Raw genomic sequence first — 46,944 nt, 5'->3', positions numbered from 1 at the left:
GGCGGGTGTGATCAAGATGGTGATGGCGATGCGGCACGGCGTGCTGCCGAAGTCACTGCACGTGGACGCGCCGTCGCCGCACGTGGACTGGTCGGCGGGCGCGGTCGAGCTGCTGGCGGAGGCGGTGGAGTGGCCGGAGACGGACCGGCCGCGCCGGGCCGGGGTGTCCTCGTTCGGGATCAGCGGCACCAACGCGCACGTGATCCTCGAACAGGCCCCGCAACAGGGCGACCAGGACACCCTCCCGGAGCGGGACGCGCCCGCCGCGTGGGTGGTCTCCGCGCGCACCGCGACCGGACTGCGGGCCCAGGCGGCCCGGCTGCGCGACTGGGCCGGCGAGCACCCGGAGGCCCGGATCGCCGAGGTGGCGGCCGTGCTGGCCTCGGGGCGCACCCCCATGGCACACCGGGCGGTGGTCCTCGGCGGGGACACCGCGGAACTGGCGGTGGGTCTGGCCGCGTTGGCGGCCGGCGAGGCCGAGCCCGCCGGCGTGGTGACCGGCACCGTGGCGCGCGGCGCGGCACGGACCGCGCTGGTCTTCACGGGTCAGGGTGTGCGGTGTGCGGGTGTGGGGCGGGTGTTGTACGACTCGTTCCCGGTGTTCGCTGCGGCGGTGGACGAGGTGTGTGGGGTGTTCGAGGGGGTGGTGCCGTTCTCGGTGCGGGGGGTGTTGCTGGGGGAGCCGGGGGAGGTGGTTGGGGATGGTACGGCTGTGGTGCAGCCGGTGCTGTTCGCGTTCGAGGTGGCGTTGTACCGGTTGTGGCGTTCGTGGGTTGCGGTGCCGGAGGTGGTGCTGGGGCATTCGCTGGGCGGGATCGTGGCGGCGTATGTGGCGGGGGTGTTCTCGTTGGAGGGTGCGGTTGCTCTGGTGGCGGCGCGGGCCCGGTTGATGGGTGAGCTGCCGTTGGGTGGGGCGATGTTGGCGGTGGGGGCGAGTGAGGCGCAGGTGGTGGCGTTGCTGGCCGAGGGTCGTGTGGGTGTGGTGGGGATCGCGGCGGTGAACGGTCCGGCGTCGGTGGTGGTCTCGGGTGAGGCCGGGGCGGTGGAGGCGGTTCGGGTGTTGTGCGGGGAGCGGGGGTGGCGCTCGTCGCGGCTGGCGGTGTCGCACGCGTTCCATTCGGTGCTGATGGAGCCGGTTCTGGGGCGGCTGCGGGAGGTGGTGGCGGGTATTGAGCTGAGGGAGCCGTTGATCCCGCTGGCGTCGGATGTGACGGGTCGTATCGCGACGGCGGCGGAGGTGTGTGACCCGGAGTACTGGGTGCGGCAGGTGTGTGAGCCGGTGCGTTTCGCGGACGCGGTGGCCTCGGCCCGGGGTGTGGGTGCCTCGGTGTTCGTCGAGCTGGGTCCGGAGGCGGCGCTGACGCCGATGGTGGCGGAGTGCACGGCCGGCACGGACACCGCCACCGTCCCCGCCCAGCACCGGGAGCGGGACCGGATCGAGACCCTGCGGACGGCGCTGGCCCGGCTGTTCGTCCGCGGCGGAGCGGTCGACTGGACGGCGGTGACGGGCGTCGACGCGGCCACCGCCCGCCGCCGCACCGGCGAGCTGCCGACGTACGCGTTCGAGCGGCAGCGCTTCTGGCTGGACGCCGGTACCGGCGCGGGCGATGCCGCGGGCCTGGGACAGGGCGCGGTGGACCACCCGCTGCTGGGCGCGGTGGTCGGCCTCGCGGACGGCGACGGCGTGCTGTTCACCGGGCGCCTCTCGCTCGACACCCACCCGTGGCTCGCCGACCACGCGGTGCTCGACACCGTGCTGGTGCCCGGGGCGGCCTTCCTCGAACTCGCGCTGCACGCCGGCACCCGGCTCGGCTGCGCACGCGTGGACGAACTGACGCTGGTGGCACCGCTGGCCGTGCCGAAGGCCGGGGGAGTGCAGGTGCAGGTCACCGTCGGCGCGCCCGACGCGTCCGGCCTGCGGCCGGTCACCGTGCACGCCCGCCCCGAGCGCGCCGAAGGACCCGCCGGGCCGGAGGACGCCTGGACGCTGCACGCCACCGGCGCTCTGACGCCCGGCCAGGACCCCGCGGACGCCGAGGGCACGCCGGAGCAGCGGGCGCTCGCCGTCTGGCCGCCGGCCGGCGCTGAGCCGGTCGAGGTGGACGAGCTGTACGCCGACGCGGCCGACGCCGGGGTGCGCTACGGCCCGGCCTTCCACGGGCTGCGGGCGGCCTGGCAGCGCGGCTCCGAGCTGTTCGCCGAGATCGTCCTCCCCGAGGAGGCGGCCGGCGGCCGGTTCGGACTGCACCCCGCCCTGATCGACGCCGCCCTGCATCCGCTCGGGCTGACCGCGACGGCGGCCGAGGCGGCGACCGGGGCGGCGGCCGAGGGGGCCGACGACCCAGGAGCCCGGGTGAGGCTGCCGTTCTCCTGGCGCGGCGTGCACCTGCACGCGGGCGGGGTCCGGGCGCTGCGGGTGCGCCTGCTGCCGCTGGACGCCGACACGATCGCCATCGCGGCGGTGGACCCGGACGGCCGGGCCGTCCTCTCCGTCGAGACCCTGACGGTGCGCGCGCTCTCCCGGGACCAGCTGCCGACGGCCGCGGCGCCCGCCACCGAGCACCTCTACGACCTGGAGTGGGTCCAGGCCCCGGCCGTCGAGCCGCCGACGGGCTGGGCGGTCCTGGGCGGCGGGAGCGACCCGGAGCCGGCCGCGTTCGCGGCACGCTTCGCCGCCCCCCGGTACCCGGACCTCGCCGCGCTGGCCGCGGCGGTCGACGCCGGCGCGCCGCTGCCCGCCGCGGTCCTGCTCGCCCCCCGGCCCGGCCCGGACCCGGCCGCGGGGCCGGAGGCCGTCGGGGCGGCCGTGCACGAGGCGCTCGCCGTCGCGCAGGCCTGGCTCGCGGACGAACGGTTCGCCGCCGCGCGCCTGGTGGTCACGACCCGCGGCGCGCTCGCCGCGGACGGCACCGAGGTACCGGACCCGGCCGCCGCCGCGGTGTGGGGCCTGATCCGGTCCGCGCGCTCGGAGCATCCCGACCGCTTCGCCCTGCTCGACCTGGAGACGGGTGCCGGGCGGCCGGACGGCACCGACCCCGCCGACGCCCGGCTCGACGCCCGACTCGCCGCGATCGCCGCGGCCGGCGCCCTGCCCGAGGCCGCGCTGCGCGGCACGGCCCTGCTGGTGCCCCGGCTGCGCCGGGCACCGGCCCTCCCGGTTGCCCCCACCCCGCCGGAGCTCGCCGACGGCGGCACCGTGCTGGTCACCGGCGGCACCGGAACCCTGGGCGCCCTGGTGGCCCGCCACCTCGTCGCGGCGCACGGCGTGCGGCACCTGCTGCTGGTGTCCCGGCGCGGCGCCGACGCCCCTGGGGCGCCGGAGCTGCGGGCCGAGCTCGCCGCAGCCGGTGCGCGGGCCACCTTCGCCGCCTGCGACGTCGCCGACCGCGCCGAGCTGGCGAGGGTCCTCGCGGCCGTCCCGGCCGAGCACCCGCTCACCGCGGTGGTCCACCTGGCGGCCGTGGTCGACGACGGCCTGCTCCCGGCACTGACCCCCGAGCGGGTGGCGCGCGTCCTGCGGCCCAAGGCCGAGGCGGCACTGCACCTGCACGAGCTGACGGCCGGTCCGGACCTGCGGGCGTTCGTGCTGTTCTCCTCGGCCGCCGGCCTCACCGGCAACCCGGGCCAGGCCGCCTACTCCGCCGCCAACCTGGTGCTCGACGCGCTCGCGCAGCGGCGCCGCTCCCTCGGCCTGCCCGCCGTCTCGCTGCAGTGGGGCCTGTGGGAGCAGGACAGCGCGCTCACCGCGGGCCTCGGCGCGACCGACCGGCAGCGGATGGCCCGCTCCGGGGTCGAGCCGCTGGACACCGGGCTCGGCCTCGCCCTGCTCGACGCGGCGCTGGCCCGCCCGGAGGCCGTCCTGGCCCCGGTCCGGCTCGACCCGGCCCGCCTCGACGGGGACGACCTGCCGCCCGTCCTGGCCGGCCTGGCCGCCCGCCGCTCCGGGACCGGGCACCCGGCCCCGGACACCGGCCGCGCGCTGGTCCGCCGGCTGGCCGCCGCCCCGGCGGCCGAGCAGGAACGGCAACTGGTCGACCTGGTGCGCGCCCACGCCGCCGCCGTCCTCGGCCACCCGGACGGCGGGGCGATCGACCCGGACCGCGCGTTCAGCGAACTGGGCCTCGACTCGCTCGCCGCGCTCGAACTGCGCAACCGGCTGAACGGCGCGGTCGGCCTGCGCCTGCCCGCCACCGTGCTCTTCGACCACCCGTCCGCGGGCGCCCTCGGCCGGCACCTGCGCGCCGAACTGCTCGACGCGCCGCGCCGCCCGCGCGCGGCCGCCGCGTCCCCGGTGAGTGAGGAGCCGATCGCGATCGTCGCCGCCGGCTGCCGCTACCCCGGCGGGGTGGCGAGCCCGGAGGACCTCTGGCGGCTGGTGCACGAGGGCACCGACGCCATCTCGGCCTTCCCCGACAACCGCGGCTGGGACGTCGAGAACCTGTTCCACCCCGACCCGGACCACCCCGGCACCTCGTACGTCCGCGAAGGCGGGTTCCTGTACGACGCCGACCGCTTCGACCCCGGGTTCTTCGGGATCAGCCCGCGCGAGGCGCTGGCCATGGACCCGCAGCAGCGCCTGCTGCTGGAGGCCTCCTGGGAGGCGATCGAGCGGGCGTCCATCGACCCGCGCTCGCTGCGCGGCAGCCGCACCGGCGTCTTCGCCGGCCTGATGTACGCCGACTACGCGTCCCGGCTGGCCGCCGTCCCCGAGGGCGTCGACGGCTACCTCGGCAACGGCAGCGCCGGCAGCATCGCCTCCGGCCGGGTGGCCTACGCCCTGGGCCTGGAGGGCCCGGCCGTGACGGTCGACACCGCCTGCTCCTCCTCGCTGGTCGCGCTGCACCTGGCCTGCCAGGCGCTGCGCCGGGGCGAGTGCGACCTCGCCCTGGCCGGCGGGGTGACGGTGATGTCGAGCCCGTCGACCTTCGTCGAGTTCTCCCGCCAGCGGGGCCTGGCCCCGGACGGGCGCTGCAAGTCCTTCGCGGCCGGCGCCGACGGCACGGCCTGGTCGGAGGGAGTGGGCCTGCTGCTGGTCGAACGGCTCTCCGACGCGCGGCGCAACGGCCACCCCGTCCTCGCGGTGGTCCGGGGCAGCGCGGTCAACCAGGACGGCGCGAGCAACGGCCTCTCCGCCCCCAACGGACTCGCCCAGGAACGGGTGATCCGCGACGCGCTCGCCCAGGCCGGGCTCACCCCGGCCGAGGTCGACGCGGTCGAGGCGCACGGCACCGGCACCGCCCTCGGCGACCCGATCGAGGCGCACGCGCTGCTCGCCACCTACGGTCAGGACCGGCCGGCCGAACGGCCACTGCGGCTCGGCTCGGTGAAGTCCAACCTCGGCCACACCCAGGCCGCCGCCGGCGTGGCCGGCGTGATCAAGATGATCATGGCGATGCGGCACGGCGAACTGCCCGCCACCGTGCACGTGGACGCGCCCACCCCGCACGTCGACTGGGCGTCCGGCGCCGTCTCGCTGCTCACCGAGCCGGCGCCCTGGCCGCGGGAGGGCCGGCCCCGCCGGGCCGGGGTGTCCTCCTTCGGCGTCAGCGGCACCAACGCGCACGTGATCCTGGAGCAGGGCGACCCGGCCGGGGAGGCCGCGGCGCCGCTGCCCGAGCCGGAGCCGGAGCCGTCCGCGCTGGTCTGGCCGCTGTCCGGCGCGACCCCGGCCGCCCTGCGCGACCAGGCCGCCCGGCTCCGCGCCCACCTGGCGGAGCATCCGGCCGTCCGGCCCGCCGACACCGCCCACGCGCTCGCCACCACCCGCGCCGCGCTCGACCACCGCGCCGCGCTCGTCGCCGAAGAACCGGCCGAACTCCTCGCCGCACTCGACGCGCTGAGCACCGGCGCGGCACACCCCGGGCTGGTCACCGGCGCCGCCGGGCAGCCCGGCCGGACGGTCTTCGTCTTCGGCGGGCAGGGCTCGCAGTGGGCCGGCATGGGCACCCGGCTGCTGGCCGAGTCCCCGGTGTTCGCCGAGCACATCCGCGCCTGCGACGCCGCCCTCGCCCCGCACACCGACTGGTCGCTGCTCGACGTGCTGCGCCGGCGCCCCGGCGCGGCCTCGCTGGAACGCGTGGACGTCGTCCAGCCCGCGCTGTTCGCCGTCATGGTGTCCGTCGCCGCGGTGTGGCGCTCGCTCGGCGTCGAACCGGCCGCCGTCGTCGGCCACTCGCAGGGCGAGATCGCCGCCGCCCAGGTGGCCGGCGCGCTCACCCTGGAGGAGGCCGCCCGGATCGTCGCGCTGCGCAGCCGGGCCCTGCGGGCCATCGCGGGCGGCGGCGGCATGATGTCGCTGGCCGCCGCGGCCGGACAGGCCGAGGAACTGCTCGCCGGCCTGCCCGGGCGGATCGGCATCGCGGCCGTCAACGGACCGGGCGCGGTGGTCGTCTCCGGCGACGCCGCCGCCCTGGACGAGCTGCACGAGCGGTGCGAGGCCCAGGGCCTGCGGACCCGCCGGCTGCCGGTCGACTACGCCGCGCACTCCGCCGCCGTCGAGCGCGTCCGCGACGAACTCCTCGCCGGCATCGGCGACATCGCACCACGGCCGACCCCGGCGGTGGCGTTCTACTCGACCGTCACCGGCGAGCCGCTCGACGGCGCCGCACTGGACGCCGGGTACTGGTACCGCAACCTGCGCGAGACCGTCGCCTTCGAGCGGGCCACCCGCGCGCTGCTGCGCGACGGCTGCACCACGCTGGTCGAGACCAGCCCGCACCCGGTGATGGCCCCGGCCGTCGAGCAGACCGCCCAGGAGGCCGGGACGGACGCCCTGGTCGTCGGCTCGCTCCAGCGCGACGCGGACACCCTGGCGCGCCTGCTGACCGCGGCGGCCGGCCTGTCCGTGCGCGGTGTGCCCGTCGACTGGGCGGCGCTGCACGCGCACCGCACGCCGCCGCGCACCGAACTGCCCACCTACGCCTTCCAGCGCGAGCGCTACTGGCTGGAGCCCGCCCCGGCCGCCGCCGACGCCGAGGGGCTCGGGCTGCGCTCCGCCGACCACCCGCTGCTCGGCGCCGCTCTCGCCCAGGCCGGGGACGACCGGCACCTGCTCACCGGCCGGATCTCGCTGCCCACCCATCCCTGGCTCGCCGACCACGCCGTGCTCGGCACGGTGCTGCTCCCCGGCACCGCGATCGTCGAACTCGCCCTCCAGGCCGGGCAGTCGGCCGACTGCACGGTGATCGAGGAGCTCACCCTGGAGGCGCCGCTGACCCTGCGCGAGCGCGCGGCCGTCCAGCTCCAGGTCCAGCTCGACACCCCGGACGAGGACGGGCGCCGCGCGCTCACCGTGCACGCGCGCCCCGACACCGCCGAGCCGGGCCCGTGGACCCGGCACGCCGCCGGCGTCCTCGCGCCCGCCCGGCCCGGTGAGGAGCCCGCCGCCGACGACGCGGCCTGGCCGCCGCCCGGCGCCGAACCGCTGGACACCGACGGCCTCTACGAGCGGCTGGCCGCCGCCGGCTACCAGTACGGCCCGCTGTTCCGCGCCGTGCGCGCCGCCTGGCGGCACGGCGGCGACCTGCTGGCCGAGGTCGCCCTGCCCGGGGACGACCACGACGCCGGACGGTTCGCGCTGCACCCCGCGCTGCTCGACGCCGCCCTGCACACCGCCGGGGCGCTCGACGGCGCGGACGGTGAGGGCCGGGGCATCGGCCTCCCGTTCGCCTGGACGGGCGTGCGCCTGTACGCGGTCGGTGCCCGCACCCTGCGCGTACGGCTCGGCCGCACCGGCCCGGACGCCGTCACCCTCGCCCTGACCGACCCGGCCGGCGCCCCCGTCGCCACCGTCGACACGCTGCTCTCCCGGCCGCTCGCCGCGGGCGGCCTCGCCCCCGTCCCGACCGGCGCCGAGCTGGACCTCCACCCCGTCGCCTGGCCGCCGCTGACGCTGCCGCAGCCCGCCCCGCTCGGCAACTGGGTGCTGGCCGGGCCCGACGAGCTCGGGGCCGAGGCGGCTTTGCGCGCGGCCGGCGCCACCGTCAGCGCCCTGGCCGACCCGGCCGCGCCCGACCCCGGAGCCCCGCTGCCCGACGCCGTCGCGCTCACCTGCGCCACCGACGGCGGCCCGCGCGCCGTCCACACCGCCACCCGGCGGGTGCTGGCGTTCCTGCAGTCCTGGCTCGCCGCCGAACGGTTCGCCGCCACCCCGCTGGTGGTGCTCACCCGCGGCGCCGTTCCCGGCCCGTACGGGGAGGCGGTCGACGACCTCGGCGCGGCCGCGGTCTGGGGCCTGGTGCGCTCCGCGCAGACCGAGCACCCCGGCCGGATCGTGCTGGTCGACCTCGACCGGCACCCCGACTCGCACGCCGCCCTCGGCGCGGCCCTGGCCTGCGGCGAGCCCCAGCTCGCCCTGCGCTCCGGCACCGCGGCCGCGCCCCGGCTCGCCCGGAGCCGCCCGGCGGAGCGCCTGGCGGTGCCCGCCGGCACCGACGCCTGGCGCCTCGACCTGACCGGCACCGGGACCATCGACGGCCTGGCCCTGCTGCCCCACGAGGACGGCGTCCGCCCGCTCGCCCCCGGCGAGGTCCGGGTCGCGCTGCGCGCCGCGGGCCTCAACTTCCGCGACGTCGTGGTCGCCCTCGGCATGGTGACCGACACCCGCCCGCCCGGCGGCGAGGGCGCCGGCGTGGTGGTCGAGGTCGGCGCCGAGGTCCACGACCTCGCTCCCGGCGACCGCGTCATGGGTCTGTTCTCCGGCGGCACCGGCCCGCTCGCGGTCACCGACCGCCGCCTGCTCGCCCCCGTCCCGGCCGGCTGGACGTACCCGCAGGCGGCGAGCGTGCCGGTGGTCTACCTCACGGCCTACTACGGCCTGGTCGACCTCGGCCGGGTCCGGCCGGGCGAGTCGCTGCTGCTGCACGCCGCGAGCGGCGGCGTCGGCATGGCGGCGCTGCAACTCGCCCGCCACTGGGGCCTGGAGGTCCACGGCACCGCCTCGCCCGCCAAGTGGCCGGTGCTGCGCGCCCTCGGGCTGGACGACGAGCACCTCGCCTCCTCCCGCGACCTCGGCTTCGAGGAGCGGTTCCGCACCGCCCGCGACGGGCGGGGCTTCGACCTCGTGCTCAACTCGCTCGCCCAGGACTACGTCGACGCCTCGCTGCGCCTGCTCGGCCCCGGCGGCCGGTTCCTGGAGATGGGCAAGACCGACATCCGCGACCGCGACGCGGTGACCGCCGCCCACCCCGGCACCGACTACCGGGCGTTCGACCTGATGGACGCGGGCGCCGACCGCATCCAGCAGATCCTGACCGAACTCGGCGCCCTGTTCGCCGACGGCACGCTCGCCCCGCTGCCCGTCACCACCTGGGACGTCCGCGACGCCGTCGCCGCCTTCCGCCACCTGAGCCAGGCCCGGCACACCGGCAAGATCGTGCTGACCCTGCCGCCCACCGTCACCGGCGCCGCCGCCGACCCCGACGGCACCGTCCTGATCACCGGCGGCACCGGCACCCTCGGCGCCCTGCTCGCCCGCCACCTCGTCACCGAACACGGCGCCCGGCACCTGCTGCTCACCAGCCGCCGGGGCCCGGAGGCCGAGGGCGCGGCCGAACTCGCCGCCGAGCTCACCGCCCTCGGCGCCGAGGTGCGGATCGAGGCCTGCGACGCCGCCGACCGGGAGGCGCTGGCCGCCCTGCTCGCCGGCGTCGACCCCGGGCACCCGCTCACCGCCGTGGTGCACGCGGCCGGCGCCATCGACGACGCCGCCGTGCACGCGCTCACCCCCGAGCAGCTCGACCGGGTGCTGCGCCCCAAGACCGACGCCGCCCGGAACCTGCACGAGCTGACGGTCGGCCGGGACCTCGCCGAGTTCGTGCTCTTCTCCTCGATGGCGGGCACCTTCGGCGGCGCCGGACAGGCCAACTACGCGGCCGCCAACGCCTACCTGGACGCGCTCGCCCAGCACCGGCGCTCCCGGGGCCTGGCCGCCACCTCGCTGGCCTGGGGGCTGTGGGCCCAGGCCAGCGGGATGACCGGCCACCTGGAGCGGGCCGACCTCGACCGCATCGCCCGCACCGGCGTCGCCGCCCTGGAGACCGGCCACGCGCTCGCGCTGTACGACGCCGCGCGCGCCGCCGACCACCCGGCCGCGGTGCTCGCCCACCTGGACCTCGCCGCGCTGCGCGGGGCCGACGGCGTCCCCGCCCTGCTGCGCGACCTGGTCCGGGCCCGGCCCCGGCGGGCCGCCGCCGGACCCGACCCGGACACGGCCGCGTTCGCGCAGCGCCTCGCCCGGCTGCCCGGGGACCGGCGCCGGCAGACCCTCACCACCCTGGTCCGCCAGGAGACCGCGGCCGTCCTCGGCCACGCCGGCGCCGAGACGATCGAGCGCGGACGCCCGTTCAAGGCGCTCGGCTTCGACTCCCTCACCGCCGTCGAACTGCGCAACCGGCTCTCCGCCGCGACCGGGCTGCGGCTGCCCGTCACCCTGGTCTTCGACCACCCGACCCCCGAGGCGCTCGCCGAGCACATCGGCGCCGAACTCCTCGGCGCCCCCGACCACTCCGCGCCCGCCCTGCCCGCGCCGCGCACCCCCGACACCGCCGACGACCCGGTGGTCATCGTCGGCCTGGGCTGCCGCTACCCGGGCGGCGTCTCCGACGAGCACGACCTGTGGCGGATGCTCGCCGAGGGCGCCGACGCCATCACGCCGTTCCCGCGCGACCGCGGCTGGAACCTCGACACCCTCTTCGACCCCGACCCCGACCGCCCCGGCAAGTCCTACGTGCACGAGGGCGGCTTCATCGACGACGCCGTCGCCTTCGACGCCGAGTTCTTCGGCATCTCGCCGCGCGAGGCCGCCGCGATGGACCCCCAGCAGCGCGTCCTGCTGGAGACCGCGTGGGAGACCTTCGAGCACGCCGGCATCGACCCCACCTCGCTGCGCGGCTCCGCCACCGGCGTGTTCGTCGGCGCGATGGCGCAGGACTACCACACCGCCTCGGGCGCCGTCGCCGAGGGCCAGGAGGGCTACCTGCTCACCGGCACCGCCACCAGCGTCATCAGCGGCCGGGTCTCCTACGTGCTCGGCCTCGAAGGCCCGGCCGTCACCGTCGACACCGCCTGCTCCTCCTCGCTGGTCGCCCTGCACCTCGCGGCCGCCGCGCTGCGCTCCGGCGAGTGCGACCTCGCCCTCGCCGGCGGCGTCGCGGTGCTCACCTCGCCGCACGCCTTCGTCGAGTTCAGCCGTCAGCGCGGACTGGCGCCGGACGGCCGCTGCAAGCCCTTCGCGGCGGCGGCCGACGGCACCGGCTGGGGCGAGGGCGCCGGCCTCGTGCTCGTCGAGCGGCTCTCCGACGCCCGGCGCTGCGGGCACCGCGTCCTCGCCGTCGTGCGCGGCTCCGCGACCAACCAGGACGGCGCCTCCAACGGGCTCACCGCGCCCAACGGGCCGTCCCAGCAGCGGGTCATCCGCCAGGCGCTCGGCAACGCCGGGCTCACCCCGGCCGACGTCGACGCGGTCGAGGCGCACGGCACCGGCACCCGGCTCGGCGACCCGATCGAGGCGCAGGCCCTGCTCGCCGTGTACGGCCGCGAGCACACCGCCGACCGGCCGCTGTGGCTCGGCTCGATCAAGTCCAACATCGGCCACACCCAGTCCGCCGCCGGCATCGCGGGCGTGCTCAAGATGGTGCTCGCCCTGCGCCACGGCGAACTGCCGCGCACCCTGCACGCCGACGAGCCGACCCCGCACGTCGACTGGGCCTCCGGCCACGTCGCGCTGGCCACCGAGCACCGGGCCTGGCCGCAGACCGGCCGCCCGCGCCGCGCCGCCGTCTCCTCCTTCGGCGTCAGCGGCACCAACGCGCACATCATCCTGGAACAGGCCCCCGCCGAGGAGCCGGAGCCCGACCGGGCCGCGCACCCCGCCCCGCAGGCGCCGGGCGTGGCCGGCGTGGTGCCGTGGCCGCTGTCCGCCCGCACCGGCGAGGCGCTGCGTGCCCAGGCCGCCCGGCTGCGGGACTGGTACCTGCGCCACCCGGAGGCCGAACCCGCCGACGTCGCCTGGTCGTTGGCCACCGGCCGGGCAGCCTTCGACCACCGGGCGGTGGCCCGCGGTCGCGACACCGCCGAACTTCTCGCCTCGCTGGGCGAGTTGGCCGACGGAGCGGTGGAGGCCCCGGGCGTCCTGGTCGCCGGTCCCGGACCGGTCTTCGTGTTCCCCGGCCAGGGCTCCCAGTGGCTCGGCATGGCGGCCGAACTCCTGGACGTCAGCCCGGTGTTCGCGCAGGCGGTGGCCGAGTGCGCGGAGGCCGTCGACCCGCTGGTCACCGGCTGGTCGCTGCTCGACGTGCTGCGCGGCACCGACGAGCACACCGAACGGACGCTCGCCCGGGTCGAGGTGCTGCACCCCGTCCTGTTCGCCGTGATGGTCGGCCTCGCCCGCTGGTGGGAATCCTGCGGGGTGCGCCCGGCCGCCGTGATCGGCCACTCCCAGGGCGAGGCCGCCGCCGCGTACGTGGCCGGCCGGCTCTCCCTGGCGGACGCCGCCCGGGTCGCGGTGATGCGGGTGCGGGCCGTGCAGACGGTCGACGCCTGCCGCGGCGGCCTGCTCGCGGTGGCCCTGACCCCGGCACTGGCCCGCGCCGAGATCGACGCGGCCGGCGCCGCCGGCCTGGTGTCGCTCGGCGCCGTGAACAGCCCGACGGGCGTGGTGCTCTCCGGCGACACGGACGCCCTGGCCGCGATCGCGGCCCGCTGCGAGGCGGCCGGCACCCGCGCCCGCTGGGTGCCCGCCGCCTACGCCTCGCACTCCGCGCAGATGGACCCCGCCCGCGAGGAGATCACCCGCCTGCTCGCGGACCTGCGCCCGCTGCCGGGCCGCGTCCCGATGTACTCCACCGTCACCGGCGCGCTGCTGGACGACACGACCCCGCTGGACGCCGCCTACTGGTTCGAGAACATGCGCCGCACCGTCCTGTTCGAGAGCGCGATCGGCGCCGCCGCCGCGGACGGCCACGACGCCTTCGTCGAATGCAGCCCGCACCCCGGCCTGCTGGTGCCGGTCGGGGACACCCTCGACGGGCTCGGCGTCCCCGCGGCGGTGCTCGGCACCCTGCGCCGGGGCGACGGCGGCGCCGACCGGCTGGTCACCGCGCTGTCCGACGCCCACGCCCGCGGTCTGGACGTCGACTGGCCGGGGCTGCTCGCCCATGACGGCGTGACGCGGGTCGACCTGCCCGGCTACCCCTTCCGGCGCCGCCGCCACTGGATCGAGCCCACCGCCGCCACCGGCTCCGCCGGAGCCGGCTGGGGGCAGTCCGCCGTCGAGCACCCCGTGCTCGGCGCCGGCGTCGACCTCGCCGACGGCTCCGGGACGGTCTTCACCGGGCGGCTCTCCACCGCCGCGCACCCCTGGCTGGCCGACCACCTCGCGCTCGGCTCCGCCGCCGTGCCCGGCAGCCTGCTCGTCGACCTCGCGCTGCGGGCCGGCAACGAGAGCGGCTGCCCGGTGCTGGAGGAGCTCACCGTCCACACCCCGCTGGTGCTGCCCGCGACGGCCGGGGTCCGGGTCCAGGTCGCCCTGGAGGTGCCGGACGGCACCGGCGTACGCGGCGTGAGCGTGCACTCGCGGCCCGAGGACGCGCCCGCCGACGCCCCCTGGACCCGGCACGCCACCGGCACGGTTGCCCCCGGCGGCCACCGCCCGCCCGCCCGCCCCGAGCCCTGGCCGCCGGTCGGCGCGACCCCGCTGCCCGTCGCGGACGCCTACGAGCGGCTCGCCCGCACCGGCCTGCGGCTCGGCCCGGCCTTCGCCGGGATGCGGGCCGCCTGGCGCCGCGGCGAGGACCTCTTCGCCGAGACCGCCCACACCGGCGGCGAGGCGCAGACCGCCCGCCACGACCTGCACCCGGCGCTGCTGGAGGCGGCCCTGCTCGGCCTCGCCCCCGGCGAGCCCGACGCCGACGGCGGGGTGCGCCTGCCGTCCGCCTGGCACGGCGTCACCGCCGTGCCCGGGACGCGGCCGGCCGTCCGGCTCACGCTGCGCGCCACCGGCCCGGACACCCTGGCCGTGCACCTCGCCGACGAGCAGGGGCGGTCCGTCGCGGCGATCGAGTCCGTCCGGCTGCGCTCCTGGTCGGCCGCCGACCTGCGCGCGGCCGGCCGGGAACGCCCCGCGCTCGCCCGGCTGGAGTGGGCGGCGCCGGAGCAGCCGCTCGCCGGGGCGCCCGGCGGCGCCTGGGCCCTGCTCGGCGCCGACGGCCCGCTCGCCCGCGAACTCGCGGCCGGCGCCCACCCCGACTGGGCGGCCCTGGGCGCCGCGGTGGCGGCCGGACTGCCGGTTCCGGCGCGGATCGCCCTGCTGCCGGACACCCCGGCGGACGGGCAGGCGCTGCCGCGGGCCGTCCGCGAGCGGATCCGCACCGTGCTCGCGGTACTGCGCGAGCACGAGACGGACCGGCGCTTCGAGGGCACCCGCCTGGTCCTGGTCACCCGGGGCGCGGTGCTCGCCGAACCCGGCGACCGGGTGGCCGACCCGGCCGCCGCCGCCCTGTGGGGGCTGCTGCGCTCGACCGGCCGGGAGCGGATCGTCCTCGCCGACCTGGACGGGCACGAGGCCTCCCCCCAGGCCCTGGCGGCAGCCGTGGACGCGGGCCTGACCGAGTTCGCCGTCCGGGCCGGGCAGGTCCTCGTGCCGGTGCTCGGCCGTGCGCCCGCCGTCGGCGAGCGGCAGCCGGCCCTCCCGGCGGACGGCACCGTCCTGGTGACCGGCGCCGCCGGCCGCCTCGGCGCCGCCACCGCCCGCCACCTGGTGGCCGTCCACGGCGTGCGCCGGCTGCTGCTCACCGGCCCCGGCGCCACGGCACCGCGGACGGCCGCGCTGGCCGAGGAGCTGACCGGGCTCGGCGCCGCCGTCGAACTCGCCGACTGCGACGCGGCGGACCGGGACGCCCTGGCCGCGCTGCTGGCCGCCGTGCCGGCCGAGCACCCGCTGCGCGCCGTGGTGCACGCGGCCGAAGCCCCGCGCACCGACGGCGGAGACGGCGACGACGGCTCGGACGTCGGGGCCGGACTGCGCCCGGTCGTCGACGGAGCCTGGCACCTGCACGAACTGACCCGGGGCCTGGATCTCGCCGCCTTCGTCCTGCACGGCTCCTGGGCCGGTCAGGCCGGCGATCCGGACCGGGCCGGTCAGGCCGCCGGAGCGGCCTTCCTCGACGCCCTGGCCCAGCACCGGCGCGCCCAGGGGCTGCCCGGCCTCGCGCTCGCCTGGGGGCCGTGGGCGGCCCCGGACGCCGAAGCCGACGCCGAGGGGGAGACCCGCCCGGACGGCCTGGTGGCCCTCGGCGAACGCGAGGCCCTGGCGCTGCTCGACGAGGCGCTCGGCCGCCCGGAGGCCGCGCTCACCCCGCTCGCCGTCGACACCGCCGCCGTGCGGCGCGGGGACCCGGGCGTGGCACCCCTGCTCACCGGGCTGGTGACGGACCGCCGGCGCGGCCCGTCGGCAGGACCGGCCGAGACCGGCCCCGCCGTCGCCGCCCGCCTGCTCGACCTGCCCGAGGACGAGCAGGAGCAGGCCTTCGTCGACCTGGTACGGACCGGCGCCGCCGCCGTGCTCGGCCACGCCGACCCCGAGGAGATCGACCCCGGGACGGCCTTCAAGGACCTCGGCTTCGACTCGCTCACCGCGCTCGCGGTGCGCAACCGGCTGCGCGCCGCGACCGGCCTGGCCCTGCCGGCCACGCTGGTCTTCAGCCACCCGAACCCGGCCGCCCTCGGCCGCCACCTGCGGACCCTGCTGCGCCGCGAGCACACCGTCTCCTGGGAGTCCGTGCTCGGCGAGATCGACCGGGTCGAGGCGATGCTCGCCCTGCTCGACGGACAGGACCGGGCGAAGGCGGCGCAGCGCCTGCGGGAGCTCGCCGGGGACGGGCCGCAGGACCCGGCGGAGCCGCAGGCCCCCGTCGTGCACGAGGCATTCGGTTCGGCCACCGACGAGGAGATGTTCGACTTCATCGACCGCGGTACCGATCGCTGACCACCCATCACGGGGCTGGGGCATCCCCGTCCCTCGCGGACACTCACGGAGCAGACCAACGATGGCGAACGAAGAGCAACTGCGCGACTACCTGCGGCGTGCGGCCAACGAGCTGCACGAGACCCGGACGCTGCTGCGCGACGCCGAGGACCGGTGGCACGAGCCCATCGCCATCGTCGGCATGCAGTGCCGCTACCCCGGCGGGGTCGGCTCGCCCGAGGAGCTGTGGGAGCTGGTGCGCACCGGCGGCGACGCCATCACCGGCATCCCCTCCGGGCGCGGCTGGGAGCACGCCGAGAGCGCGGCCGGCAGCGCCTACCGGGGAGGCTTCCTGGACGACGCGGCCGACTTCGACCCCGGCTTCTTCGGGATCTCGCCGCGCGAGGCGCTGGCGATGGACCCGCAGCAGCGGCTGCTGCTGGAGGCCTCCTGGGAGGCGGTCGAGCGGGCCGGGATCGATCCGACCTCGCTGCGCGGCAGCCGGACCGGCGTCTTCGTCGGGGTGATCGCGAGCGACTACCTGTCCCGGCTGCCCAGCGTCCCCAAGGAGGTCGAGGGCCACCTGCTGACCGGCAGCCTGACCAGCGTCGCCTCCGGCCGGATCGCCTACACCCTGGGCCTGGAGGGCGCGGCGGTCACCGTCGACACGGCCTGTTCCTCCTCGCTGGTCGCCCTGCACCTGGCCTGCCAGGCGCTGCGGGCCGGGGAGTGCGACCTCGCGCTGGCCGGCGGCGCCACCGTCCTGGCGACCCCGGGCGCCTTCGACGAGTTCGCCCGCCAGCGGGGCCTGGCGGCGGACGGGCGGTGCAAGTCCTTCTCGGCGGCGGCCGACGGCACCGGCTGGAGCGAGGGCGTCGGCATGCTGCTGGTCGAGCGGCTCTCCGACGCGCGGCGCCACGGGCACTCCGTGCTCGCCGTGGTGCGGGGGTCGGCGGTCAACCAGGACGGCGCCTCCAACGGCCTGACCGCGCCCAACGACCTGGCGCAGGAGCGGGTGATCCGCCAGGCCCTCGCCGGCGCCCGGCTGAGCCCGGCGGACGTGGACGCGGTCGAGGCGCACGGCACCGGCACGGTGCTCGGCGACCCGATCGAGGCCCAGGCCCTGCTCGCCACCTACGGTCAGGACCGGCCGGCCGGACGGCCGCTGCGTCTCGGCTCGGTGAAGTCCAACCTCGGCCACACCCAGGCCGCCGCCGGCGTGGCGGGCGTCATCAAGACGGTGCTGGCGCTGCGGCACGGCCTGCTGCCGCGCACCCTGCACGCCGAGGAGCCCACGCCCGTGGTCGACTGGGCGACCGGCTCGGTCGAGCTGCTGACCGAGCCGGTGGCCTGGCCGGCGGGGGAGCGGGTGCGCCGGGCCGGCGTCTCCTCCTTCGGGGTCAGCGGCACCAACGCGCACGTGATCATCGAGGAGGAGCCGGCCGAGGACCGGGCGCCCGCCGAGCAGGAGAGCGCCGCGCCGTCGCCGGCCCCCGTGCCGTGGGTGGTCAGCGCGCGCACCGGGGCCGGGCTGCGCGCCCAGGCCGCCCGGCTGCGCGACTGGGCGCTCGCGCACCCCGGGGCCCGGCCGGCCGACGTGGCCTGGTCGCTGGCCTCGGGGCGGGCCGTGCTGGAACACCGGGCGGTCCTGGTCGGGTCCGACCTCGCCGCGCGGGCCGCGGAGCTGGGCGCCGTCGCGGACGGCGCCGCGGACGCGCCGCGGGGCGCCGCGCCGCGCCGGACCGGCCGCACCGCCGTCCTGTTCACCGGCCAGGGCACCCGGACCAGGGGCGTCGCGCGCGAGGCGTACGAGGCCTTCCCGGTGTTCGCCGCCGCGCTGGACGAGGTCTGCGCCGCCTTCGAGGGCGTGACACCGTTCTCCGTCCGCGAGGTGCTGCTCGGCGAGCCCGACGGGCCGTCGGCGCCGGCCGAGGACACCGGCGTCGCCCAGCCGGCCCTGTTCGCCTACGAGGTGGCCCTCTACCGGCTGTGGACCGCGTGGGCGCCGGCGCCCGACCACGTGGCCGGCCACTCGCTGGGCGAGATCGTCGCCGCGCACGTGGCCGGGGCGCTCACCCTGGAGGACGCCGTCACCCTGGTCGCCGCCCGCGCCCGGCTGATGGCCGCGCTGCCGGCCGGCGGCGCGATGCTCGCGGTCGGGGCGGGCGAGGCCGAGACCGCCGCCGTCCTGGCCCCGCTGGCCGGGGTCGGCCTGGCCGCCGTCAACGGGCCCGCGAGCGTGGTGGTCTCCGGCACCGCGGAGGCCGTCGAGCGGGTCCGCGCCGTCTGCGCGGAACGCGGCTGGCGGCACACCCGGCTGCCGGTCTCGCACGCCTTCCACTCCGAACTGATGGACCCGGTGCTGGAGAAGTTCGCCACCGTCGTCGACGGTCTGCGCCCGCGCCGCGCGGGGATCCCGCTCGTCTCCACCGTCACCGGCGCGCTCACCGCCCCCGAACGCCTGCGCGATCCGGCCCACTGGGTCGCCAACCTGCGGGGCACCGTCCGCTTCGCCGACGCGGTCGGCGCGCTGCGGGCGGCCGGGGCGAGCGAGTTCGTCGAACTCGGCCCCGGGGCCGTGCTGACGCCGATGGTCACCGAGTGCCTCGCCGCCGAGGAGGCCGACGGCACGGTCGCCGTCATCCCCACCGCCGACCGCGAGGGCCCCACCGCCCGGGGCGTCCTGACGGCGCTGGGCCGGGCCTTCGTGCGCGGCACGGCGGTGGACTGGGCGGCGCTCACCGCGGGCACCGTCACCGATCCGGCCGTGCTCGGCCGGCGCCGGGTCGAGCTGCCCACCCAGGCCTTCGAGCGCCGCCGGTTCTGGCTGGACGCGGGTGTCGGGGTCACCGACGCGACCGGCCTCGGGCAGGGCCCGGCGGACCACCCGCTGCTCGGCGCCATGGTCGAACTCGCGGACGGACACGGCTCGCTGTTCACCGGCCTGCTCTCGCTCGACAGCCACCCCTGGCTCGGCGACCACGTGGTGCTCGGCACCGTGCTGCTGCCGGGGACCGCCTTCCTGGAGCTCGCCCTGCACGCCGGCCGGCGGGCCGGCTGCGAACTCGTCGAGGAACTCTCCCTGGAGGCCCCGCTGGTCCTGCCCGAGCGCGGCGCCCTCCAGCTTCAGCTGTGGCTGGAGGCCCCGGACGGCGGCGGCCGGCGGGCCGTCGCGATCCACTCGCGGCCCGACACGGGCGACGCCGGCGAGCCGTGGACCCGCCACGCGGTCGGCACCCTGGCCCGCGCCGACGGCACCGCCCCCGCCGAGCCGCCGGCCCGGCCGCCGGCCGAGGAGGGCGGCGTCCCGCTCGACGGCTTCTACGACTGGCTCGCCGACGCCGGCGTCGCCTACGGCCCGGCCTTCCTCGGTGTGCGCGCCGCCGCCCGGCACGGCGAGGACGTGTACGGGGAGATCGCGCTGCCCGAGGCCGTCGCCCACGACGCCGACCGCTTCGGCGTCCACCCGGCGCTGATGGACGCCACCCAGCACCTGCTCGGCCTCGCGGCCTTCGCCGACCGCGCCGACCCCGGCGCCGGACCGGTCTCGCTCCCGTTCTCCTGGCGCGACGTGCGCCTGTTCGCCCCCGGCGCCGCGGCGGTGCGGGCGCGGCTGCGGCGCACCGGCCCGGAGGCCGTCACCCTGACCCTCGCCGACGCCCACGGCCGGCCGGTCGCCGAGGTCGGCTCGCTGTCCGTGCGGCCGGTCTCGGCGGAGAAGCTGCGCGCCGCCGCCACCGCCCGTCAGGACCCGCTGTACGCCGTGCGCTGGACCGCGCTGCCCCACCCGGCGCGGCCCGCCGCCCCCGCCGCCGGCACCTGGGCGGTGGTCGGGGACGACGACCTGGCCCCCGCTCCGGACGCCTCCCGGCACACCGACCTCGCGGCCCTCGCCCGCGCCCTGGACGACGGCCTGCCCGCCCCGGCCGTGGCCGTGCTGCCCTGGCCCGCCGCCGGGGCCCCGGGCCTGCCTCCGGCGCAGGCCGTGCACACCGCCGTCACCCGCGCCCTGGACACCGTCCAGACCTGGCTCGCCGACCCCCGCCTCACCGGCACCCGCCTGGCCGTGGTGACCCGCGGGGCGGTCTCGGTGGGCGCCGGCGACCCGGTGCGCGACCTCGCCGCCGCCGCGGTCGGCGGCCTGGTGCGCTCCGCCATGTCGGAGAACCCGGACCGGATCGTCCTGGTCGACCTCGACGACGACCCGGCCTCGGTGTCCGCCCTGGCCGCCGCCACCGCGACCGCCGCCGAGACCGGCGAACCACAACTCGCCCTGCGCGCCGGCACCTTGTACGCCCCGCGGATCGCCCGCAGCGGCCCCGCCGAGACTGCCGAGACCGTCGGGCCCGCCCGGCCCGCCTTCGACCCGGACGGCACCGTCCTCGTCACCGGCGGCACCGGCGCGCTCGGCGCCCTCGTCGCCCGGCACCTGGCCGAAGTCCACGGCGTCCGCCGGCTGCTGCTGACCAGCCGGCGCGGCCCGAACGCCCCCGGTGCCGCGGACCTCGCCGCCGAGCTCGCCGCCCTGGGCGCCACCGTCGAGGTCGCCGCCTGCGACGCCGCGGACCGGGCGGCCCTGGAAGCCCTGCTCGCCACCGTCCCCGCCGAGCACCCGCTGCGCGCCGTGGTGCACACCGCCGGCGCCGTGGACGACGGCGTGATCGCCGCCCTGACGCCCGAGCGCGTCGCCCCCGTGCTGCGCCCCAAGGTGGATGCCGCCCTCCACCTGCACGAACTCACCCGCGACCTCGACCTCACCGCCTTCGTGCTCTACTCCTCCGTCGCCGGCGTCATCGGCAGCCGCGGCCAGGCCAACTACGCGGCCGGCAACGCCTTCCTGGACGCCCTCGCCCAGCACCGGCGGGCGGCCGGCCTGCCCGGCGTCTCGCTGGCCTGGGGCCTGTGGGAGGAGGAGAGCGGCCTGATGCGGGAGGACTTCAGCGCCACCGACCGCCACCGCATCGACCGCAGCGGCGTGCTCGCGCTCTCCGCCGAGCAGGGCCTCGCCCTGTTCGACGCCGCCCTCGCCCAGGACGAGGCGCTGCTCGCCCCCGTCCGGCTCGACCTGGCCGCGCTGCGCCGCTTCGACGAACTGCCGCTCATCCTCAGCGGACTCGTCCCGGCGCGGCGCCGGGCGGGCGGCGAGGAGGCCCGCCGGCTCGCCCAGCGCCTGGCCGGCCGCCCCGAGGCCGAGCAGGTCCAGCTGCTCACCGACCTGACCCGCCGGCAGGCCGCCGTCGTGCTCGGACACTCCGGTCCCGAGACGGTCGGCGCCGACCGGGCCTTCACCGAGCTGGGCTTCGACTCGCTGACCGCGCTGGAGATGCGCAACCGCCTCAACACCGCGACCGGCCTGCGGCTCCCGGCGACCGTCCTGTTCGACTACCCCAGCTCCACCGCGCTCGCCCGCTTCCTGCGCACCGAGCTGCTCAGCCTGCCCGAGTACGGCCGGGCCCCGGCCGCCGCCCCGGCCCGGACGGCGGTGGACGAGCCGATCGCCATCGTCGCCATGAGCTGCCGCTTCCCCGGCGGCATCGCGAGCCCCGAGGACCTCTGGCGCGTCGTCGCCGACGGCGTGGACACCGTCTCGCCGCTGCCCACCGACCGGGGCTGGGACCTCGCCGGGCTGTACGACCCGGACCCGGACCGCTCCGGGCGCTTCTACACCCGCGAGGGCGCGTTCATGCACGGCATCGACCGCTTCGACTCGGAGCTGTTCGGCATCTCGCCGCGTGAGGCGCTCGCGATGGACCCGCAGCAGCGCCTGCTGCTGGAGACCTCCTGGGAGGCCTTCGAACGGGCCGGCATCGACCCGCTCTCGCTGCGCGGCAGCAACACCTCCGTCTTCGCCGGACTGATGTACTCGGACTACGCCGCCGGCCGGGTCCAGGACGTCGACGACGAGCTGGAGGCGTACATCGGCAACGGCAACTCCTTCGGCGTCGCCTCCGGGCGCGTCGCCTACACCCTCGGACTGGAGGGCGCGGCCGTCACCGTCGACTCGGCCTGCTCCTCCTCACTGGTGTCGCTGCACTGGGCGAGCCACGCGCTGCGCACCGGGGAGTGCGACCTCGCGCTGGCCGGCGGGGTGACGATCATGTCGACCCCGAGCGTCTTCGTGGAGTTCGCCCGCCAGCGAGGGCTGGCCCCGAACGGCCGCTGCAAGTCCTTCGCGGCCGGCGCGGACGGCACCGCCTGGGGCGAGGGCATCGGCATGCTGCTGCTGGAGCGGCTCTCCGACGCCCGCCGCAACGGGCACCCCGTGCTGGCGGTCGTCCGCGGCTCGGCGATCAACCAGGACGGCGCCTCCAACGGCCTCACCGCCCCCAACGGGCCGTCCCAGCAGCGGGTGATCCGCCAGGCGCTGGCCAACGCGCGGCTGACCACGGCCGACGTCGACGCGGTGGAGGCGCACGGCACCGGCACGGTCCTCGGCGATCCGATCGAGGCCCAGGCCCTGCTCGCCACCTACGGCCAGGACCGCCCCGAGGAGCGGCCGCTCTGGCTCGGCTCGGTGAAGTCCAACTTCGGCCACACCCAGGCCGCGGCGGGCGTGGCCGGCGTGATCAAGATGGTGATGGCGATGCGCCACGGCACGCTGCCGAAGACCCTGCACGTCGACGCGCCGACCCCGCACGTCGACTGGACGGCCGGCCGGGTCGAACTGCTCGCCGAGGGCCGCCCCTGGCCCGAGCTGGACCGCCCGCGCCGCGCGGCGGTGTCCTCGTTCGGGATCAGCGGCACCAACGCGCACGTCATCCTGGAGCAGGCGCCCGCCGTCGAGGCCCCCGCCGGGCCGGGCGCCGGGGAGCCCGCGGGCCTGGCCGGGGTGGTGCCCTGGGTGCTCTCGGCCCGCACCGAGGGCGCGCTGCGCGCGCAGGCCGAGCGCCTCGGGCAGTGGCTCACCGCCCGCCCGGACGCCGAAATCGCCGACGCTGCCTGGTCGTTGGCTGCCGGGCGGGCCGCCCTGGAGCGCCGCGCGGTGGTCTGGGGCCGCGACGGCGCCGAGATCGCCGCCGGCCTGCGGGCGGTGGCGGACGGGACGGCCTCCACCGCTCCGAACGCCGTCCCGGGGGACGCGGGCGGCCCCGGCGCCGCCGTCACCGGCCCGGTGTTCGTGTTCCCGGGCCAGGGCTCGCAGTGGGCCGGGATGGCGGCCGAACTGCTGCTCTCCAGCGCGGTGTTCGCGGCCTCGGTGGAGGAGTGTGCGGGGGTGATGGATCCGCTGACGGACTGGTCGTTGCTGGAGGTGTTGCGGGACGGTTCGGGTGCGCTGCTGGAGCGGGTGGACGTGGTGCAGCCCGTGCTGTTCGCGGTGATGGTGGGTCTGGCGCGGTGGTGGGAGTCGTGCGGGGTGCGGCCGGCCGCGGTGATCGGGCACTCGCAGGGCGAGATCGCCGCCGCCCACGTGGCCGGGCTGCTGTCCCTGGAGGACGCCGTCCGGGTGGTGGTATTGCGCGCCCAGGCGCTGCGGCGGGTCTCCGGGACCGGCGGCGGGATGCTCTCGGTCGGCCTCCCGGCCGAGCGCGCCGCCGAACTCGTCGACGGCGACGGTCGGTTGTCGCTGGCCGCGGTCAACGGGCCGTCGAGCGTGGTGCTCTCCGGAGCCGTCGAGGCGCTGGCCGCCGTGGCCGAGCGGTGCGAGCGCGAGGACGTCCGGGCCCGCTGGATCCCGGTCGACTACGCCTCGCACTCCGGGCACATGGACGCGCTGCGCGACGACCTCCAGGCGCTGCTGGCGGACGTCGCCCCGCTGCCGGGCCGGGTGCCGATGTACTCGACGGTCACCGGCGAGGCGGTCGACTCGCCCGAGCAGCTGGCGGGTTCGTACTGGTACGACAACCTGCGCGGCACCGTCCGGCTGGACACGGCGGTGCGCGCGGCCCTCGCGGAGGGGCACGCCGTCTTCCTGGAGTGCAGCCCGCACCCCGGGCTCGTCGTGCCCCTGGAGGACCTCATCGCCGAAGCCGCCACCCCCGGCACCGTGCTGCACACCCTGCGGCGCGACGCGGGCGGTCCGCACCAGCTGGTCACCGCCCTGGCCACCGCCCACGCCCGCGGCGTGCCGGTGGACTGGGCCGGCCTGCTGCACCGGCCCGGCGTGCGCCGGGTCGACCTGCCCACCTACGCCTTCCAGGGCCGCCGCTACTGGCTCGACCCGGACGGCGGGACCGCGCTGCCCGGCCGCGCCAAGCGGTCCGCCGCCCCCGGCGGCGACCCGGTCGACGGCACCCTGTGGGACACCGTCACCTCCTCCGACGCACCGGGCCTCGCCGCGCTGCTCGACGTCCCCGAGGACGCGCCGCTGCACGAGGTCCTGCCGGCCCTCGCCGCCTGGCGCACCCGCCGGCGGGCCGACACCGTGGCCCGCTCCTGGCGCTACACCGAGCGGTGGGAGCCGTGGGCGGACGCCCCCGCCGTGGCCGGCCGGCGCACCGGGCGCTGGCTCGTCCTCGCCCCGGCGGACGCCGGGCTGCGCGCCGCCGTGGTCGGCGCGCTCACCGCGGCCGGCGCCGAGGCGCTCGCCCCCGAACCCGGCGCGGTGCCGGCCGGGCGCGCCGAACTCGCCGACTGGCTGCGGGAGACCGCGCCCGCCGGCGTCCTGCTGCTGCCCGATCCCGGGCCGGCCCAGGCCGACCCGACCGCTGCCCTGGACGGGCTGGCCACGCTCGTCCAGGCCCTCGGCGACGCCGGCCTCGACGCGCCGCTCTGGTGCGCCACCCGGGGCGCGGCGTCCCCCCTCGGGGAGCCCCCGCCCAGTACGACGGCCGCCGCCCTCTGGGGGCTCGGCCGCGTCGCCGGCCTCGAACACCCGGACCGCTGGGGCGGCCTGGTCGACCTGCCCGAGACCGCCGACGAGCGCTCCTGCGCGATCCTGGCGGCCGTGCTCGGCGCCGGCTCGGCGGAGGACGAGATCGCGATCCGCCCGCTCGGCACCTTCGTTCGGCGCCTCGCCCGGTTCCCGCACGCCGAGGGCGCCCCCCGCCGGGACACCCCCTGGCACCCCGGCCGCACCGCGCTGGTCACCGGCGGCACCGGGGCGCTCGGCGGGCACGTCGCCCGGTGGCTGGTCCGCGGCGGGGTGGAGCACCTCGTGCTGGCCGGCCGGCGCGGCGAGGCCGCACCGGGGGCCGCGGAGCTGCGCGAGGAGCTGTCGGCGGCCGGCGCCGAGGTGGAGATCGCCGCCTGCGACGTCAGTGACCGCGAGGCCCTCGCCGCCCTGCTGGCCGACCTGCGCGGCCGGGGACTGCGGGTGGACACCGTGGTCCACGCGGCGGGCGCCGAGGTCGGCGGGCCGCTCGACCGGATGACCCGCGCGTCCATCGCCGAGGCGGTCGCCGCCAAGGTCGGCGGCGCCCTCGCGCTGGACGAACTGCTGCGCGCCGACGAAGCCGGGACCTTCGTGCTCTTCACCTCGGGTGCCGGGGTGTGGGGCGGAGCCGGCCAGGGCGCCTACGCGGCGGCCAACGCCTGCCTCGACGCCCTCGCCGCCCGGCGCCGGGGCGAGGGCCGGGCCGCCACCGCCGTCGCCTGGGGCCGCTGGGCGGGCGGCGGGATGTCGGACGGCGAGGCCGTCTCGGCGGCGCTCGACCGGATCGGGGTGACGGCGATGGACCCGGAGCTCGCCCTCGAAGCGCTGCGCCAGGCCGTGGAGGAGGACCTGGAGCGGGTGACCGTCGCCGACCTCGACTGGCCGCGCTTCGCCGTCGGCTACACCGCCGCCCGCCCGCGCCCGCTGATCGCGGAGCTGGTCGCGGCCGAGGCCCCGGCGCCGGCCGAGCCGGAGCCGGGCGGCGGCGCCCGGGCGCCCGAGCTGCTGCGCGAGCGCCTCACCGGGCTGTCCGCCGACGACCGGCACGCCGAGTTCGTCACCCTGGTGTGCGCCGAGGTCGCCGCCCAGCTGGGCCACGCCGATCCGGCCGAGATCGAGCCCGAACGGCCGTTCCGCGACCTCGGGTTCGACTCGCTGGCCGCCGTCGGTCTGCGCAACCGGCTGGTCGCGGCCACCGGGCTTGAGCTGCCGACCACGCTGGTCTTCGACCACCCGACGGCGCAGGCGCTGGCCGCCCACCTCGGCGCCGAACTGTTCGACGACACCACCCGGAACGTCTCGGCGCTCGACGAGCTGGACCGGCTGGAGGCCGGCCTGGCGGCGCTGTCCGGCGCCGCGGACCGTGACCGCGTCGCCGACCGGCTGACCGAGCTGGCGGACCGGCTGCGCGGCGGGCCGCGCCCGTCGGCCGACGCCGGGCGCGATCTGCGCACCGCCACCGACGACGAGATGTTCGACATCCTCGGGGAGGAGTTCGGGATCTCCTGAGCAGCCGTTCACACCGGATTTCTCGAACCGAACAGGGGTGCACACATGTCGACCGAGGCCACCGCGCCCGGCGCGCCGAACCCGTACAACGGGTCCGGGTCGAACGAGGAGAAGCTCCGCCACTTCCTGCGGATGACCGCCACGGACCTGCGCGAGACCAAACAGCGGCTGCGGGAGGCCGAACAGGCCGGCCGGGAGCCGATCGCGATCGTCGCGACCGGCTGCCGGCTGCCCGGCGGGGTCCGCTCCGCCGAGGACCTGTGGCACCTGGTGACGGAGGGCACCGACGCGATCGGCGCCTTCCCGGCCGACCGGGGCTGGGCGACCGGGCCCGAGGGGGACGACGCCGCCGGCTCCGCCACCCGGCAGGGCGGATTCGTCTACGAGGCCGCCGAGTTCGACGCGGACTTCTTCGGCATCTCGCCCTTCGAGGCGCTGGCGATGGACCCGCAGCAGCGCCTGCTGCTGGAGACCGCCTGGGAGACCGTGGAGCGCGCCGGCATCGACCCGCTCTCGCTGCGGCGCAGCCGGACCGGCGTCTTCGTCGGCGCCTCCGCGCTCGGCTACGGCGGTGGCCGGCCGGACGCCGCCCCGGCGGTGGCGGGCCACCGGGTGACCGGCGGCTCGATGTCCGTGGTCTCCGGCCGGGTCTCCTACGTGCTCGGCCTGGAGGGCCCGGCGGTGACCCTGGACACCGCCTGCTCCTCGTCCCTGGTCGCCCTGCACACGGCGGCGCAGGCGCTGCGGGCGGGGGACTGCGACCTGGCGCTGGCCGGCGGCGTGACCGTGATGGCCCGGCCGACCGCCTTCGTGGAGTTCTCCCGGCAGAACGGTCTGGCGGCGGACGGGCGGTGCAAGCCGTTCGCGGCGGCGGCGGACGGGACCGGCTGGGGCGAGGGCGTGGGCCTGCTGCTGCTGGAACGGCTGTCGGACGCGGTGCGCAACGGGCATCCCGTGCTCGCGGTGGTGCGCGGCTCGGCGGTGAACCAGGACGGCGCGTCCAACGGCCTGTCCGCGCCGAACGGCCCGTCGCAGGAGCGGGTGATCCGCCAGGCCCTGGTGAACGCGGGGCTCTCCACGGACGAGGTGGACGTGGTGGAGGCGCACGGCACGGGGACGACGCTGGGTGACCCGATCGAGGCGCAGGCGCTGCTGGCGACGTACGGGCGTGAGCGGGCCGGTGAGCCGCTGCGGCTGGGCTCGGTGAAGTCGAACATCGGTCACACCCAGGCGGCGGCGGGTGTGGCGGGTGTGATCAAGATGGTGATGGCGATGCGGCACGGGGTGCTGCCGAAGTCGTTGCACGTGGACGCGCCGTCGCCGCACGTGGACTGGTCGGCGGGCGCGGTCGAGCTGCTGACCGAGGCGGTGGAGTGGCCGGAGACGGGCCGGCCGCGCCGCGTCGGCGTGTCCTCGTTCGGGATCAGCGGCACCAACGCGCACGTGATCCTCGAACAGGCCCCGGAACCGGCGGAGCCGTTGCCGGAGCCGCCCTCCGGGGCCGGGGTGGGCGGACTCGTTCCGTGGGTGCTGTCGGCCCGGACCCCCGAGGCGCTGCGGGCCCAGGCGGCCCGGCTGCGCGACTGGGTCGGCGAGCACCCGGAGGCCCGGCCCGCCGATGTCGCCTGGTCCGCCGTCACCGGCCGGGCCCTGCTGGAGCAGCGCGCCGTGCTGCTCGGCCGCGACCTCACCGAGTTGACGGCCGGACTGACGGCGCTCGCCGACGGCGTGCCCCGGCCGGCCGGGACCCCGGCCGTGGTGACCGGGGTGGTGCCGCGCGGTGCGGGGGCGGCCGGCAAGCATGCCGTGGTCTTCACGGGTCAGGGTGTGCGGTGTGCGGGTGTGGGGCGGGTGTTGTACGACTCGTTCCCGGTGTTCGCTGCGGCGGTGGATGAGGTGTGTGGGGTGTTCGAGGGGGTGGTGCCGTTCTCGGTGCGGGGGGTGTTGCTGGGGGAGCCGGGGGAGGTGGTTGGGGATGGTACGGCTGTGGTGCAGCCGGTGCTGTTCGCGTTCGAGGTGGCGTTGTACCGGTTGTGGCGTTCGTGGGTTGCGGTGCCGGAGGTGGTGCTGGGGCATTCGCTGGGCGGGATCGTGGCGGCGTATGTGGCCGGGGTGTTCTCGTTGGAGGGTGCGGTCGCTCTGGTGGCGGCGCGGGCCCGGTTGATGGGTGGACTTCCTTCGGGTGGGGCGATGTTGGCGGTGGGGGCGAGTGAGGCGCAGGTGGTGGCGCTGCTGGCCGAGGGTCGTGTGGGTGTGGTGGGGATCGCGGCGGTGAACGGTCCGGCGTCGGTGGTGGTCTCGGGTGAGGCCGAAGCGGTCGAGAAGGTCCGGGTGTTGTGCGGGGAGCGGGGGTGGCGGTCCTCGCGGTTGGCGGTGTCGCACGCGTTCCATTCGGTGCTGATGGAGCCGGTCCTGACACAGCTGCGGGAGGTGGTGGCGGGTGTCGAGCTGAGGGAGCCGTCGATCCCGCTGGCGTCGGATGTGACGGGTCGTATCGCGACGGCGGCGGAGGTGTGTGACCCGGAGTACTGGGTGCGGCAGGTGTGTGAGCCGGTGCGTTTCGCGGACGCGGTGGCCTCGGCCCGGGGTGTGGGCGCTTCGGTGTTCGTCGAACTGGGCCCGGAGGCGGCGCTGACGCCGATGGTCGCGGAGTGCACGGCCGGCACGGACACCGCCACCGTCCCCGCCCAGCGCCGGGGACGCGACCCGAGGGAGACCCTGGCGGCGGGACTCGCCACCGCCTTCGTCCGCGGCACCCCGGTCGACTGGGCCCCGGCCGTGACCGGCGCCCGCCGGGTGGACCTGCCGACCTACCCCTTCCAGGGCCGCCCCTACTGGCTCGCCCACGAGTCGCCCGCCGCGGAACCGGCCCCGCAGCCGGCCGCCGAACCCGCGGACGGCGGGTTCTGGGAGGCCGTCGAGCAGGCCGACCTCGACCGGATCACCGCACTGCTGGACGTCCCCGCGGACGCGCCGCTGGGCGACCTGCTGCCCGCGCTCTCCGCCTGGCGCACCGAGGACCGCGCCGCGCGGACCGCCCGGTCCTGGCGCCACGAGCTGCGCTGGGAGCCGTGGACGCCCGCCGCGCCCGACGCCGCGCCCACCGGGCGCTGGCTCCTCGTCCACTCCGCCGCCGCCGGCGACATCGCCGCCGCGGTGGGGGAGGCGCTCACCGCCGGGGGCGCCCGGGTCCTGCACCGCGAGCTCGACGCCAAGGCCGCCGACCGGGCCGAACTCGCCTCCTGGCTCCGCGAGTCGGCCGCGGAGACGGACCTCGCCGGGGTCGTCTCGCTGCTCGGGGCGGCGGCGGAGGACGAGGGTGACGGCGCAGCGCGCCTGGTCCGCGCCGTGACGGCCACCGTCACCCTGGTCCAGGCGCTGGCGGACGCGGACATCGCCGCCCCGCTCTGGTGCCTGACGGCCGGCGCCGTCTCGGTGCTGGGCGAGGACGTGGCCTCCGCCACGGGCGCCGGGATCTGGGGTCTGGGCGGCGTCGTCGCCCTCGAACACCCCCTCAGCTGGGGCGGGTTGGCCGACCTGCCGGCCACTCCCGACGAGCGCTCCCTGGCGACCCTGCTCGCCGTCCTGGCCGACGCCGGGGGAGAGGACCAGTTCGCGATCCGCCCGCTCGGCACCTTCGGCCGCCGGCTGTCCCGGCCCTCCGGCGCGGACGGCCCCGCCCGCCCCGCCCGCCGCTGGCGGACCGGCGGCACCGCGCTGATCACCGGCGGCACCGGCGCCCTGGGCGGGCACGCGGCCCGCTGGCTCGCCGCCCGCGGGGCCGAGCGGGTGCTGGTGCTGGGCCGCCGGGGCCCCGACACCCCCGGCCTCGACGAGCTGCGGGCCGACCTCAAGGCCGGCGGCGCCGACCTGGTGCCGATCGCCTGCGACCTCACCGCCCCGGACGCCGCCGACCGGCTCCGCGAGGCCCTGGGCGAGGAACTCCCGCGCATCCGCACGGTGGTGCACGCCGCCGGTGTCGCCGGCCCGGCCCGGCTGCTCGACACCGACCCGGCCGGGATCGCCGACACCGTCACCGGCAAGGCCGCCGGGGCGCTGGCGCTGGACGAGCTGTTCGCCACGGCCGAGCTGGACGCCTTCGTGCTCTTCTCCTCCGGCGCCGGGGTCTGGGGCGGCGCCGCGCAGGGCGCCTACGCGGCCGCCAACGCCCACCTGGACGCCCTCGCCCTGCGCCGCCGGCAGCGCGGGGTCACCGCCACCGCCGTCGCCTGGGGCCCCTGGGCCGCCGGCGGCATGGCCGACGGCGAGGCCGGACGTCACCTCGGCCGGCTCGGGGTGCGGCCGATGGACCCGGCCACCGCCCTGACGGCCCTCGGCCAGGCGCTGGACGAGGACCTGACCTGCGTGACGGTCGCCGACGTGGACTGGACCCGGCTCGCGCACAGCTACGCCGCCGCCCGCCCCCGGCCGCTGATCGCCGACCTCGTGGCGGCCGGCCCGGAACGCCCGGCGAGCCCGGCGCCCGAAACCGAGCCGCACGAAACCGAGCCGCACCCGCTCCGGGACCGCTCCGCCGAGCGTTCCCCGGCCCGGCTCGCCGCCGAACTGCTCGACCTGGTCCGCACCGAGACGGCCGCCCAGCTCGGCCACGCCGACGCCGGCGCCGTCGATCCGGACCAGCCCTTCCGCGGGATGGGCTTCGACTCGCTGGCCACCGTCGGGCTCGCCCGGCGGCTCGGCGAGGCCACCGGCCTCGACCTCCCCAGCACCCTGGTCTACGACCACACCAGCCCGGCGGCGCTCGCCGCGCACCTGGCCCGCGCCCTGGAGGACGGGAGCGCCGCGCGCCACGTGCCGCGGCCGGGCGCGGAGGAGTCCAACGAACTGCTCGGCTCCGTCTACCGTCAGCTGGCCCTGCGCGGGCAGATGGACGACGCGGAGGCGCTGCTGGTCGGCGCGTCCGGCCTGCGCGAGGTCAGCGCGGACCTCGCGCAGCTGGCCGGCCTGGCCGGCCACGTGCGGATGTCGCAGGGCGGCGAGCACCCGAGGCTGATCTGCTTCCCGCCGTTCGCCCCGGTCGACGGCACCATCCAGTTCGGCCGGCTGGCCACCGCCTTCGACGGCTTCTGCGGCACCGCCGTGCTGACCGTCCCCGGCTTCCGCCCCGGCGAGCCGCTCGCGGCCTCCCGCGACGTCCTGCTGGACCTGCTCACCGACGCGACCCTGCGCTGCGCCGAGGGCGAGCCGTTCGTGCTGCTCGGCTACTCCTCCAGCGGCTGGCTCGCCCACGGCGTCACCAGCCGGCTCCAGGCGGCCGGCACCGCGCCGGCCGGCCAGGTGCTGCTGGACACCTACCTGCCGGCCACCATGTCACGCCGCATGCGCAAGGCGATGAACTACGAGGTGATCGTGCGCCGGCAGGCGTTCACCGCGCTCGGCTACACCGGACTCACCGCGATCGGCAGCTACCGGCGGATGTTCCGCGGCTGGGAGCCCGAGCCGGCCACGGTGCCGACGCTGTTCGTCCGCCCGTCGCGCTGCGTCCCGGGCTCGCCCGAGGAGCCGATGACCGGTGAGGACTGGCGCTCCTCCTGGCCCCACGAGCACACCGCCGTGGAGGTCGAGGGCGACCACTGCACCATGATCGGCGAACACGCGGACCGGACCGGCGCCGCGGTGCGCACCTGGATCGAGGGGCTGGTCCGGCCCGCCCCGTGACCCCGCCCGGACCTCCGGCCCCGGGCCGGCCGACGACCGCACGACCGCACGACGACACGACCGACGAAGGGACCATCACCCATGCCCCCGACCACCCCCGCGACGCCCGCCCCGCTGCTTCCGGCCCCCGGCTCGACCGGCCACCTCGACGCGGCGTTCCTCGCCGACCGGGCCGCCATCCAGGACGTCATCGCCGCCTACAGCCTGTACTACGACTCCGGCGACTTCGACGCGCTCGGCGACCTCTTCACCGAGGACGCGAGCTTCACCTTCACCCCGGCTCCCGAGGGCTTCCCGCCCTCGGTGACCACCCGCGAGCGGATCGTCTTCGCGATGGCCGCGCTGTACCGCCACCACACCGAGACGCGCGGCGCCCACCAGCGCCACCTCACCGGCAACACGGTCGTCGTCCGCCTGGACGGGAACACCGCCGAGGCACGCTCGCTGCTCTCCGTCACCTTCGCCCTCGACGACGGCAGCCACGAGATCGGCCGCAGCGGCTCGTACGTCGACCTGCTGGAGAAGGACGGGGACCGCTGGCGCATCGCGAGCCGCCGCCTGTGGCTCCGGGACCTCCCCCGGATCACCGCCACCCCGGACGGACCGGAGGGACAGGCGTGATCCCCGTCCTGGACCTCGTCCAGATCTCCTCCCTGCCCGACGCGGAACGCGAGCTCGGGCAGCTGGCCCGCCGTCACCCGGTGATCCGCACCCGGCAGGCCGACGGCACCGAGGCGTGGACCGTCCTCGGCTCCGAACCCTCCCGGCGGCTGCTCGGCGACGCCCGGCTCTCCAGCGACCTCCACCGGCACGCGCCGCAGGCCGCGCAGATCCCGGACAGCCCGATCGTCCTCTTCGAGCAGGACAATCCGGAGCACGCGCGCTACCGCCGGCTGGTCAGCGCCGCCTTCGCCTCCCGCGCGGTGCGCTCGCTGGAACCCCGCCTCACCGAGATCGCCCGCGGCCTGCTGGACGGCCTTCCCGCCGGGGGGGAGGCCGACTTCGTGACCGCCTTCGCCAACCCCTTCCCGCTGGAGGTGATCTGCGAGCTGCTCGGCGTGCCGCGGGAGGACCGCGAGGTGTTCCACACCCGGGTCACGAACATGGACTCGCCCTCGGCACCGGTCCGCCAGGCCGCGACGGACGCCTTCGCCGCCTACTGCACCAATCTGGTCGAGGCGAAGCGCCGGCAGCCGACCGAGGACCTGCTGAGCGAGCTCGTCGGCGCCCGGCTGGACGACGGACAGGCCCTCACCCGGGAGGAACTCGTCGGTTTCTGCTCCGTCCTGCTGTTCGCCGGACACGTCACCACCGCCTACGTCATCGCCAGCGCGCTGCTCGAACTCCTCAACCACCCGGACCAGTTGGCCGCGCTCCGGGCCGACCCGGAGCTGGTGGCGAGCGCCGGCGAGGAGGCGCTGCGCTACCGGGGCTCCCTGCTGTCGACCACCAACCGGGTCGCGCTCGACGACATCGAGATCGAGGGCGTGGTCGTCCGCAAGGGCGAGCTGGTCCGCTTCCTGCCGTCGGCCGCCAACCGGGACCCGGCCGTCCGCGCCGACCCGCACGCCTTCGACCTGCTGCGCCCGACCACCGGGCACCTCGCCTTCGGCCACGGCCCGCACTTCTGCCTCGGCCACCAGCTGGCCAGGCAGGAGATCAGGGTCGCGCTGACCGAGACCCTGGCCCGCTTCCCCGTGCTGGAACTCGCCGTCCCGCCCGGTCGCTTGACCTGGCGTCCCTCGGATTTCCTGCGCGGGCTCGCCGAACTGCCGCTACGCTTCGCCCGCTGACCGGCCGTACCGGCCCACCACGAGAAACGGATTCCCCTGATGTCCGACCCCGTCCTCCAGGAGCTGAGCGGGCGCTGGCTCCGGCAGTACCGCCCGGCCCCCGACGCCGCCGTCACCCTGGTCGCCTTCCCGCACGCCGGCGGCTCCGCCAGCTACTTCCAGCCGCTGTCCGCCGCGCTCGGACCGCAGACGGAGGTGCTCTGCCTGCAGTACCCGGGCCGCCAGGACCGCCGCCACGAACCCTGCCTGGACACCGTCGAGGCGTTCGCCGACGCCATCTGCACGGTGCTGCGCCCCCGCACCGAACGCCCCCTGGTGTTCTTCGGGCACAGCATGGGCGCCGTCCTCGGTTACGAGACGGCCCGCCGGCTGGAGGCCGAGGGCTCCGTCGACCTGCTCGGCCTGATCGTCTCGGGCCGCCGCTCGCCGACCACCACGCGGCACGAGACCGTGCACCTGCGCGACGACGCCGGCGTCCTCGCCGAGGTCCAGCGGCTGAACGGCACCGACAGCGCCCTCCTGGAGGACGAGGACATCCGGCGGATGATCCTGCCGTGCCTGCGCGCCGACTACACGGCCGTCGAGACGTACGTCCACCGCGCCGGCCCGCCGCTGCGCTCCCCGATCACCGTACTGACCGGCGACGCCGATCCCCAGGTGACCCGGCAGGAGGCCGAGCGCTGGGCGGAGGTCACCTCCGGCGGCTTCCGCCTCCACGCCTTCCCCGGCGGCCACTTCTACCTCAACACCCAACAGGGCCCGGTGACCAGGGCCCTCACCGACTCCCTCGCCTCCTTCCGCACCGCCGCGACCTCCCCGCGGCCCTGACCCGCCCGCCGCCCGTGCCCCGACACCCCGCCGGGGCACGCGCGGTCGCGAGGCCCTCCGGCCGTTCCCCGCCGCCGGCGGCGGGAACCCGTTCGCCGCCACCCTCGACCACCGCGGCATGCCCGGCGCGTCCACCGCGCGCATCACCGGCGACACCGTCTCCATGACCTGGATCGGCCTCGCGGCCGCGCACCCGGTGCCCGGCCGCCGGGACCGGCTCCTCGGGCTGTACGCGGTGATGATCGTCCGGGAGGACTCGCGCACCGACGCGCTGCCGGCGTCGGCGCTCACCGTCGCCGTGTCCCTCACGGGGCTGCGGCTGCAACGGAAGCAGCCGCAGCCCCGGGCCCGGACGAGGGGTCAGCGGGCCGGGGTGGTCAGGAGGACCGCCGTGCTGTCGCGGATCGTGTGGCCGTCCAACTCGACGGCGATGCTGTAGACCGCACCGGTCGAGGTCGGCCCCTGCGGGACCGCGACCGCCGGTGCCCGGCCCGTGGTTCCGCAGGTGCCCGGTGCGTCGAACACGTCGCCGACCATGAACGTGCCCTGGTCGAGCCGGGGGAGCAGACCGGCGTCCAGGCCGTTCGCGGTCAGCTGGGCGCTCATCGCCTGCCGGGTGCTGCGGAACGCCACGATCAGCTTCGGCTCCCCGTCCGGCGGATGGGCGCGGGCGGTGTAGTGCACGTCCGTCGCGCCCGGGGGCAGGGTGATGCCCCGGGCCTGCAGGGCCCGCTCCAGCGGTACGTCGGTCCCCGCGCAGGCGCGCTCGTCGCCGAACGGGTGCCCGTAGCCGTCGGTGAGCCACCGGTACCCGGCCACCCCCACGACCGCCAGGGCGGCGGCCAGCGCGGTGGCCACCGCCGCCCCCGCCCACCGTCGGGATCTCCTCATGCGAATCATCCCCCTCGGCCGGGCACGCTAGCACGACGCAACAGGGCGGCCCGGGGGCGGCCTCCCCCCGCCCTTGGCCCTCGGCCGGAGGTGACGGTGGTTCCGCCGGGTGCCGTGCCGGTCGCCTCGGCGGAGTCGGCGACGCCGGCCCCGGCTCGGAGCGCCGGTACGGCGACGGCGACGGCCGAACGAGGCTCCGGAGCGAGGACCCTCGCCGTGCCCCTGTGCACGGGGCGGATCCTCGTGCGGATGAGTTGGACGGAGGACCCGGCCACCGCCGCCCGGGGTTCGGGCCTGCGGTCGGTTCGCCGCGGACGCGGTCACCCGCCGGGGCCCACGGCCCGGCCTGCGGCCGCCTGCCCCACCTCGGCGGCGATCAGGCGGTGCGGGCGGCGGCGCGCGGGGACAGGGCCGCGTACTCCAGGGGGGCGGAGGGGTCGATCGAGAGGTCCATCGGGGAGGGCTCGGCGCCGGAGCGCACGAGCAGGTCGCCGATGGCGGCGATCATGGCGCCGTTGTCGGTGCACAGCCGCAGCGCGGGGACCCGCAGGGTGATGCCGGCGGCGGCGCAGCGCTGCTCGGTGAGGGCGCGGATGCGGGAGTTCGCGGCGACGCCGCCGACCACCACGAGGGTGTCGATGCCGTGGTCGGTGCAGGCGCGGACGGCCTTGCGGGTGAGGGTGTCGGCGATCGCCTCCTGGAGGGAGGCGGCGGCGTCGGGGACGTGCGGTTCGGTGCCGGCCGCCCGCTGGGCCTCGACCCAGCGGGCGGCGGCGGTCTTGAGGCCGGAGAAGGAGAAGGCGTACCGGGGGTCGCCGGGGCCGCTCAGCGGGCGGGGGAGGCGGACGGCGCGCGGGTCGCCGTCGCGGGCGGCGCGGTCGATGGCGGGCCCGCCGGGGTAGGGCAGGCGCAGGATGCGGGCGACCTTGTCGAAGCACTCGCCGGCCGCGTCGTCGAGGGTGTCGCCGAGGTGGACGATCGGGTCGCGGGCGAGGTCGCGGACCAGGAGCAGTGAGGTGTGCCCGCCGGAGACGATGAGGACGACGCAGGGGTTCGGCAGCGGTCCGCCGTCGAGCGTCGCGGCGGCCACGTGCCCGGCCAGGTGGTGCACGCCGTAGAGCGGGACCCCGAGCGAGAAGGCGTAGGACTTCGCCGCCGCCACGCCGACCTGCAGCGCGCCGGAGAGCCCGGGGCCGGCGGTCACCGCGACGGCGCCGACGTCGGCGAGGGTGAGCCCGGCGTGGCCGAGTGCCTCGCGCACCACCGGGGCCATCGCGTGCACGTGGGCCCGGGCGGCGATCTCCGGCACCACGCCGCCGTAGCGGGCGTGCTCGTCCATCGACGAGGCCACCGCGTGCCCGAGCAGCACGCCCTCGCGCACCAGGCCCGCGCCGGTCTCGTCGCAGGACGACTCGATGCCCAGCACCACCGGCGATCCCGCCATCGGTCACAGCTCCTTCTCGCTGGCTATTCGCAGGTGCATTGTATGTGCAACAAGGAGCGGAGGTTCCGGCCGCTCAGCGGCGGCCGGTGAGGTGGCGGAGCTTCTCGGCGGTGTCGGTGCCGGGGAGCGGGTTGTAGAGGACGACGGTGAGGTCGGGGCGGGCGGGCAGTACGAGCTGGCTGCTCTCGAAGGCGAGGGTGCCGGCGACCGGGTGCTCGGCCTCCTTCACCAGCACGCCCGCGGTGGCGACGTCCCGCCGCGCCCAGAGCGCGCGGAACTCCTCGCTGCCACCGGAGAGCTCGTCGATCACCTCGCGGAAGCCCGGGTTCTCCGGGTACCGCCAGGCGGCGGCCCGGAAGCCCGCCACCACGGTGGGGGCGATCCGCTCCCAGGCGGCCTCGCGGCTGCGGTAGGCCGGGTCGCGGAAGAACGCCACCAGGCAGTTCCGCTCGGCCGTCCCCGCCCGCAGGGCGAGCCGGGCGGCCTCGTTGCCCGCGACGTAGTTCCAGCTCTCGTCCAGCAGGGTCGCGGGGTTGGGCCCCCAGGACTCGATCAGGCGCTGCAGTTCGTCGCAGTACGTCCGCGGCGCGGCGGCGGCCGGTCCGGGCGGCGGGTTGAGCCCGGCCAGGGTGTACAGGTGGCGCTGCTCGGCGCCGTCCAGCCGCAGGACGTCCGAGACGGCGTCGAGCACCTTCGCCGAGACCGTGATGTCCCGGCCCTGTTCGAGCCACTGGTACCAGGAGGGGCTGACCCCGGCGAGGACGGCCACCTCCTCCCGGCGCAGGCCGGGGGTGCGCCGCCGGTCGGTGCCCGCCGGCAGGCCGACCAGGGCGGGGCTTATCCGCTGCCGCCGACTGGTCAGGAACGCCTGGAGTTCCTTGCGGCGGGCCCGTCCGAGGGTGTCCACAGTGTCGAGTCCTTCCCGGTGGTCCCGTAGCTGGTGGTGCGGCCACCAGGATAGGCACTGGCTCCCCAACCCCGCGCCGGTGCAACCAGACTGACGCCATGACGACCACGCCCGACTTCCCGGCGACACCCGGCACCAAGGGCGCGGCGAGCCCTCCCGACGCGGCGGGGGCGGTCCTGACCGCCCGAGCCAAGCTGGTCCTGATCGTGCTCTGCGGCGCCCAGTTCATCATCGCCCTCGACTTCTCCATCCTGAACGTGGCCCTGCCGGTGCTCGGCCGCGACCTGGACATGGGGCAGAGCGACCTGCAGTGGGCCGTGACGGCCTTCGCCCTGCCCTCCGGCGGCTTCCTGCTGTTCTTCGGCCGCGCCGCCGACGTGTACGGCCGGCGCTGGCTGTTCCTGTCCGGGCTGGCCGTGTTCACGGCCTCCTCGCTGCTCGCGGCGTTCGGCTGGAACCAGCAGTCCTTCCTGGCCGCGCGGGCCCTGCAGGGGCTCGGGGCGGCGGTGGTCGTCCCGGTCGGCATGTCGCTGCTGACCACGATCTTCCCGGAGGGCCCGCAGCGGAACCGGGCGCTCGCGGTCAACGGGGCCCTGCTGTCCCTCGGTTACACCGTCGGCATGGTGCTCGGCGGTACGATGACCGACCTGCTCGGCTGGCGCTCCACGATGGGGATGCTCGCCGCGGCGGGCGCGCTGGCGGCGGTGGCCGCGATGGCCCTGCTGGGGGCGGACGTCCGCCCGGAGCGGCGCCCGCGGCTGGACGTGCCGGGCGCGGTGACGGTGACCGGCGGCCTGCTCGCGCTGATCTACGGCGCCTCGGTGTCCGCCGACCCGGCCACCCCGGCCGTCGAGGTGGCGGTGGCGCTGGTGCTGGCGGCCGTCCTGCTGACGGCGTTCGTGCTGATCGAGCGGCGGACCGCGGAGCCGCTGGTGTCGCTGACCATGCTGCGGCTGCGCACGGTGGCCTGCGGCAACCTCGGCGGGCTGACGACCTTCGCGATGATGAGCTCGCTGATCTTCCTGCTGACCCTCTACCTCCAGCAGGCGGTGGGCCTGTCGACCTTCGAGACCGGGCTGTTCTTCGGTGCCCAGGGCCTGGTGCTGGCGGCGACCGGCATGTCCGCGTCCCGGCTGATCGGCCGGCTGGGCGCCCGCACGACGCTGGTCGCGGGGCTGTCGGTGCAGGCGGCGGGCACCCTCGGGCTGATCGCGCTCGGGGTGCGGACGCCGGTCTGGCTGACGCTGGCGATCCTGCTGTTCGCCTCGGTCGGCCACATGTCCGCGGTGGTCTCGTACGGGGTCAACGCGAGCGCCGGCCTGCCGGACGAGCAGCAGGGCCTGGCGGGCGGTCTGATCACCAGCGCCCAGCAGATCGGCATCACGGTGGGCATCCCGATCCTCAGCGCGGTGGCGACCGGCGGGCTGGCCGACCGGGACGAGGCCGGCGACGGCTTCGCGGCGGCCCTGACGGACGGGGTGCGCTTCGGGATCGTCTGCGACGCCGTCGTGGTGGTCGCGGTGGCCGTGACGGTCGCCGTCGGGCTGACGAGCCGTCGGGGTGACAGTACGTCAGTAATGCTCTGAACAGCATGGATTGAACGCTTGATCGATTTCCGTCCCTCCTGGTGGACACCTGGGATGCGGTGGCGGACAAGTCTGTATGGTGAGGCGCTATGCGCGATTCCTCCACGCGGGTCCTCCTCCTTAGCCGCCGCGACGAGAGCCTCTGACGGCCGGTCTCCTCGTCGCGGCGTGCAGGCCCGAACCGGCCTCAGACGACCGAAACAAGTCCTGGAGGACACCCTTCGATGCACCCGATGACCCCTCAGAACCACGACGTCCCGGCGCGGCCCGACTTCCCGGTCCAGCTCCCCTCGGGGATGCCGTTCCAGCGGTACACGCCGTTCCGGCCGATCGACCTGCCGGACCGCAGCTGGCCCGCCAAGTCCGTCACCCGGGCCCCGCAGTGGTGCGCGGTGGACCTGCGGGACGGCAACCAGGCGCTGATCGACCCGATGGGCCCCGGCCGCAAGCTGCGGATGTTCGAGCTGCTGGTGGCCATGGGCTACAAGGAGATCGAGGTCGGCTTCCCGTCCGCCAGCCAGACCGACTTCGACTTCTGCCGGCAGATCATCGAGGAGGACCGGATCCCCGACGACGTGGCGATCCAGGTGCTCACCCCGGCCCGCGGCCCGCTGATCGAGCGGACCTTCGAGGCGGTGCGCGGGGCCGGCCGGGCGATCGTCCACCTGTACAACTCCACGTCCACCCTGCAGCGCCGGGTGGTGTTCGGGATGGACCGGTCCGAGATCACCGCGCTGGCCGTCAACGGCGCGCGGATCTGCGCGGACCTGGCCGAGCGGATGCCGGACACCGGCATCAGCCTGCAGTACTCCCCGGAGTCGTACAGCGGCACCGAGCTGGAGTTCGCCGCCGACATCTGCAACGCCGTCACCGCGGTCTGGCAGCCCACCCCGGACCGCCGCGCCATCGTGAACCTGCCGGCCACCGTCGAGATGGCCATGCCGAACGTCTACGCCGACTCCATCGAATGGATGAGCCGGCACCTGGACCGGCGCGACTCGGTGGTGCTGTCGGTGCACCCGCACAACGACCGGGGTACGGCGGTCGCGGCGGCCGAACTCGGCTACCTGGCGGGCGCCGACCGGATCGAGGGCTGTCTGTTCGGCAACGGCGAGCGCACCGGCAACGTCTGCCTGGTGACCCTGGGCCTGAACCTGTTCAGCCAGGGCATCGACCCGATGATCGACTTCTCGGACATCGACCGCATCCGCAGCTCGGTCGAGTACTGCAACCAGCTCCCGGTGCACCCCCGCCACCCCTACGGCGGCAGCCTGGTCTACACCGCGTTCTCCGGGTCGCACCAGGACGCGATCAAGAAGGGCTTCGACTGGCTGCAGCGCGACGCCCGGGCGGCCGGCGTCCCGGTCGACGCGTTCACCTGGGGCGTGCCCTACCTGCCGATCGACCCGAAGGACGTCGGGCGCACCTACGAGGCGGTCATCCGGGTCAACTCGCAGTCCGGCAAGGGCGGGGTGGCGCACCTGCTGCGCACCGAGCACCAGCTGGACCTGCCGCGCGGGCTGCAGATCGAGTTCTCCCGGGTGGTCCAGGCCCGCACCGACGCGGACGGCGGCGAGGTCACGCCGGCCGAGCTGTGGGCGATGTTCGCCGAGGAGTACCTGCCGGCCGGGGCGCCGGAGGCGGGGGAGGCCGGCCGCGACGTGCCCGCCTGGGGCCGGCTGAACCTGGTCTCGCACCGGACCTCCACCGTGGTGGACGAGAAGGACACGCTGGTCGTGGACGTCCGGCTGGACGGTTCCGAGCGGCGGCTGGAGGCGGTCGGCAGCGGTCCGATCGACGCCTTCGTGGCGGCGCTGGCCGGCCTGGGGATCGACGTCCAGGTCCGCGACTACGCCGAGCACGCGCTCGCCCAGGGCGGCGACGCGCGGGCGGCCGCGTACGTGGAGTGCGCGGTGAACGACCGGGTCTTCTGGGGCGTGGGCATCGACTCCAGCATCGTGTCGGCGTCGCTGAAGGCCGTGGTCTCGGCCGTCAACCGGGGCTTCCGGGACTGATCCCGGCGCACCCCGCCCGTTCCGCGGCCGGCTCCCCTCGTGGGGGCCGGCCGCTGCCGCGTCCGGCGCGTCCGGCTGGGGGCACCGCCGGCGAATACTTGTCCGGACTCTGAGACAAAAAGCCGAATGGGTAGCTGATGTCATCTGGGGTGTGCAAGATGACATGAAGGTGACAACCTGTGGTCCGCAGCTGCGCCGCCGCACCCCGAGGCGGGCGCCGGCGTGCGCCCGGCTCGTTCACCCACCCGTGTCTGCACCCGCGCAACTCCCCGGATCGATTGGCCCGTGACGGAGGCAAGCACCCGTGTCCGCCCGCGCATTGGTACACCCCGGAACGCCACCCCCGCAGCCGCCCGCCGGCGCATTGCCGGCAGCGGACCGGACGTGACGGAATGCCGACCGACATCGATTTCCACTTACCCTTTCCGGCCCCCCGCACCGATCCCGGCCGGTATGAACGGGCGGCCCGCCGAGGCGTGTCCTGGGCGCGGGAATTCGGCCTCCTGGAACCGTCCGAGAAAGCCCTCCGGTACTTTCTCGGCCTGAGGCTCGCGGACGTCGCCACCGGATTCGCCCCGGACGCCCGCGGCGCCGACCTCGACGTCATGACGGACCTCATCACCTGGACCGCCGTCTGCGACGACTTCTTCGACGGCGCGGCCGGGGACGACCCGGACCTCGCCGGCCGCGCCGTCGCCGCCCTCGCCGAGGTCACCCGCGGCGGCCGGCCCGCCACCGCTCCGGCGGCCCTCCCCGCCGCCCTCCGGCCACTGCGGGCCGCCACCGCCGACCTGTGGAGCCGCTCGGCCGCCCCGATGTCGGAGCCCTGGCGGGCCCGGGCCGGCCACGGCTGGCGCCGCTTCCTGCGCTCCTTCCTCGCCGAGGCCGAGGCCCGCGGGCAGGGCCGGATCCCCGGCCTCGCCGACTACCTGGCGCTGCGCCGCGAGACGATGGCGATGTACGTCTACCTCGACGCCGTCGAACGGGCCGACCGCTTCGAACTGCCCGCACGCCTCCTCGCCGACCGCTACCTGCGCCGGATGGCCGAGCTCCAGATCGACATCCTGGCGCACTGCAACGACGTCCACTCGGTCGAGCACGAGGAGGCCCGCGGCGACACCCACAACCTCGTGCTGGTCCTGGAGCACCGCCGCGGCAGCCCCCGGGCCGAGGTGATCCGGGAGATCCAGCAGCGGGTCCGGCTGCTCTCCGAGGAGTTCCTGGCCGGCGCCGCCGGCCTCGACGCCCACGGCGCCCGGCTCGGCTGCACCGCCGCCGAACGCGCCGACCTGCGCCGCTACGTCGCCGCCATGGCCCGCCAACTGCGCGTCACCTACGACTGGTCCCTGGCGACCGTGCGCTACACCGCGGGCCGGGACCGGGACCTGCGGCCCGTCTACCTGAGCCCCGCCGACCCACTGCCGGCCCGGACCTGAGCAGGAGCCCGCCATGCCCCTCACCCCAGCGGTCCGCCCCTATCCCGGCGCGCTGCCGCTGCTCGGCCACGCCCTCCACCTGGCCCGCGACCCGCTCGGTTTCGTCGAACGGCTGCGCGACCACGGCCCCGTCACCGAGTTCCGGCTCGGCACCCGCCCCGCCTACATGGTGGGCACCGGCGAACTGCTGAAGGACCTGCTGATCACCCGGCAGACCGCCTTCGAGAAGGGCGGACCGCTCTTCGACCAGGCCGTCAAACTGCTCGGCAACGGCCTGGCCGCCGCCAACGGCGAGCTGCACCTGCGCCAGCGCCGACTGCTGCAGCCCGCCTTCCACCACGGCCGGATGGCCCGCTACGCCGAGGCCGCGTCCGCCTCCGCCGAGGCGCTGTCGGCCCGCTGGCGGCCCGGCGCCGTCGCCGACGTCGGGCACGACCTGCACGACATGACCATGGACGTCCTCACCCGCACCGTCTTCTCGGCCGTCACCCCCGAGACCGCCGCCGAGATCCGCCGCTGCATCCCCGCCCTGGTGGCCGGCGTCGCCCGGCGGGCCTTCGTCCCGGTCGACTTCGTCCACCGGCTGCCCCTGCCGGTCAACCGGCGCGAGGCCGAGCGCCTGGACCGCCTCTACCAGGTCGTCGACGGCCTGATCACCGACTACCGGGCGCGGCCGCCGGAGCAGGAGGACATGCTCGCGCTGCTGCTCGCCGCCCGTGACGAGACCACCGGCGAGCCGCTGGCCGACCGGCAGATCCACGACGAGATCCGCTCCATGATGGTGGCCGGCACGGAGACCTCGGCCACCGCCCTGCACTGGTCCTTCCAGGTCCTCGCCGCCCGGCCCGACGTCGAGCGCCGCCTGCACCGGGAACTCGACGAGGTGCTCGGCGGCCGGCCGGTGGCGTACCCGGACCTGCCGAAGCTGGAGTACCTCGGCCGGTTCGTCCAGGAGATCCTGCGGATGTTCCCGACCGGCTGGCTGCTCACCCGCCGCGCCGCCGCCGAGGTCGACCTCGGCGGCCACCTGATCCCCGCCGGCGCCGACGTCTTCTTCAGCCCCTACGCCCTGCACCGCGATCCGGCGGTCTTCGCCGACCCCCACCGCTTCGACCCGGACCGCTGGCTGCCCGAGCGGGCCGCCGCCGTGCCCCGCCACGCCTACCTGCCGTTCGGTGCCGGCGTGCGCAAGTGCATCGGCGAGTCGTTCGCCTGGACCGAGATCGGCATCGCCCTCGCCACCCTGGCCGCGCGCTGGCGGCTGCGGTCGACCGCCGCCCGACCGCCCCGGGCGGTGGCGGGATCGACGCTGAGGCCCGGCAGGTCCGTCCTGCGGACAGAGGCCCGCACCGGCTGAATCCATCCCCCCACAGGAGGACTGCATCATGGCCGCGCCACCTGCCCCCCTGCCGTCCGAGCTGGACGACGGATCCGACCTCCGCTCCCTGCTGGAGCGGGTCGAGGAGGGGCTCACCGCCTTCCTCGCCCGCGAACGGGGCCGCCAGGAGGCCGTCACCCCGCACGAGGCCGACCCGGCCCGCGCCGTCGCCGAACTCGTCCGCTCCGGCGGCAAGCGGATCAGACCCCGCTTCCTGCTCAGCGGCTACCTCGCCGCCGGCGGCACCCCGGGAGAACGCCCGGTCCGGGCCGCGATGGCCCTCGAACTGCTCCACACCGCCGCCCTGCTGCACGACGACGTCATGGACGACGCCGCGCTGCGCCGCTCGGTGCGCACCGCCCACACCTGGCACGCCGACCTGCACCGCGCCCGGGGCTGGCGCGGCGAGCCCCGCCGGTACGGCGAGTCGATGGCCGTCCTCGCGGGCGACCTGGCCTGGGCGTACGCGGACCACCTGATGGCGGACCTCTCGCCCGAGGTGAGCCGGGAGTGGTTCGAGCTGAAGACCGAGCTGATCGCCGGCCAGGCGATGGACGTCGCGGCCTCGGCCGCCGCCCTCGCCGACGCGGAACTCGCCCGGCGCATCGCCGTCCTGAAGTCCGGGCGCTACACCGTCCACCGGCCGCTGGTGCTCGGCGCCCTGCTGGCCGGCCGGGCCGACCTCGCCTCCGGCTTCGCCGGCTACGGCGACGCGCTCGGCGAGGCCTTCCAGCTGCGGGACGACCTCATCGACGCGTTCGGCGACCCCGAGGCCGCCGGGAAGCCCACCGGCGCGGACGCCCGGGCCGGCCGGACGACCCTGCTGACGGCCCTCGCGGTGCGCCGCGAGCCCCGGAGCCCGGGCTGGGTGAGCGCCGCGCGCACCGCGCCCCCGGACCGGGGCCGGGCCGGCGCGACCGCGCACGCCGCGGTCGAGGCCAGGATCGCCGCCCTGCTGGCGCGCGCCCGGCAGTGCCTGGCGGACGCCCCGCTGAGCCCCGAATGGCGGCGCAGGCTCGCCGTGACCGCCGCCGCGGCGGTGTACCGGGACCGCTGATTCCCTTTTCCGAAACACCGCGTGTCATTTCATTGTCCCGGCGCCACCGGCGCCATTCCGGTGCTCGGCGTGCCCGAATTCGGTCCGGATTCCCGGGGGAATGCACCCTTGATTTCCGGCCGACCGGCGTACATTCTGATTGCGGCTCACGACCCTGCCCCTGCAGAATCCACCGGAGTTCCTCATGCGGGAAATCGACATGTTCACCCCGGGGCCCGCACAGATACCCGTCGGCGTGCGGCTGGCCTCCGTGTCCGCGCTCGTGCACCACCGGTCCGCGGAATTCCGCGAGTTGTACGCCCGCATTCAGGGCGGCATGCAGCGGCTGTTCCGCACGGCCGGCGAGATCCTGCTCCTGCCGGCCTCCGGCAGCGGCGCGATGGAGGCCACCGTACTGAACACGGTCGTCCCGGGGGACGACGTCCTGGTCCTGGCCGCCGGCAAGTACGGCCGCCGCTGGGCCGAGCTGTGCCGCACCTACGGCGCGAAGGTGCACCTCCACGAGGCCCCGGACGGCCACACCTTCGACCCCGCGCTGGTCGAGCGCGACCTCGCCCGGTACCGCCCGCGGCACCTGTTCCTGACGCACTGCGAGACCTCGACCGGCGTCGGCCACGACGTCGAACGGCTGGCGGCCCTCGGCCGGGCGGCCGGCGCCACCGTCGTCGCCGACACCATGACGACCATCGGCGTGCAGCCCTTCGAGCAGGACGCCTGGGGGGTCGACCTCGCGGTCACCGCCTCCCACAAGGGCCTGATGAGCCCGCCCGGAGCGGCGTTCGTCGCCGTCCGCCCGGAGGCCTGGAGCCGGGTGCGCACCGACCTCGGCTACTCCTACTGGAACCTGCGCCACCTGCGGGAGAGCGGCCTGGACCGCACGGTGCCCAACACCCCGCCGGTGGCGGCGCTGCTGGGGGTCGCCGCCGGGCTCGACCTGATCGAGGCGGAGGGCCTGGAGCGGGTGTGGCAGCGGCACGCCCAGGCGTCCGCGGTCTGCCGCGCCGGGCTCGTCGCGATGGGCCTGCCGCTCTACCCGCGCGCCGACCCGGCCGCCGCGCTGTCGGTCGCCCGGCTGCCCGACGACCCGCGCGCCCGCGGCCTGCTGGAGGAACTGCCCGAGCGCTTCCGGCTGCGGATCGCCGCCGGGCAGGGCGACCTGAAGGGCCGCATCCTGCGGATCGGCCACATCGGCGCGGTCGGCCCGCTGGACCTGCTGCCGGTCCTGACCGCCCTGGAGATCCTCCTCCTGGAGCGCGGCCTGGTCGACGAACCGGGCCGGGCCGCCCAGGCGATGGCGCAGAGCCTCTGGCACCTGACGGCCCCGGAGGCCGGCGCCCGCCAGCCGGTCGGCAGCGCGCGCTGAGGCGCCGCCACCCCTCCGGACCGGCACAGCCCCCCACAACTCCGCCGCACCACGACCCCCTTGGGAGAGAGTGCCCATGCTGAGTACCGACACGCTCCGCTTCACCGGCGCGTACACCACCCTGCTGACGCCCTTCGGGCCGTCCGGCGAGCTCGACGAGGCCGCGCTGCGCCGCCTGGTCGACTTCCAGATCGACAACGGCGTCACCCGGCTGTGCCCCAACGGCGTGACCGGCGAGGCCGCCGCGCTCACCGACCGGGAGAAGGTGCGGATCACCGAGATCGT

At 76.8% G+C, this 46,944-nt stretch carries 16 protein-coding genes and 1 pseudogene (1 of these 17 cut by a window edge); 14 read left to right on the top strand and 3 right to left on the bottom strand.

What is annotated here, in order from left to right:
• The 7 genes and pseudogenes from ABT093_RS25270 to ABT093_RS25240 all read left to right on the top strand — a co-directional run.
• Positions 1-15,982, top strand: a 15,982-nt coding sequence (locus tag ABT093_RS25270) for an SDR family NAD(P)-dependent oxidoreductase (protein WP_502884314.1), incomplete at its 5' end; no start/stop codon positions are given.
• Positions 15,983-16,043: 61 nt separating this feature from the next.
• Positions 16,044-26,282 (top strand): type I polyketide synthase, encoded by a 10,239-nt coding sequence (locus ABT093_RS25265; RefSeq protein WP_350568361.1) that lies wholly within the window; start codon positions 16,044-16,046, stop codon positions 26,280-26,282.
• A 195-nt stretch (positions 26,283-26,477) separates the two neighbouring features.
• Positions 26,478-31,961: pseudogene (locus ABT093_RS25260) on the top strand (type I polyketide synthase); the annotation flags it as partial.
• Positions 31,962-32,042: 81 nt separating this feature from the next.
• A complete protein-coding gene (locus tag ABT093_RS25255) occupies positions 32,043-32,582 on the top strand; it encodes a nuclear transport factor 2 family protein (RefSeq protein WP_350568357.1) in 540 nt (179 codons plus the stop codon).
• Complete coding sequence (locus tag ABT093_RS25250; protein WP_350568355.1) at positions 32,579-33,754, top strand: cytochrome P450 family protein; 1,176 nt, start codon at positions 32,579-32,581, stop codon at positions 33,752-33,754. The genes ABT093_RS25255 and ABT093_RS25250 overlap by 4 nt, the downstream gene beginning before the upstream one ends.
• A 39-nt stretch (positions 33,755-33,793) precedes the next feature.
• Positions 33,794-34,582 (top strand): thioesterase II family protein, encoded by a 789-nt coding sequence (locus ABT093_RS25245; RefSeq protein ID WP_350568353.1) that lies wholly within the window; start codon positions 33,794-33,796, stop codon positions 34,580-34,582.
• Between the two features lie 118 nt (positions 34,583-34,700).
• Positions 34,701-35,021, top strand: a complete 321-nt coding sequence (locus tag ABT093_RS25240) for a hypothetical protein (protein WP_350568350.1) — start codon at positions 34,701-34,703, stop codon at positions 35,019-35,021.
• On the opposite strand, the gene ABT093_RS25235 is transcribed toward ABT093_RS25240, so the two are convergent.
• The 3 genes from ABT093_RS25235 to ABT093_RS25225 form a co-directional block, all read right to left on the bottom strand.
• Positions 34,943-35,473: a hypothetical protein gene (locus tag ABT093_RS25235; protein WP_350568348.1), complete on the bottom strand. Its 531-nt coding sequence runs from the start codon at positions 35,471-35,473 to the stop codon at positions 34,943-34,945. The genes ABT093_RS25240 and ABT093_RS25235 overlap by 79 nt on opposite strands.
• Before the next feature lie 376 nt (positions 35,474-35,849).
• Entirely contained in the window at positions 35,850-36,917 is a 1,068-nt protein-coding gene (gene tsaD / locus ABT093_RS25230) for a tRNA (adenosine(37)-N6)-threonylcarbamoyltransferase complex transferase subunit TsaD (protein ID WP_350568346.1), read from the bottom strand.
• Positions 36,918-36,990: 73 nt separating this feature from the next.
• Positions 36,991-37,824: a helix-turn-helix transcriptional regulator gene (locus ABT093_RS25225; protein ID WP_350568343.1), complete on the bottom strand. Its 834-nt coding sequence runs from the start codon at positions 37,822-37,824 to the stop codon at positions 36,991-36,993.
• 98 nt (positions 37,825-37,922) lie between these two features.
• On the opposite strand from ABT093_RS25225, the gene ABT093_RS25220 reads away from it, so the two are divergent.
• The 7 genes from ABT093_RS25220 to dapA form a co-directional block, all read left to right on the top strand.
• A complete protein-coding gene (locus ABT093_RS25220; protein WP_350568341.1) occupies positions 37,923-39,410 on the top strand; it encodes an MFS transporter in 1,488 nt (495 codons plus the stop codon).
• A 224-nt stretch (positions 39,411-39,634) separates the two neighbouring features.
• The gene (leuA, locus tag ABT093_RS25215; RefSeq protein WP_502884313.1) at positions 39,635-41,425 is read left to right on the top strand and encodes a 2-isopropylmalate synthase; all 1,791 of its coding nucleotides are present in this window, start codon (positions 39,635-39,637) and stop codon (positions 41,423-41,425) included.
• Positions 41,426-42,030: 605 nt separating this feature from the next.
• A complete protein-coding gene (locus ABT093_RS25210; RefSeq protein ID WP_350568336.1) occupies positions 42,031-42,861 on the top strand; it encodes a terpene synthase family protein in 831 nt (276 codons plus the stop codon).
• 13 nt (positions 42,862-42,874) lie between these two features.
• Positions 42,875-44,218, top strand: a complete 1,344-nt coding sequence (locus tag ABT093_RS25205) for a cytochrome P450 (protein ID WP_350568334.1) — start codon at positions 42,875-42,877, stop codon at positions 44,216-44,218.
• Between the two features lie 28 nt (positions 44,219-44,246).
• On the top strand, positions 44,247-45,296 hold the full coding sequence (locus ABT093_RS25200; protein ID WP_350568332.1) for a polyprenyl synthetase family protein: 1,050 nt from the start codon (positions 44,247-44,249) through the stop codon (positions 45,294-45,296).
• A gap of 184 nt (positions 45,297-45,480) precedes the next feature.
• Entirely contained in the window at positions 45,481-46,659 is a 1,179-nt protein-coding gene (locus ABT093_RS25195) for a pyridoxal-phosphate-dependent aminotransferase family protein (protein ID WP_350568330.1), read from the top strand.
• Positions 46,660-46,735: 76 nt separating this feature from the next.
• Positions 46,736-46,944, top strand: partial view of a 4-hydroxy-tetrahydrodipicolinate synthase gene (gene dapA, locus ABT093_RS25190; RefSeq protein WP_350568328.1) — the 5' portion only. The gene runs 691 nt beyond the window's last position; 209 of the gene's 900 nt are visible here — the first part of the coding sequence; it begins with the start codon at positions 46,736-46,738; its stop codon lies off the right edge, out of view.

This window comes from Kitasatospora sp. NPDC002551 (assembly GCF_040296005.1).
In the GTDB taxonomy this organism is placed as follows: Bacteria; Actinomycetota; Actinomycetes; order Streptomycetales; family Streptomycetaceae; genus Kitasatospora.
Note: the sequence above shows the minus strand (reverse complement) of the source record. Positions and strands in the feature narration are given on the sequence as shown.

What these genes read in the sequence shown, in the direction of transcription:
- ABT093_RS25265 (WP_350568361.1), top strand. Translation starts at nt 16,044, where the DNA reads ATGGCGAACGAAGAGCAACTGCGCGACTACCTGCGGCGTGCGGCCAAC.
- ABT093_RS25255 (WP_350568357.1), top strand. Translation starts at nt 32,043, where the DNA reads ATGCCCCCGACCACCCCCGCGACGCCCGCCCCGCTGCTTCCGGCCCCC.
- ABT093_RS25245 (WP_350568353.1), top strand. Translation starts at nt 33,794, where the DNA reads ATGTCCGACCCCGTCCTCCAGGAGCTGAGCGGGCGCTGGCTCCGGCAG.
- ABT093_RS25240 (WP_350568350.1), top strand. Translation starts at nt 34,701, where the DNA reads ATGCCCGGCGCGTCCACCGCGCGCATCACCGGCGACACCGTCTCCATG.
- ABT093_RS25235 (WP_350568348.1), bottom strand. Translation starts at nt 35,473, where the DNA reads ATGAGGAGATCCCGACGGTGGGCGGGGGCGGCGGTGGCCACCGCGCTG.
- tsaD (WP_350568346.1), bottom strand. Translation starts at nt 36,917, where the DNA reads ATGGCGGGATCGCCGGTGGTGCTGGGCATCGAGTCGTCCTGCGACGAG.
- ABT093_RS25220 (WP_350568341.1), top strand. Translation starts at nt 37,923, where the DNA reads ATGACGACCACGCCCGACTTCCCGGCGACACCCGGCACCAAGGGCGCG.
- leuA (WP_502884313.1), top strand. Translation starts at nt 39,635, where the DNA reads ATGCACCCGATGACCCCTCAGAACCACGACGTCCCGGCGCGGCCCGAC.
- ABT093_RS25210 (WP_350568336.1), top strand. Translation starts at nt 42,031, where the DNA reads ATGACGGACCTCATCACCTGGACCGCCGTCTGCGACGACTTCTTCGAC.
- ABT093_RS25205 (WP_350568334.1), top strand. Translation starts at nt 42,875, where the DNA reads ATGCCCCTCACCCCAGCGGTCCGCCCCTATCCCGGCGCGCTGCCGCTG.
- ABT093_RS25200 (WP_350568332.1), top strand. Translation starts at nt 44,247, where the DNA reads ATGGCCGCGCCACCTGCCCCCCTGCCGTCCGAGCTGGACGACGGATCC.
- ABT093_RS25195 (WP_350568330.1), top strand. Translation starts at nt 45,481, where the DNA reads ATGCGGGAAATCGACATGTTCACCCCGGGGCCCGCACAGATACCCGTC.